The organism is Prevotella sp. LCP21S3_D2 (assembly GCF_052118345.1).
Classification (GTDB): Bacteria; Bacteroidota; Bacteroidia; order Bacteroidales; family Bacteroidaceae; genus Prevotella.
Map to the genome: position 1 here is coordinate 1 of NZ_JBQKHJ010000004.1, position 57,671 is coordinate 57,671.

Annotated in this window: 39 protein-coding genes and 1 tRNA gene (1 of these 40 running past the window's edge); 20 read left to right on the forward strand and 20 right to left on the reverse strand. The window is 45.0% G+C overall.

Annotation, left to right across the window (positions count from 1 at the left end; genetic code table 11):
- Positions 1 to 204 precede the first annotated feature (204 nt).
- The 7 genes from ACTQ16_RS04335 to ACTQ16_RS04365 form a co-directional block, all read right to left on the reverse strand.
- Positions 205 to 1,767, reverse strand: a complete 1,563-nt coding sequence (locus tag ACTQ16_RS04335; RefSeq protein ID WP_441936269.1) for an AAA family ATPase — start codon at positions 1,765 to 1,767, stop codon at positions 205 to 207.
- A 937-nt stretch (positions 1,768 to 2,704) separates the two neighbouring features.
- Positions 2,705 to 3,412: an ABC transporter ATP-binding protein gene (locus tag ACTQ16_RS04340; RefSeq protein ID WP_294967359.1), complete on the reverse strand. Its 708-nt coding sequence runs from the start codon at positions 3,410 to 3,412 to the stop codon at positions 2,705 to 2,707.
- 159 nt (positions 3,413 to 3,571) lie between these two features.
- A complete protein-coding gene (locus ACTQ16_RS04345) occupies positions 3,572 to 4,969 on the reverse strand; it encodes a DUF5687 family protein (protein WP_441936271.1) in 1,398 nt (465 codons plus the stop codon).
- 241 nt (positions 4,970 to 5,210) lie between these two features.
- Complete coding sequence (locus ACTQ16_RS04350; RefSeq protein ID WP_089544108.1) at positions 5,211 to 6,167, reverse strand: glycoside hydrolase family 43 protein; 957 nt, start codon at positions 6,165 to 6,167, stop codon at positions 5,211 to 5,213.
- 61 nt (positions 6,168 to 6,228) lie between these two features.
- On the reverse strand, positions 6,229 to 7,350 hold the full coding sequence (locus ACTQ16_RS04355; RefSeq protein WP_441936273.1) for an endo-1,4-beta-xylanase: 1,122 nt from the start codon (positions 7,348 to 7,350) through the stop codon (positions 6,229 to 6,231).
- A gap of 184 nt (positions 7,351 to 7,534) precedes the next feature.
- Positions 7,535 to 8,968, reverse strand: a complete 1,434-nt coding sequence (locus tag ACTQ16_RS04360) for an MFS transporter (RefSeq protein WP_441936275.1) — start codon at positions 8,966 to 8,968, stop codon at positions 7,535 to 7,537.
- Positions 8,969 to 9,035: 67 nt separating this feature from the next.
- Positions 9,036 to 10,241, reverse strand: a complete 1,206-nt coding sequence (locus ACTQ16_RS04365; RefSeq protein ID WP_441936277.1) for an SGNH/GDSL hydrolase family protein — start codon at positions 10,239 to 10,241, stop codon at positions 9,036 to 9,038.
- A 246-nt stretch (positions 10,242 to 10,487) separates the two neighbouring features.
- Here ACTQ16_RS04365 and ACTQ16_RS04370 point away from each other — a divergent pair, with 246 nt between their 5' ends.
- The 7 genes from ACTQ16_RS04370 to ACTQ16_RS04400 all read left to right on the forward strand — a co-directional run bounded on the left by ACTQ16_RS04370 (position 10,488) and on the right by ACTQ16_RS04400 (position 22,163).
- Complete coding sequence (locus ACTQ16_RS04370) at positions 10,488 to 14,405, forward strand: two-component regulator propeller domain-containing protein (protein ID WP_441936279.1); 3,918 nt, start codon at positions 10,488 to 10,490, stop codon at positions 14,403 to 14,405.
- Between the two features lie 83 nt (positions 14,406 to 14,488).
- Positions 14,489 to 16,495 carry an alpha-glucuronidase gene (locus ACTQ16_RS04375; RefSeq protein WP_441936281.1) on the forward strand — a complete coding sequence of 669 codons (2,007 nt, stop codon included), beginning with the start codon at positions 14,489 to 14,491 and terminating at the stop codon, positions 16,493 to 16,495.
- A complete protein-coding gene (locus ACTQ16_RS04380) occupies positions 16,488 to 18,134 on the forward strand; it encodes a GH35 family beta-galactosidase (protein ID WP_441933002.1) in 1,647 nt (548 codons plus the stop codon). The genes ACTQ16_RS04375 and ACTQ16_RS04380 overlap by 8 nt, the downstream gene beginning before the upstream one ends.
- A 232-nt stretch (positions 18,135 to 18,366) precedes the next feature.
- Complete coding sequence (locus ACTQ16_RS04385; protein ID WP_441936283.1) at positions 18,367 to 18,828, forward strand: carboxypeptidase-like regulatory domain-containing protein; 462 nt, start codon at positions 18,367 to 18,369, stop codon at positions 18,826 to 18,828.
- A 346-nt stretch (positions 18,829 to 19,174) separates the two neighbouring features.
- Positions 19,175 to 20,047, forward strand: coding sequence for a FimB/Mfa2 family fimbrial subunit (locus tag ACTQ16_RS04390; RefSeq protein WP_441936285.1), 873 nt, complete (start codon positions 19,175 to 19,177; stop codon positions 20,045 to 20,047).
- Between the two features lie 177 nt (positions 20,048 to 20,224).
- On the forward strand, positions 20,225 to 21,478 hold the full coding sequence (locus ACTQ16_RS04395; RefSeq protein WP_441936287.1) for an ATP-binding protein: 1,254 nt from the start codon (positions 20,225 to 20,227) through the stop codon (positions 21,476 to 21,478).
- Between the two features lie 382 nt (positions 21,479 to 21,860).
- Positions 21,861 to 22,163 (forward strand): hypothetical protein, encoded by a 303-nt coding sequence (locus ACTQ16_RS04400; RefSeq protein WP_441936289.1) that lies wholly within the window; start codon positions 21,861 to 21,863, stop codon positions 22,161 to 22,163.
- Positions 22,164 to 22,633: 470 nt separating this feature from the next.
- Here ACTQ16_RS04400 and ACTQ16_RS04405 read toward each other — a convergent pair whose 3' ends face one another.
- The gene (locus ACTQ16_RS04405) at positions 22,634 to 23,890 is read right to left on the reverse strand and encodes an ATP-binding protein (RefSeq protein WP_441936291.1); all 1,257 of its coding nucleotides are present in this window, start codon (positions 23,888 to 23,890) and stop codon (positions 22,634 to 22,636) included.
- A gap of 769 nt (positions 23,891 to 24,659) precedes the next feature.
- Between ACTQ16_RS04405 and ACTQ16_RS04410 the strand changes: the two genes are divergently transcribed.
- From ACTQ16_RS04410 to ACTQ16_RS04430, 5 genes are all read left to right on the forward strand, one after another.
- Entirely contained in the window at positions 24,660 to 27,845 is a 3,186-nt protein-coding gene (locus ACTQ16_RS04410; RefSeq protein ID WP_441936293.1) for a SusC/RagA family TonB-linked outer membrane protein, read from the forward strand.
- Between the two features lie 28 nt (positions 27,846 to 27,873).
- Positions 27,874 to 29,508, forward strand: a complete 1,635-nt coding sequence (locus tag ACTQ16_RS04415) for a RagB/SusD family nutrient uptake outer membrane protein (RefSeq protein WP_441936295.1) — start codon at positions 27,874 to 27,876, stop codon at positions 29,506 to 29,508.
- 167 nt (positions 29,509 to 29,675) lie between these two features.
- Positions 29,676 to 29,912, forward strand: a complete 237-nt coding sequence (locus tag ACTQ16_RS04420) for a DUF4160 domain-containing protein (RefSeq protein ID WP_040553191.1) — start codon at positions 29,676 to 29,678, stop codon at positions 29,910 to 29,912.
- 6 nt (positions 29,913 to 29,918) lie between these two features.
- Entirely contained in the window at positions 29,919 to 30,185 is a 267-nt protein-coding gene (locus tag ACTQ16_RS04425; RefSeq protein ID WP_153097229.1) for a DUF2442 domain-containing protein, read from the forward strand.
- 56 nt (positions 30,186 to 30,241) lie between these two features.
- Positions 30,242 to 31,105: an Rpn family recombination-promoting nuclease/putative transposase gene (locus tag ACTQ16_RS04430; protein ID WP_441936297.1), complete on the forward strand. Its 864-nt coding sequence runs from the start codon at positions 30,242 to 30,244 to the stop codon at positions 31,103 to 31,105.
- Positions 31,106 to 31,194: 89 nt separating this feature from the next.
- On the opposite strand, the gene gluP is transcribed toward ACTQ16_RS04430, so the two are convergent.
- On the reverse strand, positions 31,195 to 32,403 hold the full coding sequence (gene gluP / locus ACTQ16_RS04435; RefSeq protein ID WP_294968829.1) for a glucose/galactose MFS transporter: 1,209 nt from the start codon (positions 32,401 to 32,403) through the stop codon (positions 31,195 to 31,197).
- Positions 32,404 to 32,529: 126 nt separating this feature from the next.
- Between gluP and ACTQ16_RS04440 the strand changes: the two genes are divergently transcribed.
- Entirely contained in the window at positions 32,530 to 33,723 is a 1,194-nt protein-coding gene (locus tag ACTQ16_RS04440) for an SGNH/GDSL hydrolase family protein (RefSeq protein WP_294968826.1), read from the forward strand.
- Between the two features lie 69 nt (positions 33,724 to 33,792).
- On the opposite strand, the gene xpt is transcribed toward ACTQ16_RS04440, so the two are convergent.
- On the reverse strand, positions 33,793 to 34,359 hold the full coding sequence (gene xpt / locus ACTQ16_RS04445) for a xanthine phosphoribosyltransferase (RefSeq protein WP_295346330.1): 567 nt from the start codon (positions 34,357 to 34,359) through the stop codon (positions 33,793 to 33,795).
- Positions 34,360 to 34,529: 170 nt separating this feature from the next.
- Here xpt and ACTQ16_RS04450 point away from each other — a divergent pair, with 170 nt between their 5' ends.
- Positions 34,530 to 35,519, forward strand: a complete 990-nt coding sequence (locus ACTQ16_RS04450; RefSeq protein ID WP_441936420.1) for a YqiA/YcfP family alpha/beta fold hydrolase — start codon at positions 34,530 to 34,532, stop codon at positions 35,517 to 35,519.
- Positions 35,520 to 35,627: 108 nt separating this feature from the next.
- Here the strand turns inward: ACTQ16_RS04450 and ACTQ16_RS04455 are convergent, their stop codons facing one another.
- Together ACTQ16_RS04455 and ACTQ16_RS04460 are read right to left on the reverse strand one after the other, a co-directional pair.
- Complete coding sequence (locus tag ACTQ16_RS04455) at positions 35,628 to 36,935, reverse strand: nucleobase:cation symporter-2 family protein (protein ID WP_441199587.1); 1,308 nt, start codon at positions 36,933 to 36,935, stop codon at positions 35,628 to 35,630.
- A 204-nt stretch (positions 36,936 to 37,139) separates the two neighbouring features.
- Positions 37,140 to 37,607 carry a nucleoside deaminase gene (locus ACTQ16_RS04460; RefSeq protein ID WP_089544843.1) on the reverse strand — a complete coding sequence of 156 codons (468 nt, stop codon included), beginning with the start codon at positions 37,605 to 37,607 and terminating at the stop codon, positions 37,140 to 37,142.
- 212 nt (positions 37,608 to 37,819) lie between these two features.
- Between ACTQ16_RS04460 and ACTQ16_RS04465 the strand changes: the two genes are divergently transcribed.
- The 4 genes from ACTQ16_RS04465 (at position 37,820) to ACTQ16_RS04480 (ending at position 43,767) form a co-directional block, all read left to right on the forward strand.
- Positions 37,820 to 38,962, forward strand: coding sequence for an AAA family ATPase (locus tag ACTQ16_RS04465; protein ID WP_441936300.1), 1,143 nt, complete (start codon positions 37,820 to 37,822; stop codon positions 38,960 to 38,962).
- Positions 38,963 to 39,040: 78 nt separating this feature from the next.
- Positions 39,041 to 42,526: a DEAD/DEAH box helicase gene (locus ACTQ16_RS04470; RefSeq protein WP_441936302.1), complete on the forward strand. Its 3,486-nt coding sequence runs from the start codon at positions 39,041 to 39,043 to the stop codon at positions 42,524 to 42,526.
- 186 nt (positions 42,527 to 42,712) lie between these two features.
- Positions 42,713 to 43,180: a transcription elongation factor GreA gene (gene greA / locus ACTQ16_RS04475; RefSeq protein ID WP_294968804.1), complete on the forward strand. Its 468-nt coding sequence runs from the start codon at positions 42,713 to 42,715 to the stop codon at positions 43,178 to 43,180.
- Between the two features lie 185 nt (positions 43,181 to 43,365).
- Entirely contained in the window at positions 43,366 to 43,767 is a 402-nt protein-coding gene (locus ACTQ16_RS04480; RefSeq protein ID WP_294968801.1) for an HIT family protein, read from the forward strand.
- Positions 43,768 to 43,869: 102 nt separating this feature from the next.
- Here ACTQ16_RS04480 and ACTQ16_RS04485 read toward each other — a convergent pair whose 3' ends face one another.
- The gene (locus ACTQ16_RS04485) at positions 43,870 to 44,961 is read right to left on the reverse strand and encodes a sugar phosphate nucleotidyltransferase (RefSeq protein ID WP_294968799.1); all 1,092 of its coding nucleotides are present in this window, start codon (positions 44,959 to 44,961) and stop codon (positions 43,870 to 43,872) included.
- Positions 44,962 to 45,195: 234 nt separating this feature from the next.
- Between ACTQ16_RS04485 and ACTQ16_RS04490 the strand changes: the two genes are divergently transcribed.
- Both ACTQ16_RS04490 and ACTQ16_RS04495 read left to right on the forward strand, forming a co-directional pair.
- Positions 45,196 to 45,277, forward strand: a tRNA-Leu gene (locus ACTQ16_RS04490).
- Between the two features lie 1,001 nt (positions 45,278 to 46,278).
- Positions 46,279 to 47,853, forward strand: a complete 1,575-nt coding sequence (locus ACTQ16_RS04495) for a glycoside hydrolase family 28 protein (RefSeq protein ID WP_441936304.1) — start codon at positions 46,279 to 46,281, stop codon at positions 47,851 to 47,853.
- 157 nt (positions 47,854 to 48,010) lie between these two features.
- Here ACTQ16_RS04495 and ACTQ16_RS04500 read toward each other — a convergent pair whose 3' ends face one another.
- From ACTQ16_RS04500 to infB, 7 genes are all read right to left on the reverse strand, one after another.
- Positions 48,011 to 48,619 carry a ribonuclease HII gene (locus ACTQ16_RS04500; RefSeq protein ID WP_295346338.1) on the reverse strand — a complete coding sequence of 203 codons (609 nt, stop codon included), beginning with the start codon at positions 48,617 to 48,619 and terminating at the stop codon, positions 48,011 to 48,013.
- Between the two features lie 30 nt (positions 48,620 to 48,649).
- The gene (locus ACTQ16_RS04505; protein ID WP_441936306.1) at positions 48,650 to 50,740 is read right to left on the reverse strand and encodes a hypothetical protein; all 2,091 of its coding nucleotides are present in this window, start codon (positions 50,738 to 50,740) and stop codon (positions 48,650 to 48,652) included.
- Between the two features lie 90 nt (positions 50,741 to 50,830).
- Positions 50,831 to 52,045, reverse strand: a complete 1,215-nt coding sequence (locus tag ACTQ16_RS04510) for a cysteine desulfurase (RefSeq protein WP_294968790.1) — start codon at positions 52,043 to 52,045, stop codon at positions 50,831 to 50,833.
- A gap of 36 nt (positions 52,046 to 52,081) precedes the next feature.
- Positions 52,082 to 53,425, reverse strand: a complete 1,344-nt coding sequence (gene sufD, locus ACTQ16_RS04515; protein ID WP_441936308.1) for a Fe-S cluster assembly protein SufD — start codon at positions 53,423 to 53,425, stop codon at positions 52,082 to 52,084.
- 14 nt (positions 53,426 to 53,439) lie between these two features.
- Complete coding sequence (gene sufC / locus ACTQ16_RS04520; RefSeq protein WP_441936310.1) at positions 53,440 to 54,195, reverse strand: Fe-S cluster assembly ATPase SufC; 756 nt, start codon at positions 54,193 to 54,195, stop codon at positions 53,440 to 53,442.
- A 43-nt stretch (positions 54,196 to 54,238) separates the two neighbouring features.
- Complete coding sequence (gene sufB, locus ACTQ16_RS04525) at positions 54,239 to 55,690, reverse strand: Fe-S cluster assembly protein SufB (RefSeq protein ID WP_022120773.1); 1,452 nt, start codon at positions 55,688 to 55,690, stop codon at positions 54,239 to 54,241.
- Between the two features lie 138 nt (positions 55,691 to 55,828).
- Positions 55,829 to 57,671 carry the 3' portion of a translation initiation factor IF-2 gene (gene infB / locus ACTQ16_RS04530; protein ID WP_441936312.1) on the reverse strand. Its footprint extends 1,067 nt past the window's final position, so only the last 1,843 of its 2,910 coding nucleotides appear in the window; its start codon lies beyond the right edge, outside the window; the stop codon is at positions 55,829 to 55,831.

The window sequence follows — 57,671 nt, forward strand, 5'->3', positions numbered from 1 at the left end:
AAAGTAAGGCTTGTTTAAAGAGGGCTCAGTAAATTAAAATGATCTCAGTGCAAAAATACCGAAAATTGCTCAAACCGCCAAACGTTTTACATCATTTCTCACATAATATTTGTTACCCAGTTTATTATGTAAAAATGATGTAGGTTTCAAAAAGCCCCGACTACATCAAAGTAGCCGAGGCTTTCCTTCAAAATCTTCTATTTTTTATGTTTCTTCAATCTTCCAATCCCCAATCGTTCGCTTTTGGCTATCATAATTGATTCCCACTTTAACCAATCGCTTTCCATCTGCCGAATAAGGTATCAGATATCCCTTATCGTCTATCTGCCTCAGAGCCTCTTTTGCCGACTTATCGTATTTCAGTTCTATCACATACACAGTATCAGGCATGTGCAGAACGGCATCAGCCCTACCTATTGCACTATCTTCTTCCACCAGGATATAAGCACCCAAGAGGTTGAAGATGAGATAGAACACCGTTTGAAAATCCTTCTCGTTTTTATTAGACAGACGGTTGGAGATACTAGCAAGATAAGCTTGCATCTTCTGCAAGGCACCATCCATGTTGTTGCTATAGAGCTGTTCCAGAAAGGCAAAGATAAAACTATTATTATCCAATTGAATTGGAGACAGATAGTTTGGCGCAAGCGATTTCAACATTCCTATGCGCACTTCCCTGTTAGGATAGTCCAGCTGATAGCATTGCAACAGCGGATTATACTTCTTGATGGTAAGATAACCACTCTGGTAGAGCAAAGGAAGCGCTGAAGTCATCTGCTCTGGCGAAACATCAAAGTCATCAACCCCTACACTTTTCTGCTCAATATCCATCACTCCCACATGATACTTCTGCAAAGTCTTGATGAGATAACTTGGCGTACCGGAACTGAACCAATAAGCCGAAACCTTTTTGTTCTTCAAGGCCTTCACAAGACTGAAAGGATTGAATATATCTTCTGAATGATCACTGAAATGATAGCCATCATAATATGACGTAAGTTCACCTATTGTTTCTTCCAAGGTTCTGCCTAAATGCTTTGCCAACAACTCCACATCTGGCTTCATATCATTCAGAAGTTCCGTCTTACTAATACCGCAGATAGCAGAATACTGGTCGAACATGCTGATATTATCCAGGTTGTTGATTTCACTAAAGATACTTAATTGAGAGAACTTGGTAATACCAGTAATAAAGACGAATCGCAACCAAGGGTCCAAGTATTTAATAGGACTATAGAAGTTCTTCATGATCAAACGGAGTTCTACCAGATTTTCCTTCTCATGCACGACATCCAGCAATGGAGCATCATACTCATCAATGAGAATGACTACCTTCTGCCCCGTCTGCTTATAAGCACGTTTTACCAGACATTCCAAACGCTGATTAGCCTTAATAGCCCAATCTTCCGTACCATAGATTTGTTCCAACTGGCTTAGCTTACCTTCCAATTCATTGATTAAGTCAGCAGGATTCATGTGCTTTGCCGTACTCATATCAAAATGAAAAACCGGATACTTTACCCATTCCTTCTCATAATCCCCAAGGGCAAGCCCATCAAACAGATTCTTTTTTCCTTCAAAATAAGCCTGAAGCGTAGAGACAAAAAGAGACTTTCCGAATCGTCTTGGGCGACTCAGAAACAGATATTTGGATCCATTTCTTATGAAATCCACAATATACTTAGTTTTATCCACATACACATAGTTTTCTTCTCGTATCTCAGAGAAGGTTTGTATGCCCACCGGATATTTTCTAATCTCTTCCATAGCTTTTCTTTTTTATATTCCGCTGCGAAGTTACGAAGAAAAATGCATATATGCAAAGGTTTTCATCGAAAAATTTCAATGTTAACAAAAACAACTCATTGTTTTATGGCTCCGAAGTCTATGAGTTCCGAAGTGGAAAACATAGAGTTAAAAGGCAAAGAAAATAACACGGACAAATTGAATTTGTCCGGACAAACTGCCCGACAGCCCATAAGTCACGAATTTTTAACCATTTACAAGCACCCGGTGCATAGAAAGCTACTTTCAAAAATACTCTTCACTCTTCACATTCATAATGTAATCTTTTGTGTATGAGACACTTATGACGGTGAAGAGTTGAGCTGACTCTTCACCACTCTTCACTACTCTTCACCCTCATCATTTTTTTAAACGCATCATATAAGCAATGGTTCGGTCATCTATTATGACCAGCCCCAATCATCTATTATGACCAGCTCCAGCCATCAAAGATGACCGAGCTTCGCAATAAGGTGAAGAGTGGTGAAGAGTGGTGAAGAGTGAACAAGCACTCTTCACCTCTCACAACCCCAGTGTTTATCGGGGTTTCAGGGGAATCTGTGAAGAGTGAAAAGTGAAATCGAGAGTAGGGTTTTTCTCACGCAAACCGACTCCACCTGCAACCAGAAAGCTTCTGCCGAATCGTAGTAACAGTCCTATTGAAATTTATCTCCCGACGCATTATTTTTTGCCTGGCAATGGCACAATATTGCCCCAGTTAAGGGCAACTTTGTGCCATAGCCAGGCAAAAAGTGGAATAAGCCTTCTTTCGAATTTAAATAAGGCTCATTCGTTGATGCTCCATACTTTACTGGCTGAGTAAATAAACTGGGTTTTTAAAAAAAGAATCGCCAGGAAGCAATTCTGTTGCTTCGCTGGCGATTCAGAGAGGGAGATTTATCTATGTAATATCGTGTTCTTATTCCGCCTGAATACCGAAGTACTCGTTGAGTTCGGCGATGGCAGCGCCATCAGCATTCGGAAGATCCTTCACCAGCTTGCCTTTTTCCAGCAGGAGGATACGAGAGGAGATGTCGGCAACGAAGTTGAGGTTATGGCTGGAGATGATGACCGTGGTGCCCTGCTCCTTGCAGATGCGCTGAATCATGTGGGCGATAGTCATCTGAGAAGATGGGTCAAGATAGTTGAATGGCTCATCCAGGAGAAGAACCTTCGGATTGATGATCATCGCTCCAATGATGCCAATCTTCTGTCGGTTGCCCTGAGAGAAATCACGGAGATACTTCTTGGTTCCCATGATTTCATCGTGCATAAAGCCCTCAAACTGCGCCAGTCGCTCCTGCAGGGTTTCATCGTCGATGTTATAGACATCAGCGATGAAATCGAAGTATTCCTCAGGGGTGAGGAAGTCGATGAGGAATCTGCCGTCAATGTAACTGCCGGTATATTCCTTCCAGGTTTCACTCTCGTTCACCTTCTGTCCATTGCTTTCCACGAAACCATCATCTGCCTGAATCAGGTCGAGAATCAGGCGGAGCAAGGTGGTCTTGCCCGCACCATTATTACCTACGAGTCCTATCAGCTCGCCCTTTGCAACACCCAGATTATCAATATCGAGTACGGTATTGCCATTATATATCTTTTTGAGATTCTGAATCTTAATCATATTACTTTGAACTTTATTGTTACTTTGAACTTTGAGCTTTGAACATTGAACTTTATGATTACTTTGAATTTTGAACTTTATGATTAGTAAAGCTATTGAATTGGCTTTCCCTTCGGCCGCCGAACGTTGTTTCTTCACTCTTCGTTCTTCACTCTTCACTTAACTCATGAACTTCTCCATGCGCTTATACTTGTTCTTCTCGAAGATGGCAGCAATCTTGGCGATGAACCATTTGTGGATGGCGATGCTGATGACTGCCAGCGCTACGCAGGTGATAAACCATGCCGTCTCACCGAAGAAATGATAGATGGCACAGACGCCTGCCAGCGGGAAGAGGAAAGCGATGGCATAAAGATTGATCTTCAGATTCGCTCCCTGCATGCTGAACATGGAAGTCTGAAATATCTCCAGACGGGAAGAGAAGAGTGCCGTAGGCAGATTGAAGAGATTGATGAATACTGCCAGACAGAAACCGCTGATAAGCACCTGGATTCCGATTCCTGCCTGCAGGAAAAGGAACGGAAGGGTGAGCAACAAGGCGACAGCACTCACTACCATATAATAATAGAAGCAATTCTGCAGCATCTGCTTCACCTTTACCGGCTTGGTCATCAAACCATGGAAGAAGTTTGCCTCAATACCAAAGGTCCATTGCGACAACACCACCGATGGCAGCAGGATGGCACCTGCCACATAGAGGGTAGTCGTAGCCACCTTATCCCCCATTTCCTGTCCTGGTTCTAAAGGCATCAGGGCGAAGAGATAGGCATCGAAGAGGAAGATGGCGGTAATCATAATCACCATCGTACGGACACGCTTTGCTCTCAATGTGCCGATATATTGCAGACTGAAGAGGTTGACATGGCTGAATCCACGGAACTTGGAAACCTTCTGTTTCTGCTCGTTATAAATCTTTTCGTGATAGAGATAGGCGGTAAGTCCGGTGAATACCGCTCCTGCAAGGAAGAAGAGACCTATCCATCCCATATATACCGGGAAGAAGGAAGCCACAAACATATATCCTATCAGCACGGCAAACATTCCCATCCATCCCAATATCAAGGGCCATTTCAGAATCCACTCCGTAGCCTTGCGGTAACAGGTGATGTAGATGCCGTTGATGAAAGAGAACTCCAGGAACAGGAAAAAGCTGGCTACAGCCTCACTTGCCGGCAAGAGATAGATGAACACCGGAAGCGTAAGCACCGGAAGCACATAGTTCCAGAAGCTCACGAGATTGGTAGTGAGCAGGAACTTGTTCCAGATTTTCTCAGGCACAGGGCGCGACTTCACATAATCATCCATTGCCGTAATATCCCGCTTCATCACCATCTTCATGATGATGTCAGGAATCAGCATACCGATTACGATGCCCGCACCCAATAATGCCGGCATATCTTCTCCCTTCAGTTCTCCTCCACTCTCGGTAAAGCCCTGGAAGAAGCTGAAGCCCACCACCACATACAGGAAGATGATGTAGCAAGCCACGAAGGCGTCTCTCTTGCGGAAGTTACGGCGCTGTTGCAGCCACCACAACCTTAACAGTAATTTCAACATAATTCATTCTTTTCAATGGTTTACGGGCACAAAGGTAAACAAAAAACTTAGAAATCTATAACAAAACGAAAGAAATAACTTAAAAATAACATTAGATAAGAAACAATTTACAAGAAGAAACAAAAAGTTATAAGAAAAAATAAAAAAGCAGCACCTTCGTCACGAAGATGCTGCCCGTTTCTAACTAACACTAACTCATGTATCAACTATTCATCAAACTATTAAAACCTAAAAATCAATTCTATTTTACCGGCAAGATGTTACCCTCCTCATCATAGAAGAGAGGAGCCACCTTTACGCTGCGAAGCCAGGTTGTATCATTTGATGGCACGCAGTCGTGATGGAACAGATACCACTGTCCCTTGTACTCACAGATACTGTGGTGGGTTGTCCAACCAACAACCGGCTCCAGGATGACGCCCTTGTAAGTGAACGGACCATAAGGATTATCACCTACTGCATAGCAGAGATAATGGGTATCACCGGTAGAGTAGCTGAAGTAATACTTGCCCTTATACTTGTGCATCCAGCTAGCCTCGAAGAAGCGATGAGGATCATCGGCTGGCAATACCTTACCCTCCTCGTCAACAATGACAACAGGCTTTGGCATTTCAGCAAACTGCTGCACATCATCAGTCATCATGGCTACACGGGATGGCAACGGATTCTCCTTGCCTTCTGGAAGATGCTCATCCTTCAGTGCCTTGTTGTCCTTGTACCACTGAAGCTGACCGCCCCAGATACCACCGAAGTAGCAGTAAATCTTGCCGTCATCATCCTTGAACACACAAGGGTCGATGCTGTATGACTTGCGGATTGGATCGGCATTCGGAACGAAAGGACCTTCAGGCTTATCAGCCACAGCCACACCGAGATGAAACACACCATTATAATCCTTGGCAGAGAAGATAAGATAGTACTTGCCATCCTTCTCCACTACATCGTTGTCCCACATCTGCTTCTCAGCCCATGGCACATCCTTTACATCGAGAATCACACCATGATCGGTTACCTCACCTTCCATCACATCGTCCATAGAGAGAACATGATAGTCCTTCATCTGGAAGTGACCGCCATCATCGTCAAAGCTTTCGCCGCTATCCCAGTCATGAGATGGGTAAACATACAGGCGACCGTTAAACACATTGGCAGATGGATCTGCCATATAATCCTTAGGGAACAAATATCTTGCTTTCATTGTTATCTTATATTTAAAGAGATTGATAATATTATCTTAAGAGATTCTATTTGAAGAGATCTTATTTAAAGAGATTGACGATTTCCTTCACCACTGGCTTCACCTCGTTGTTGCGGTCGATGAGCAGCGGATAGTTGGTTCTGCCTGGGATAGGCCAGCCATTCAACCAAGAGTGACCATCGTTGACACCCCAGAAGGTAACACGACTGATGACATCCTTGTGACGCTCTACAATCTTGAAGAGATCGAGATAACGCTGGTTGAAGAGCTTCTGCGCCTTCTTGTCAAGACCCTTCACGTATGGATTGTACTTTTTCTGAAGTTCAAACTTCTGGCTGATTTCCGCACCGCCGAATCCTTCCGGATTAGGAAGCATGTTCATATCCAGCTCAGTCAGCATCACCTTCACGCCTTCACCAGCAAAAGCCTCGATGCTCTTCTCATACTCAGCATAGTCAGGATAATCAAAACCATTGTGGCTCTGCATACCTACAGCATCGATGCGGAGACCCTTCGCCTTCAAATCGCGAACCAGTTTGCAGATAGCCTCTCGCTTGGCTGGCTTCGAAGTAGAATAATCATTGTAGTAAAGCTCTACGTTAGGATCAGCCTCATGCGCAAAGCGGAAAGCCAACTCGATGAACTCCGGACCGATAATCTTATAATACAAAGACTTGCGGTAAGAGCCATCATCCTCGAATGCCTCGTTCACTACGTCCCAGCCCTTTACTCTACCTTTATAATGAGTAACCACGGTCATGATGTGGTTATACATTCTGCCGATGAGCACTTCACGGCTTACCAGATTACCCTTAGCATCGGTAAACATCCACTTAGGTGGCTGAGAATGCCAAACCAGACAATGACCTATCAAGGTCTTGCCATTCTTCTCTGCCCAGTCAGCGAGTTTATCGCCATCGGTGAAATCAAAGCGATTCACCTCCGGATGATTCTTCTCACCCTTCATACAGTTCTCGGCAACCACCTGGTTAAACTGTTTCTTCACTACTTCCTCACCTGCCGGGTCTTGTCCGTCAGTCAGAGAAGTATTAACAGCTGCACCAACCAGGAAATATTTGCCCATAGTTTCCTGGAATGTTGGGATTTGAGCGTTATTACCTTTCTGGGCAAAAGCTGCAGAAGCAAGCATCAAGCCCAAGGCAAAAGTCGATATTCTTTTCATTGTACACTTATTATTTTATTCAAGTTTCGCAAGTTCAGAAGTTAAAGAAGTTAAGGAGTTATCGCTCCCTACGGTCGCTGAGGAGTTAAGACAATAGTCTTTTTGGCGCAGTTTTTAAGCAGCGAGACATACGTCTTAACTTCCTTAACTCCTTTAACTTCCTAATATGCTAAAATTCAGTATCTTATTTTTTTTCCTGATGACGAGCTTCAATCTTCTTGTTGATATCGTCGATGACCTCATCTGTCAACTCATATTTAGAGATGATGAACATCGCCAAACCCAGCAGGATGGCAGGAATCACGCATACCAGCCAGCGGATACCCTCCTGTGCCAGCGCACTCTGCTGCTCCAAATCGTTCATGAAGTAAGCACCGGCAGCATTACCAACCGACATCATGGCGAAGGCGGTAATAAAGAAGAGAGCCACGATACGGAGAGGACGGTTATGGAAAAATTCTGTCCACAGGTCGCTCACCTTAACGTTCTTGGTTTCCTTCTCGTCCATTACCACACGCTCCTTGGTCTGGGTAAAGCAGAATACCAGAAGGGCGAAACCTACCAGAGCATAGATCAGCATGGCAACAAACCAGGCATTACCATCGATAGGAAGCGAGTTGCTCTCTTGAGCTGCCGCAGCCTGATAACCGGTCCATGCAAGGACTGCACCAGGAACAACACCACCCAAAGCCATACCAGCCTTGTAGAAGATACCGGTCAGGGCATTGACAATACCGGCAATACGCTTGCCACTGGTATATTCAGCATAGGAAATAACCTCAGGAATCAAAGCCCACATATAACCTGTAGCCACGATAACACCTGTTGACTTGATGAACTGTGCAATATAAACCAGCGTGATATAATCCTTTACTGGTCCCATCTTGCTGATGAAATAAAGCATCGCCATACCCACGATAGCCACAGTAAGGAAGATGTAGAACATATTCTTCTTGCCTACCTTTTTCTTGATGGCAGGCACCAGCGGCATAAAGATGAAGGATGGCAGAGAACCCAAACCCATGAAGAGCGCCATTTCGATAGGGAGATCCTTGGCTGCTGCGAGCATGGCTACCAGGATTGGAACACCTGCCGATACACAGAGTCCACCCACATTTGCCATGAACATACGTACAGAGGTGAGAATGGTTATCTCATCTGTATCGCGAGTCAGCGAAGAGTTCAAGGCTCCGTAAGGCACATTAATCAATGTATAGAGCATTGACAAGCCTACGTATGTTACGTAAGCATAGATGAGCTTGATGGTTTCTGTCTGTCCCTCCATACCATTCCAGAAGCAGAGGATGGCAAGTACGGTGAGGGGCAAACCCGCCAGGACGAGATATGAACGATACTTACCCCAACGTGGATTATGCTTATCTACATAAGTTCCCACCAATGGGTCCCAAAGTACATCGACCAGGCGAACCACCAGGAACATGGTGGCAGCCACACCCGGATTGAGTCCGTAGATGTCGGTGTAGAAGAACAACAAATACATACAGATGGTCTGGTAGATGAGGTTTTGTGCCAAGTCGCCAGATCCGAATCCGATGCGTTGTAGCCAATTCAGTTTGTAGAATCCCTTAGATTCCTGTGATACAGTTGTCTGTTCCATATTTTATTCAGTCATTAAGTTTACACCTTATTATATATATATAACATAAAAGATGCATATAATATATTTACTTCAATTTCTCTGCGGCAAACTTGCCCATTGCCTCATATCCCTTCGGATTGAGATGCAGCCAGTCGTCAGAATACTCAGCCTTCAGACGCTGAGGGTCTTTCGGATCGCGGGTCAGCTCATCGAAATCGATGACCTCGTCGAAGGCACCACTTTTTCTGATCCATTCGTTCACGGTCTGTCGCATAGCCTCATGCCAGAAAGAATACCATCCGTTGCCCTTGGTTGGGGTAATGGTTCCGCCATACACCTTGATTCCCTTTGCCTTGGCTTTCGCTATCAGCACCTTGTAGCAGGCAATCAGGGTATCTGTTACATGCTCATAATTTCCACTGCAGCAACCGATATCGTTGGTTCCCTCGAAGATGATGAGTTTATCTACACCTGTCTGTCCCAGGATATCACGGTCGAAACGTTTCATGGCTGGTTCGCTCAATCCACCTTGCACCACGCAGTTGCCACCGATACCGAGATTCAATACGCCGTATGGCTTCTCTGCATTCAGAGCATCCGAGAGGAAATCGGTCCAACGGTTCTGCTGATTGGTTGTACTTCCACGGCCATCGGTAATAGAGTTTCCGAGGATAGCCACCACTGGGGTAGCCTTATCGGTCTTCACATCAATGGCAGAAAGATTGTACCAGTGGTCAGCCTTTTCCTGCTTATCGAAAGCTGCATCTGCAGGTTTCACCGCCTTGCCCTTTACATTACTTACTATATAAGAGGTAGTACGTGAACCACGATGGGATGTTGCATTCACTGGAGTCTGCTTGCCATAGTCGATGGTAATCGTAAGGCGCTGTCCACTCTTCAAGGCATATTTCAAATCATCTGAGAAGATAGCCTTGCCTGGAGCAATGGTTACATTCTTCTTGCCATTGAATTTAAGATACTTCACCGTCTTGGTCAGAATTCCCCAATTGCTTGGAACATCAGTATCTGCAATATACACCGATTTGATTTCCACCGGTTCCTTGCTCTGCTCATTGCTGAGCTTCACTCTGAGTTCCTCTCCGCCAAAGGAAACATGAACTATCTGTCGACAAGAACGGTTGCTCAAGCTTTCCTTAGGCATATCTCCTTTACCAGTCCATTCAACAGCAGTCGCCCAAGAACCCTTCCACACTTTCTGTGCGAAAGCCAAGCTACTACTTCCTGCCAGCAAGAGAGCCAACAATAAAATCTTTATTGTTTGTTTAGTCATTGTTTTACATTTTTGTTAGTCACAATTCGCTATTCACGATGCAAATGTACAAAAAACTATTGAAAGCTCTTTAATATCTAGTTACCAGAACGTTTCTATTTGTTTCATAGACAAAATAAAAGCATAAAAGACAAAGAAACAAAAGGAAACGAAACATATTATCGCATTTTTATTTGTTGCTTTCGCAGTTTTTTACTACTTTTGCAGCAACAATAACCAAACAAGAACAAGTAAACGACCAAAAATATGAAGTATACCAGGAAATGCCTTGCGGCACTTATCGCACTCCTCGCCTCACTCATGCTATGGGCTGATGGTGGCGAATTATTCACATCTGGCAAACTGTCCAGTTCGCTCATCAATTGTGTCGTACAAGATAAGTACGGATACATTTGGGTAGGTACGGAATATGGACTGAGCAAGTTTGACGGCTACAGATTCACCAACTATCTGCACGACGAGAAGGATACGACATCCATCACAGACAATATCATTTCAGATCTCCTTGTTGATAAGAAAGGTGACCTGTGGATAGGTAGTGCCAAGGGACTGATGCGCTATAATTATGAGACGAATGACTTCACTCGTCTCAATTTTCCTGATGGCAGAAAGCCACGCATCTACTCTATCGTAGAAAATCACTGTGGTGATATTCTGTTGGGAACTGCCGGCTACGGACTTTATTCCGTAAAGAAAGCAGCTTCTGACAAAGCAGCAGATAAGCAGTTCCTGATTAAGCAGGAAAGACAATACGCAGAGCGCGACTCCGTCGTATTCTTTACCCATATCTATGAAGACCAGCACCACTATCTATGGCAGAGTAGTCACCTATCCACCTTTACCCGATTCATCGAAAACAAGGGAAAGGTGAACCGCAAAGACTTCAAATCGCCATACGGAGCGCCAGTGGCTTTCATACAGCATCGTCCACAAACCCTGCTCATTGTATGTATGTATGGCATCATCTATTATGACTATAAGACGGGCAGAATAGCAGATGCCGGCTACGACTTTGGCACCTACGCCAATAACGTAACCATCAATAATGCAACCTTCGACCATGAGGGAAATCTCTATATCAGTACCTCTGAGCATGGAGCATTGCTGATCAGGAAAGGAAGCAACCGGGTGGAGCAACTGGAAAGCAGCAACAGTAACTTCGATCTATCCACCGCCTTCGTCAATGACATCATCGAAGACAAGGACAACAACCTCTGGATAGGATGCTATAAAAAGGGACTCTATCTCATCAACCAACGCCAACAGGCTTTCAACTCATGGAGTTTCTCAGCACAAAACTATATAATAGGTAGTAGTGTATCCTCTATTGCGCCAGGCGATAGAGGAGAAACATGGTGTACCGTACAAAACAGTGGCGTCTTCTGCTTTGATGCTTCAGGAAAGATTATCGCTCATCCTCAATCACCAGCCGGAACCTGTATCATCTACAAAGACAAGCGTGGCAGCTATTGGATCAGCAATAGTAGTGCACTCTACAGCTATAATCCATATACTGGAGCTTACCAGCAGAAAATCAGCTTTACCAGTGCCGGCATCTATTGTATGACTGATGACAACCAGGGAAACCTCTACATTTCGGTCTACAGTAAGGGACTATATATATATAATGTGGAAACCGGTAACGTAAAGATCCTCAATATGAGTACCCGTGGTAAAAAAGGTTACCTCTGCAACGACTGGGTTCGCAGTATGGCTCTTGACCACACCGGACATCTATGGATTGGTACAGCCAACGGTGTATCCTGCCTCAACACGCAGACACTCAGCTTCAAGGATTTCGGATGGCACAATATCCTAAAAGACAAGCAGATAAATGGCATTTGCGAAGGAAAGGACGGAGACATCATGATGGGTACTGAAAAAGGACTCTATCTCTTCGACCGCAAAAAGAACAAGGTGGTAGACTTCCCTCACGCTGAAGCATTAACAGGCAAGCAGACATGTGGTATCGTAAGAGACCACAAGGGCGACTATTGGGTTAGCACAACCATGGGAATCTGGCAATATGACACAAACGCCAAACGATTCATCGGACACATCAATGGCAACGGACTCACCACACGTGAATATGTTTTAGGTTCCATGATGCATACATCCGATGACATGGTAGCCTTCGGCACAAGCGACGGCATCACCACTTTCTATCCTAACGTAGTGAGAGCCAACAAGATGGAGATGGGTAACGTATACCTTACCAACTTCATCAAAGCCGGAAAGGCAACCAATTGTCTCAGCGACAACTTCAAGATACCATACTCAGAAAACTCATTCACATTGGAGTTCTCTCTGCTCAACTATAAGAACACTGACAATATCAGTTTCCAATATCGCATCAATGGCGGCAACTGGAGCAGCACCAACGAGGGAACTAATGCCGTATCCTTCAACAAGTTGAAGCCTGGCAATTACAAGCTGGAAGTAAGAGCCACCAGCAATGGTCAATATTCGAAGAAGCCAACTGTCATCAACATCAAGGTGTGTAACCCTTGGTATGCATCACCAGAGGCCTATCTTCTCTATTTCCTGGCCATCGTGAGTGCTGTTTTTTACGTATTCTATACTTACGAACGCCGTCGCAAAGCAGACTTAGAAGAAACCAAGATGCAGTTCCTCATCAATGCCACTCACGACATCCGTTCACCGTTGACCCTGATTATGGGACCTCTCAACAAGTTGAAGAATAGACTAGAAGACGCAGAGAGCAAACAGGATATCGACATGATAGACCGCAATGCCAAGCGACTTCTGCTCCTGGTCAATCAGATTCTTGACGAGCGCAAGATAGACAAGAACCAGATGCACCTGCATTGCCAGAAGACCAACCTTAAGGAGTTCCTGCGTGGCATAGTATCTCTCTACAACTTCAATGCCCAGGAACGTAGCATCACTCTTAGCCTGAAGGAGGACGAGACCCTAAACGAGGAAGGCAACCTGCAAGTATGGATAGACCGCATCAACTTTGACAAGGTTATTTCCAACTTACTCTCCAACGCCATGAAGTATACCTCGGATGGCGGTGATATTACGATTATCATAGGAAAGAATGAGAAGAGTGCCATCATCAAGGTTGAAGATACAGGTATCGGACTGAAGGAAGAAAAGACTGACCGCCTCTTCGACCGTTTCTATCAAGGCAATAACAACAGCGACATTCATATCGAGGGAACCGGAATTGGTCTGAACCTCTGCAGAGCCCTCGTCAAGATGCATGGAGGAACTATCAGAGCCTATAATCGCACCGATGGAATCAAGGGTTCCTGCTTCGAGGTAAACATTCCATTGGGCAAGGAACACCTCAAGCCAGAGGAGATCCTGCAGGAGGATGGCACAAAAACTGCCGAATCCACCGGTAAAAGAACGCAAGCCAACCGCAATTTCAACATCCTGATAGTAGATGACGATGCAGAGATTGCACATTATATCAAGACCGAACTGAGCGACTGGTATCGATTTGAACATGCCTGCAACGGAAAGGAGGGTCTCAAGATGTTGCTCACCAGCAAATATGATCTCGTGATAAGCGATGTGATGATGCCGGAAATGGATGGTGTTACCATGCTCAAGAAGATAAAGAGTAACACTAACGTAAGCGATATTCCAGTCATCCTGCTCACCTCCAAGAGCGAAGTAGAAAACCGACTAGAGGGATTGCGTAAGGGTGCTGATGCCTTCCTGGCGAAGCCTTTCAATATGGAAGAACTTCATATTCTCATCGACAACCTGGTAGACAATGTCCGACGCATCCGTGGCAAATACAGCGGCGCACAGGGACAGAAAGCTAAGATAGAGCAGATACAGGTGAAGGGCAACAACGACGCTCTCATTGAGAGAGTGATGAAATATATGAACGAGCACCTGGCCGACCCAGACCTCAACGTTGAAAAACTGACAGAGGATGTAGGCATCAGCCGTGCCCAACTGCACCGTAAGCTGAAAGAAATAGCAGGCGTCTCTGCCGGTGAATTCATCCGTAACTTACGATTGGAGCAAGCTGCACGTCTTATCGAAGAAGGACAGATTAATATCACGCAAGTAGCTTACTCTGTGGGATTCAACAACCAGACCCATTTCTCTACAGTGTTCAAGAAACACTATGGCATGTCACCAAGTGAATATGCTGAAACAAAGAGAAATAAGAAATAAACAACAAATAGAAGAGAATAAGGTATTTTTTCGTATCTTTGCAGCAGAAACAATAACAATACAAACTAACGATCTGCAAAGATATGAAGAAATACCTCATTTTATTATTTACGGTACTTACATCACTCCATGTTTCTGCACAGAGTGACGGTTCACAGTTATGGCTCGGAAAGCAGTATGCTAACTCATGCCAAGTCATCTCACAGTTGCCTGATGATGCAACAGCCAAGATTGCCAAGCAGGAGTTGGAAAACAACTGGCGTGGCAAGAATGTTGAGCTCAAGATAGACAAAGCTCTGAATCTTGGCGAGGGCTATAACATCTACGCCCGTCCTGCACAGCAAGGCGACAACATTCAGTACGAAGCAACTATCACCGCCAGCAATCCTATCGGTTTGCTCTACGGTGCCTACGAGCTGATTCGACTTCAGAACACCGATGCCTACAACACAGGTAGCGGCAATCAACAGAACTTCAGTAAAGCTATCGATGAGACCGAGAAACCACAAGTGGGTCTCCGCATCCTCAACCATTGGGATAATCTCGATGGCAGCATCGAACGTGGCTATGCCGGCAAGAGCATCTTCAAATGGGAAGAAATCAAACTCGGCAAAAACGGCAAGGGTGGCAGCATCAGCAAGAGTCTTCACGACCGTCTCATCACCTATGCCCGTGCCAACGCATCGCTCGGAATCAACGGAAGCGTACTGAACAATGTAAATGCATCACCAAAAATGATGACTGCTGAATACATTAATAAGGTGAAGGTCATCGCCAACATCCTGCGTCCATACGGAATCCGAGTTTATCTCAGCATCAACTTTGCTTCTCCTATGGCATTGGGCTATACCAAGACTGCCGACCCACTGGATAAGAAGGTTCAGCTGTGGTGGAAGAAAAAAGCAAAGGAAATATATGCTACCATCCCTGACTTTGGCGGATTCCTGGTAAAAGCCAATTCTGAAGGACAGCCTGGTCCTGGCGATTACCACCGCACCCATGCCGATGGAGCCAATATGCTTGCCGATGCCGTCAAACCATACGGAGGCATCATCATGTGGCGAAGCTTTGTTTATGGTGCCAACCATAAGGGAGAAGACCGTGTAAAACAAGCTGTCAGCGAATTCAAAGGTATGGATGGCAAGTTCCGTGACAACGTAATCCTACAGTCAAAGAACGGTCCGCTCGACTTCCAGCCTCGTGAGCCATACGCTCCTATCTTCGACAACATCAAACAGACTCCACAGATAGCAGAACTTCAGATTACCCAGGAATATCTTGGTCAGTCTAAGCACCTCACCTATCTCGCCCCAATGTGGAAGGAATTCTTTGATTTTGTCAATCCAGACAGACTGGTTGGAATCTCAGGTGTAGCCAATATCGGTGATGATGCCAACTGGTGTGGTCATCCTTTCTCACAGGCAAACTGGTATGCTTTCGGCAGATTGGCATGGAATCCTTCACTTACAGCTGAAGAGATTGCTCATGAATGGCTCGTACAGACCTACGAAAACCAGGATGAGAAGTTCACCAAACCTGTAGAGATGATGATGATGACCTCACGTGAAGCTTGCGTCAACTATATGATGCCATTGGGCTTACATCATATCTTCAAGTTCGATCACCACTACGGTCCGGAACCTGATGGTTTCATTGCAAGTTATCCTCTGGAATGGTGCCCAGTATACTATCACAAGGCAGATGCTCAGGGTGTAGGTTTCGACCGCTCATCCAAAGGTACAGATGCCGTAGGTCAGTATCCGGAACCATATCGCAGTCTGTATGACAACATCGCAACTTGCCCTGAGGAATATCTCCTCTGGTTCCATCATGTGCCTTGGACTTACAAGATGAAATCAGGAAGCACCCTCTGGCAGGAACTTTGCATGAAGTACAACATGGGTGTAGCGATGGTTGAAGTATATCGCGACTTCTGGCACACCTCAGCCAAACAGTATATGAAGGGTCATGAACAGGAATGGCAACATACCGATTCATTGCTCAATGTGCAGTTGGAAAACGCCAAGGAATGGCGCAATACCTGTCTCAAGTATTTTCAGACATTCTCTAAAATGAAGATTTATGAATAAGATCGTATTATCTTTTCTAGCATTATTATGCTGCATCAATATACAAGCAGGAGTGAAACTGCAGAAGCAAGGCTCTGCAACCCAGCTTGTTGTCAATGACAAGCCGATGCTTCTCCTGGCTGGTGAGTTAAGCAACTCTGCCGCAACGAGTCCTGCCGACATCAGGAAAGCATTGAAACAGATGAAGAATAGCGGAGTCAACTCCGTCTTCGTTCCTGCATATTGGGAATTTGTTGAACCTAATGAGGGCAAATATGATTTTGCACTCGTAGACAGCGTCATCACAACTGCCCGTAAGCATGACTTGAAGATTGTCTTCCTATGGTTCGGTGCCTGGAAGAACTCCATGAGCTGCTATGCTCCACTATGGGTAAAGGAAAACACCAAGCGTTTCCCTCGTTCACTCACAGAGAACGGTAAGCCATTAGAGATATGCACAGCCTTCAGCGATAACCTGCTTCAAGCAGACAAGCGAGCATTCTGCGAACTGATGAAACACATCAAAGCTGTAGACAGTCAAGAGAATACCGTCATCATGATGCAGGTAGAAAACGAAATCGGCATGCTCGAATCTGCCCGCGATCATTCTCCTCTTGCCGAAAAAGCTTACAGACAACCCGTTCCTGCTTCATTGCTCAAGGCACTCAAGCTCAAGAAGAAAGGTACATGGGCAGAAGTTTTCGGAACAGACCGTTATGCTGACGAGAAATTCCAAGCATATTATTATGCCAAGTATGTAGAGCAGCTAGCCTCAGCCGGCAAAGCCATCTACAATATTCCGATGTATGTAAATGCAGCAATGAACAGCCGTGGCAGAAAACCAGGCGAATACCCTTCTGCCGGCCCACTTGCCCATCTGATTGACATCTGGAAATGTGGTGCACCAAGTATCGATATTTTTGCACCAGATATCTATGATACCGGTTATAAGGGATGGGTAGAGAAATACAAGCGTGTCGACAATCCTTTCTTCACTCCAGAAGTGAAATGCGATATCAATAGCGGCGTAAAGGCATATTATACCTTCGGCGAAACAGATGCCATCAGTTTCAGTCCGTTTGCTCTCGATGAAGCTAACTTCAAGGTAAAGAACAGTCTCAGACGTTCATACAAGGTTATCAATCAGCTCTCTCCTCTCCTGCTCCAGCATCAGGGAAAGGGTAAAAACTGGGGATTACTCTTCGACCAGGAAGATAAAGAGCGCATCATTGAAGATGGAGATATTACCATGACCTGCCGCCATTTCTTCACGCTACCATGGGATCCTCGCGCTACAGATGGGAGTAAATGGCCAGAAGGCGGTGGCTTAATCGTGAAACTAGCCAAGAACGAATACATCATAGCTGGTAATGGTATCGTCGTAGTTTTCCAAAGTAAGACAGAAAAAGCGCAAGCTGAAGAAAAGAAACTCGGTGAGGACGGATTTGTTGACAACGGTGGAACCGAAACAAAGAAACAAACCGCTACTTTCAAAGGCAAGCGTATCGGTATCGGATATGTTGACCAGGTTGAAGTAGACAAAAACGGTAAATTACAGTTTATCCGCCGTGATAATGGCGATCAGGACCACCAGGGACGCCATGCCCGCATCTCATGTGGCGACAATAAAATACTCCACATCAAGCTATACGAATACTAAAACGTCTATATATAATAAGGTATAAAGGGGATTTGCGGCTGCAAATCCCCCTTTTTTTCACCTAAATATGTCTGTTTTATCGTACATGAAACATTTAAAAACACGTAAGATACAAATACTGCACTTTACGAAAAAGGGCATATCTTTGCAGCAGAAAATCAATAAAAACAAAATTCGTATATAAACCAACGAACGAGTTTTAAACCAATTAAATCATAAAAACCAATTAATCATGAAACATGCAGGTAATGCTTTAAAGTACCTGTCTTTGCTGTTTATATTCGTTGCATTCCCATATCAGACTGCAGTGGCTCAAAACGGTAATGTAAAAGGTACAGTAGTCGCAGACGATGGTCCAGTAATTGGAGCGACAGTTCGTGTTAAGGGGCAACCAAACTCAGCTACCGTCACCGACCTAGATGGTAACTTCGTATTGAAGGCTCCTAAAGGTGCAACTTTACAGATTTCTTATCTTGGCTACAAGGATAAAGAAATTAAAGTTGGCAATGGTCCTATTGATGTAACTTTGAAATCAGATGACCAGGCTCTGAACGAAGTTGTCGTCGTAGGTTATGGTATCATGCGCATCCGCGGTACCAACTCTTTGAATGCCACTTCCCAACCTATCTTCGTTATTGATGGTGTCATCATCGACTCCGATGGTTCTGACAATGGTAACAGCAACCCATTCTGAAGTCACTCATCGCCCCTACCCTCGTAGTAGAAAGTGATGGCGACATTGCCAATGTTCTCTCTGGCGATGCATTCTCAGTGGTGTATCGCCCTCTTTCGTTATAAATTGTTAAGAAAACAAAGAAATAAGTCAATAAAAGTACAACGGATTCATATTTTCACTATTTTTGTGCAACGTTAGTACAAAAGCCATTTGCTTGTATCATTCAAATGCGTACTAGCCGATAATACCGGGGGTTCCGGCGTCTGACTCACACGAAAAGAAGAAGATGAACAAGAGTAAAAGCATAGGCCTGATGCTGGTCTCCGCTATACTACTTTTATGTAGTTGTTCCAAGGAAAACGTGATGAACGAATCATCACAGGTAACTAACCATGAGGTAAGCATTAGCTTCTTCGAGAAAACGATAGAAGATATCTCTTCTGCCTCAGATGTCTCATCGGCACGTATGCATTCCACCCGTGCTGATAACAAAACGACCTTGGCAGCCTGCCACAGGTTTTCAGAACTGGAGGTAGCATTGATACCTATTGATTCCGAGAATGATTCAGGCTATGTCATAAGACAGGACAGTCTGGGCGATGATTTCGGCAAGGTAACCTTCGATGTTCCTGAAGGCACTTACCACATGGTTGCTGTAGCCGCAGTCACCCCTATGCCTTTAGATAATCGTATTACCATCAAGTCGGCTACCGAAGTCAGATTTCCGAATGATCAGGTCACCGATATGGTGTATGCCTATAAGGATATTACGGTCAGTCCTCAAGCCAGCAATCAGAATTTTGATGCCACATTGTCACGGGGCGTGAGTGCCTTCGTTCTCAGGAGCACTATTGAAACTCCATTAAATGTAGCCGGCGAATCCATAGAGATTTCCGGAGATTGCGGTGTGGTATTCAATCCTGCTACCGGCACATGCAAGACTGAGGCTCCTATCCATTACGAAAGAGTATTTGATGCCAAGAAGTACCAGTACAATCATTTATTCTTCACGGTCTATACGCTTTTGAAGGCTGATGATGTAGAGAATCTTCATGTAAAGTCGCAGGCTAAGGACAAGAATGGCAAGGTCATCAAGGAGTGCAATTTTGACAATGTGCATCTGGTAAAGGGTAAGTTAACCCGTTACGAGGGTAATTTCTTCAATAATAGCAGTACCACTTCGTTTACTGTTTCCGAAACGGCATTAACAGAAAGTGGGTATTCCACGACATTCTAGAAAGAGTATATCGTATTTATATAAAATAAGGTGTATACTCTTTAGCCTTCGATGATGAAAGGCTAGGGGGATACACCTTATTAGTATAATAAATCTAAAAATTTTTGGTTAGAACTCTACTTTCGCATATCTTTGCACTTAAAAAAAGTGGCACATGTGCCAGAATTTTTAAGTAGCATGAAGGAAATTAAGCGCGAATATTATCTCAACCAACTCATATCAAGCAAACAAAATGGCTTGATAAAGATAGTTACAGGTATCAGAAGATGTGGCAAATCATATCTTCTATTCAAGTTGTTTAGAGATCATCTCCTGGCAGATGGCATTTCTCCAGATCATATTATATCTCTGGCTTTGGATGATATACTGAACGATGAATACTGTGACCCCAAGAAACTGCTACACTATATTAAAGGTAACATCAAAGATTCTGAAATTCATTATGTCCTATTGGATGAAGTTCAAATGGTAAACAACTTTGTTGGAGCCTTGAACAGTCTTCTTCATATAGACAATGTGGATGTCTACGTAACAGGAAGCAATTCTAAGTTTCTATCTTCCGACATTGCCACAGAGTTCAGAGGAAGAGGTGATGAAATACGTATTTACCCTCTGTCTTTTTCAGAATATGTATCGGCTTACGATGGCAACAAAGAAGATGCTTGGCGAGATTATATTACGTATGGCAGTTTGCCTTTAATCTTGTCTTTGGATACCCAGCAAAAGAAGGTGAGTTATCTGCGTAATCTCTATACTACGGTGTATCTAAAAGACTTGATAGACAGAAATAATGTCAAGAAAAACTTGGAGTTCGACTCTCTTGTTAAAGTAATGGCATCATCGGTAGGCTCACCATGCAATCCGAATAAATTGAGCAACACTTTCAAGAGCGTAAGCAATGCAGACCTGTCTCCGTTAACAATCGACAATTACTTAGGATTCTTGCAAGAATCCTTCCTGATAGAGAAAGCGATGCGGTATGACATTAAGGGGAAAAAGTACATCGGTACATTGTCTAAATACTATTTCGTAGACTTAGGACTGCGCAATAGCCTTCTGGATTTCCGTCAAATAGAAGAAACCCATCTCATGGAAAATGTGATATACAATGAATTACGATGCCGTGGCTATCTTGTGGATGTTGGTATGGTAGAAACTCGTACCCGAACGCCGCAACAAGGAATGATACGCAAGCAATTGGAAGTAGATTTTGTAGTCAACAATGGCTCTAAGCGTTATTACATCCAGTCTGCCCTTGCTCTTCCTGATAAGGAAAAGATAGAACAAAAATCAGCATCACTAAAACATATCTCAGATAACTTCCAGAAGATAATCATAGTAAAGGACAATATTGTTTCTCATCACAATGAAGCAGGCATCTTGTTCATAAGCTTGTTTGATTTTCTTTTGCAACGAAACATATTAGAATAGGCTTCTACTTTAAAAAAGTGGCACATGTGCCATAAATTTTAAGTAGGGGCATCTATTCGAGCAGTCCTTAGGAAGCTTTATCGCATTTTGTACGACTATAAAGCTACGATTGTACAACTATAGAGTGTATAGTCGTACGACTAAAGGGGTTATAGTTGTACGACTAAAAGGGTTATAGTTGTACGACAACAAGGTATTCCCACTAGGCTCGACAGAGGTGCTGACTGCAGTCTGCAGACCTGCTGACTAGGCTCAGCAGAGCTGCCTAGCCTAGTAGCAACAATAGAGAAGTTACTTTCTAGCACCCTGAATGATACTTTCTCCAACTCGAGAAGATACTTTCTCCAACCCGAGAAGATACTCTTTTCTTCTGAAAGATGCAATGATTTTGGGGAAAATGTTTGAGAGTGAGGGAGATAACAAAAAAAGCAAAGAAAAAAGGCTTTTTTGTTGTCACTATCAAAATATTTATGTACTTTTGCAAAAACAAAAAAACCGGGGTCATCACCAGCATCGAATAATCTGGGAGAGGGCCTTACCGGGACTGCGCTGCAAAGATAAGAATAAAAATGGAATATACCAAAGATTTTTTCGAAAAAGTAGCCTCATTCCAGTTATTGCCTGGTTATGGCACGATATTGCCCTCTACTGGGGCAATTTTGCGCCATTGCCGGGCACAAAATAATACGTCGGGAGGAAAATTTCGGCAGGACTATCATCGTGATTTTGAATAGGAGGTGCAGCTTGAGCTGTTTTGCCCGTAAAAATCCTACTCTCGATTTCACTCTTCACTCTTCACCAAATCGCTTGAAACACCGATAAACACTGGGGGTGCGAGTGGTGAAGAGTGAGCTCAACTCTTCACCACTCTTCACCACTCTTCACCTGATGCAAGAGGATAAACGCTGAGCCGCTTACTTATCACGAGGCTCGGTCATCATTGATGACCAGCGCTGGTCTTCAATGATGGCTGAAGCAGGGAACATGGAATGATCTCGGAGCCTCAAAAAATACAGGGTGAAGAGAGGTGAAGAGTGGTGAAGAGTGCATAGCCACTCTTCACCCGTGCAAACCTCTTATACACAGTTGGTTATGTCGTATTTGTGAAGAGTGAAGAGTATTTTTGAAAGTAGCTCTCTATTCATCAAACAACAACTACGAGGTAAGCAACCACTTCCATACAGGTATCACTTCAATCTTCAAGTCATCCAGTTCTATCGTCTCCTCTTCATCCATCGTGATAACAAAAAGTCTACTTCCTGGATACCTCTTCTGATAAGCATTCAAAGCCCCCAATTCCCGCTCACGAGTAGCAGCATCCTTGATACTATACGACACTTGGAAAGCACATTGATGCTCAAAGAGACAAAAGTCCACCTCCACATTATCATGATAATAGAAGAGATCTTCCCCATACTTCTCATGCAGGTGAATGGCTACCAGATTCTCCAAGAGAGATGTTTCTGGATCAAAGAGGAATAGACTCAGAAAACCATTATCTATAAAGTAATACTTCTGGTTCGACATTCTATCTTGTAATTTTGCGTAAATGTTTTCTATGGAGAAGACCAGGCAAGTGTCCTTGATATATCTCAGATAGTCCACTATCGTCTCTTGCTTTACCTTTCCAGCCACAGTAGAAACCAGATTAGCCAGTCTGTTATAAGACTGTGGCTGCTTTACGCTCTCAGAAAGTTTACGTATCAAAGTTTTCATCGCCAGAGGGTTACGGATTCCGTATCTGGTAATTAAATCTCCAAAGTAAATCTTGCTGTATAGATTGCCCAACCACTCTCGCTTAAACTGATTATCAACAATCACAAATTCTGGCAAACCGCCAAGATGAAAATACTCCAGAAAAGCCCTCTTGAGGTCAGAATTTTGCAGATACTCCCACTGCGCAGGCAAGGAGATATGCTGGGCTGTCAAGTATTCCTGAAAGGAGAAAGGAAAAACGGGTTGCACCATATATCTGCCACCAAGCGTAGTAGAAATCTCGCTACTCAGCATCTTGGCGTTGCTACCAGTGATATATACTCTATATTTCTGGTCAGCAAGTCTGCGTGCAAATTTCTCCCACCCATCAATGATTTGTATCTCGTCGAGCATGAAGATAGGCTGATGCCCATACATCTCCTCGTAAGCCTGCTTGATGGCATCCAGGTCGGAAAGCTGGAGATTTTCCAATCGGTCGTCCTCAAAATTGAAGTAAAGGATTTCCTCTGGCAAATGTCCCTGAGCTATCATCTCTTGGGCACGCTGATATAGCAAGTAAGACTTACCGGCTCTTCTTAGTCCTACCAGCACATAGTTAGAATGAGATTCGAAGCTGATGTTTCTTTTCACCATCTCCACATTCTGAATCATCCTTTGGTTCTCCGCTATCAGCAGTTTTGCTATTCTCTTGTCCACATCTTCCGTTTTATGTTAATCTGGGTGCAAAGTTACAACATTTTCCTTTATAAAGGAAGAAAAGTCGTAAGATATTTCCTTTATAGAGGAAACTTTTCCTAAAAAACTTTCCTCTATAAAGGAAACTTTCTTTAAACTCCTTCGGAAAATGTGAGAATTTGCCGAAAACTCCTTCGGAAAATGTGAGGATTTGCCGAAAACTCCTTCGGAAAATGTGATTTTTCATACGTAATCCTTTGATTATGAGTCTCTTTTGCAAAAGAGGCTAAAAAGCACCAAAATGGACTCTCCGTACCAGCCTCTTGCCATACGAGCGTAATGCCGAGGCTAAAACGCTCAATATTCCTCTCTATATGCTCTTTATTCTCGAAAAGGAGCTGGAGGCAGAAAGCTAAAATCCTGAATGGGCGATGGTTTTTAAATGAACTGTCGCCCATTTCTTTACATTTTATAAGGAAAAGTGCATAAAAATCGGATATTTATAACAAAATGTAGCATTAAGTGCAACTTTTTCTGAAAAAAGTTTGGTGGTTTCCTAAATAATGCTTAAATTTGCACCCGATTAAAAATATTCTTTAAAATTAAGTAAGTTTTAGACTTACAGGCTCTTATATAATATTAGGTATAAAGAGCGATTCCCCCTCCACCTTGGGGCAAGAGGAGGGGGCAAAAAGATGATGATAACTCCTTGTGAGTGATCATATAAGAAAAGTTGAGAGAAAGAAATTATAAACATTATATATTCATTTATTTAAAACGAGAGAGATTTATGGAAAAAAGACTCATGACAGTAGTTGCAGGTCTTGCTCTCAGCACGAGCATGGCTTTTGCACAAAGTCAAATCTCTGGTAAAGTTACTGCTTCTGAAGATGGTAGCCCTATTATCGGTGCTTCTATCAAGGTTGTAGGAACTAACACAGGTACAGTTACCGACATTGACGGTAACTTCTCATTGAACGCTCCTGCCGGAGCCAAGTTGGAGATTACATACATCGGTATGCAGTCTAAGACAGCCAAGGCTTCTTCTAACATGAAGATAGTTTTGGATGCAGACAATCATTCTCTGGATGATGTCGTTGTTGTGGCATACGGTACAGCTAAGCGCCAGTCTATTACTGGTTCTGTTACTGCTGTTGATTCTAAGGAAATCGAGAACCGTATCACTACTTCTGTAACAGGTGCGCTCGAAGGTGCTGCTCCTGGTGTACAGGTTAACAATTCATATGGTGAGCCAGGTGCCGCTCCTTCTATCCACATCCGTGGTGTAGGAAGTTTGGTAAGCGGTGCTGACCAGCCTCTTTATGTAGTAGATGGCGCAGCTTTCGATGGTAACATCTCAGAGTTGAACCCTAATGATATCGAGAGCATGTCTGTATTGAAGGATGCAGCTTCTGCTGCCCTTTATGGTAACCGTGCTGCCAATGGTGTCATCCTGATTACTACCAAGCGTGCAAAGTATGGTATCAAGCCTACTATCAATCTCCAGATCAACAATGGTGTTTATACTCGTGGTATCGGTGAGTATGAGCGCCTGGGTGCTGACCAGTGGATGGAGGCATCTTGGTTGGCAATGAAGAACTTCGCTATGTCTGGTTCTATGGGCCTGGATGCTACAGCTGCAGCTCAATACGCTACAACTCACTTGATTAGCGACTATGTAAAGCGAAACATCTACAATGCAAAGAATGATGCTCTGTTTGATGCAAATGGTAAGCTGATAGCTTCTCGACTCCCAGGTTATGACGACCTCGATTGGCAGGATGGTGTTGAGCGTACAGGTCATCGCCAGGAGTACAACGTCTCTGGTGCTGTAAGTGGCGAGAAGTTCAATGTTTATGCTTCTGCCGGTTACTTGAACGAAAAGGGTTATACCAAGAACTCTGCTTTCGAGCGTTTCACTGGTCGTATCAACTCTAAGTTCACTCCAAGCAAGTGGTTCGAGGCTGGTATCAACTTGAGTGCCAACGTTTCTAACCGTCAGTTCAACGACAATGCTTCTGGTAATGCTTATGCTAACCCATTCTATATCACCCGTTACATGGCGCCTGTGTATCCTATGTATATGCATAATGCAGATGGCAGCTATGCGCTTGATGAGAATGGAGAGAAGCAGTTTGATGTAACCTCTGAATACCTCTCTAACCGTAACATCGCATACGAGATGACTGCTGACAAGGACAAGACCCGTCGTGCAGTAATCGATGCGCAGGTTTATGGTAAGATTAATTTGCCATACAACTTCTCTGTGATGGTAAAGGCTAATGGTAATAACAGTACATCTAACCGCCAGACTTACAACAACCCAAACATTGGTGATGGTGCAGCAAACAATGGTCGTTTGTCTAGCTATGCATACCAGTATGCGACCTATACTGCTCAGGAGTTGTTGACATGGAATCAGACCTACGGTAAGCACAATGTAGATGTTCTTGCAGGTCATGAGAACTATAGCTGGGAGAGAAAGCTGACCCGTGGTATGAATACCAATATGGCTGTTGCAGGCAACTTGGTGATGGGTAACTTCCTGACAAACTCATACTTCGAGGGATTTGATGATGTAGATAAGACTGAGTCTTATTTGGGTCGTATCCGCTATAACTATGATGAGAAATACTTCGCAGACTTCTCATACCGCCGTGATGGTTCTTCCCGTTTTGCAAAGGATGCCCGCTGGGGTGATTTCTATTCATTCGGTTTGAACTGGAATGCCAAGAAAGAAAACTTCCTGCAGGATGTAGAATGGTTGAACGACTTGCGTGTACGTGCTTCTTATGGTGAGGTAGGTAACAATGCCGGTGTAGACCTCTACGCTTATCAGGCTCTTTATGAGATTGATAAGAATGGTGGTAACACTGCCTTGATCAAGCAAACTTTGGCTGCTTCAAACATTAAGTGGGAGACAACTCAGACCGTTGATTTCGGTGTAGAGGGTAAGCTGTTCGACCGTTTGAACTTCAGCATCGGTTACTTCGACAAGCGTTCTAAGGATCTTCTCTTCGAGGTTCGTTTGCCATATTCAGCAGGTTCATACCCTCATAATGAGAACATGTCTAATATGTCACAGTATCAGAATATTGGTACCATTTCGAACCGTGGATTTGAAATCGCCTTGAGTGGTGAAATTATCAAGAACAAGGATTGGAACTGGACTGTGTCTGCAGATGCTACAACCTTGAAGAATAAGGTAATCAAGTTGCCTGGAGGTAAGGATATTCTTCATGGCGTACAGAAGTATTCTGAGGGACACTCTGCATACGAGTTCTTTACCTATCACTTCGCAGGTGTTGACCAGATGACAGGTAATTCTTTGTATGATATTGCCGATGACAATGTTGAGGCAGCTAAGGCTGATGGTACACTTGTAACCATTAATGGCAAGAACTATACAACAGAGACAGCCAATGCTGAGCGTAAATGGGCTGGTACAGCTCTCCCATCTGTATATGGTTCATTCGGTACAAACCTCCGTTGGAAGGACTTGAGCCTCGGTGTATTGTTTACCTATAGCTTGGGTGGCAAGGTTTTCGATGCTTCTTACATGAGCTTGATGAGCACAGCTTCTGCTTCTTCAGCATCAGCTAATCATAAGGACATCCTGAAGTCTTGGAATGGTGTGCCTGAGGGTATGACAGAGACATCTCCAAACCGTCTCGATCCTAATGGAATTCCTGTCATCGACTTCAACCGCAGTACCTACAACAACGATACAAGTGACCGCTGGTTGACAAGTGCAGATTATCTCATCTTCAAGAATATCAACCTGAGTTACAACTTGCCAAAGGCATGGATCCAGAGTATGGGTATCCAGGGCTTGCAGGTTAAGGCTGGTGCAGAGAACCTGTTCACACTTACAGCCCGTAAGGGTATGAACCCTCAGTACAGCTTCAGTGGTGGTTCTGATGATACATACGTAAGTGCACGTGTATTCAACTTCGGTTTGTCTGTAACATTCTAAGGGAATAATAAAATAAAGAGAAAATAAAATGAAAAATTATATAAATAAGATATTCGGTTGCGCTATTTTAGCTTCTGCAACAATGCTGGCATCTTGTGGCAGCGATTATCTCGAAACCAAACCGACAAGTTCTGTTGGTTCTGAGGATGCGGTAGCAACAACAGAGATGGCTTACAAGGCATTGAATGGTATCGCTCGTTGCCAGACTACTCAGCATTATGCTTTCACACAGGGCTTTGCTGGTGAGAATGCTATTATGCGTCTTTATGAGAACTTGCCAAGCCAGAATTATAATTATAATGCCTATGCATCTGGTTGGGCACCTATCCATAATCAGCAGTTCCATAATAGAACAAATACTATCTATGATGGATATGCTTGGTATTATTATTATCAGCTCATCGGTCAGGCTAACACGATCATCGCTCGTATTGATGCAGCAGCAGGAAGCGAGTCTGACAAGAAGTTTATCAAGGCTGCAGCCTTGGCTTTCCGTGCTTACAGCTACGAGAAGTTGATTCACTACTACTGCTATCGTTGGCAGGACAGTAACAATGGTGCTTCACAGGGCGTGGTTCTTCGTCTTGATGAATCTACAGGAGATGCTCCATTTGCAACATTGGCAGAAACCGTAGATCAGATTTACAAGGATTGCCAGGAAGCGATTACCTTATTTGGCGAAAGTGGCATCGACCGTCCTGCTTCTGAGGTTTGGATTCCTAATGCAAACGTTGCTCATGCTGTTTATGCACGTGCAGCTTTGTTCCGCCAGGATTACCAGACTGCTCTTGATCAGGCTAAACTTGCTAAGCAGGGTTATCCATTGATGAGCAATGCTGATTATAAGGCTGGTTTCTGTGAGCCAACATCAGAGTGGATTATGGGTAGCTATGGTGATGCTTCTGAGAACAACTGGTATTGGTCTTACGGTACACAGGGTGCTTGTAATGGTTACTATGCTACAGCAGAAGGTAACAATACAGGTGCTGGAACCATCGGTCATGAGTTGATTTCCCGCATCCCTAATAATGATGCCCGTAAGCAGAACTTCCTGACAGAGGATAAGTTCCCTAACCTTGACCTCACTAAGGAGTCTCCTTATTATTATACTTATGGTATTCTTGGATGGGAGGACGATGACATCTATGCACAGGCAGACTCTATTGTTAAGGCTCATGCTGTAAAAGGATTAAATGCACCTTATCAGGCTGGTTTCTACTATCTGGATGCAAACTTGAAGTTCTTTGTAACCGACCAGCCAGGTGTCAGCTACTTGCCATTCATCCGCTCTAGCGAGATGGTATTGATTGAGGCTGAGGCAAATTATTTCTTGCATCATGAAGCAGAGGCTCAGGCTGCATTGGTTGAGTTGAATGCAACTTCTGGTCGTAATCCAGAATATACCTGCACCAAGACTGGAGAGGAGCTTCTTTCAGAGATTCAGGACTATCGTTGTCTTGAGCTTTGGGGTGAGGGCTTCGAGTGGAGCGACTTCAAGCGTTGGAACAAGGCTGTTGTCCGCAAGTCATTTGCAGAAGGTGGTAATGCACATACGTCTGTTGCTATCACTATCAACCCAGAGGATGGTAACAAGTGGACATGGGGCGTTCCTCTGAACGAGACCGACTACAATGCTGATGCAACTGCTCCAAAGATTAACTAATCAAATCTTTCGGAATAGTATAATATAATAAGGTGTATCCTTCTTGCCCAATATATCGGGCAAGCGGGATACACCTTTTTCTTTTTATCTCCCTCACCCTCAAACATTTTTCAATAATTCCTTGCATCTTTCAGAAGAAAAGCGTATCTTTGCAGAAAAAAGAAACGATGCCAACAATATTTATATTTTTCGGATTCAGATTCATGTTTTATTCTAATGATCATGAACCAATTCATGTCCATGTTATCAAGGATGGAAATGAAGCAAAATACAATGTATCTCCTCTAACCCAGATTTATAATCATGGATTCAAAAAGCATGATATTGCCTTGATAGAATCTATTATTTCTGAGAATGAGGCGGTCATTATAGATAGATGGAAAGAGTATTTTAATCAAAAATAAGATATTATGGAGCAATATAGAGTAAATCGCGTTTGGGTTGACGATGCCCATATTTGGGCAGAAACCCAAAATGGCTGGAAGGCTAACTATCCTTTCAGTCGTTGGAATCGTCTTGCTAACGCCACACCTGCCCAGCGCAAGGCTTTCGTTTTGAGTAGATATGGTATTCATTGGCCTGAATTAGACGAAGATTTATGCTTTGAAGGACTGTTCGCAGATGCTGGTATATACAAACCGTCAAATGCAGAAGATACTATTTATTATCAAGCATAATAAAAGTTTTTTTGCAGCAGAAGGATAAGTGAATCATTAAAACCAAGGAGGTAAATATGACAGAGCTAAGAGATAGATACATACGTTTTGACTGGGCTATCAAGCGTTTGCTTCGCCAGAAGGCGAACTTTGGGGTGCTTGAGGGCTTCCTGACTGTGTTTCTGAATGAACCTATCAAGATTGTTGAAATCCTGGAAAGTGAAGGTAATCAGCAGCAGGCTGATGATAAGTTCAACAGGGTTGATATCAAGGCGAAAAATAACAAGGAAGAAATCATTATCGTCGAGATACAGAACACAAGTGAGCTATATTATCTGGAGCGTGTGCTCTATGGAGTATCCAAAGCCATAACAGAACATATCAATCTGGGAAATACCTACAAAGAGGTGAAGAAGGTATATTCAATCAGCATTCTGTACTTTGATCTGGGCAAGGGATCAGACTACATCTATGTGGGACAGAACAATTTCGTGGGCTTGCATACCCAAGACCACCTGATCATCAGTACTAAGGAGAAAGATACGATAGTTAGAAAATCGCCTTCAGAGATATTCTCAACCTATATTCTGGTTCGAGTTAATGAATTCAATAAGGTGGCTAAATCACCATTGGAAGAATGGGTTGAATACCTGAAAAATGGATTCATCTCTCCAGACACCCAGGCACCAGGTCTGCAGGAAGCTCGTGAGAAACTGAAATACTATTCCATGTCGGATGCAGAACGTTATGCATACGATGAGCACATCAATGCCATCATGATTCAAAATGATGTTTTGGGAAATGCAAGATTGGAAGGTATGGAAGAAGGAAGAACCAAAGAAAAAAATAACATTGCCCGCAAAATGCTGGCTAATGGATTGAGCATAGAACAGATAGCTTTAATTACTGGTTTGACAGAGCAGGAAATTAAAAGACTATAATATAATAAGGTGTATCCCCCTAGCCTTTCATCACCGAAGGCAACAGAGGATACACCTTATTTTATGATCTCAGCTGATAAGAAACGATACTATGAACGGATTTTGTAGCCGTGAATGCTGTAATACAAAATGTAGAGGAAGCAAGGGAGACAGAGCCAATATGCCTGCTGAGCACCTACTGCATCCTTCAGACTGCCATAGAGCGTAGGAAGAACGGCTCCACCAAACATCGCCATGATGAGCAATGAAGAACCTGCCTTGGTAAACTTACCCAGATCTGCCATTGCCAATGGCCAGAGAGCAGGCCACATCAGAGAACAACCCAATGCCATCAATGAGATGAAATAGATGGAAATCTCGGCTGGGGTAAGAACCACCAGTAAAGCTCCGGCAATTGCCAGGAACGAACAGAGCTTCAAGGCTACTGCCTGACTGATGTACTTAGGAATCAGAATGATACCGCAGATATAACCGATAACAATACCGATAGGAGCTATCCAGGCATAGTTAGCAGCACCAGGCAAACCCAGGGAATTGGCATAATCTACCAATGTACCGAGAGAAACCGTCTCAACACCTACATACAGGAACAGTGCCAGACAGCCCAAAAGCAAGTGAGTGAACTGGAAGACAGAGGTCTTGGTTGCAGCATAAGTGCAGGCAGCAGACTCCTCTTCCTCAGAATCATCCTCTCCGGCAGCCTTCACCTCTGGTAATGGAGCCAGGAATGCCAGAACACCCAAAGCAAGGAAGGCTCCGATGATGATCCAGAATGGCTTGGACAAATCCTCGATTCCGATGAGATGAACATCCTTACCCAACAGCCATACGATGAACATAGATGGGATTGGCCACGCCAGCTTGTTGCAGATACCCATCATACTGATGCGCTTGGCTGCACTATCCAATGGACCCAGGATGGTAATGTAAGGGTTGACAGATGCCTGAAGATAGGCATTGGCAGCACCACTTACAAAAGATGCAAGCAGGAACAGAGGAAAACTCTTCTCATCGGCAGAAAGGATGAAGAGATAGAATGCTGCTGCGAAGATGACAAACGACAGTGACATCGTCTTCTTATAACCGATAGCCTTGATGGTGAGTCCGGCAGGATAACCGAAAATAAGGAACGGAATGAAGGTGGCTGCGATGATGAGATAAGAGGCAGCGTTGGAAATACCCAGCGAACCCTGCAATACAGGCACCAGCAAGGAATTAATACCCAGGGCAAAGCCCAAAGAGAAAAACATGATTCCAATGAACGACAATGGAATCGCAAAACTTTTTGTTGGTTGCATAGACTATTATTTTAGTTAGAAATTTAGGCAAAGATACAACTTTTCTCCACATTCTCCAAAGTTTTATGAAAAAAGTTTTTAAATTTCTTGCTTTTGTTGGTTTTTGTGGCTAACTTTGCATCTATGATGAAAAGATTATTAGTTTTATTAATGGTATTCTGTGCCATATCAACTGTTTCTTCCGCACAGAACTGGGTAGGCACCTGGGCCACAGCTCCGCAAACTGTAGTCAGATCATTTATGCCCTATAACAATTGCATGACTAACCGTTCGGTACGCCAGGTGGTAAAGGTTAGCATAGGAGGCGACGTGATTCGCCTCAAGTTGAGCAACATCTATTCGATGCAACCCGTGGAAATCCGCTCCATCTACATCGCCCATGCCAAGGATTCCTTCGCCATCGATGCCAAGACGGCACAATACTTCAAGTTCGGCAACAGCTACAAGACCGTCATCCCTGCCGGCAAGCAGATTGTGAGCGATGCCCTGAAGTTCAATCTCAGAAATCTGGAGCGTGTAGCCATCACCATCAATTATACCTCGGCTCCCGAAGTGCCGACCGTTCACATGGGTTCCCGCACCACCTCCTACATCATGAAGGGAGTAACCAATGCCCACTCCAACTTTGAGAAGGCTTTCAGAGAGAACCATTGGTACAACATCAGCGGCATCGATGTCTATACGATGAGCAACAACATGAGTGCCATCGCCATCATCGGCAACTCCATCACCGACGGCAAATGCTCTACCGACAATGCTCAGAACCGATGGCCCGACGTGATGTCGGAGATGCTGCAGCTGAAGCATAAGATAACCAATCAGGGTGTGCTGAACCTGGGCATCGGCAACAACCGCATAACCGTTCCGGGTGGCTTCGGTGCCCTCGCCAAGGAGCGCTTCGACCGGGATATCCTGATGCAGAACGGCGTGAAGAAGGTGATTATCTTTGAAGGCATCAACGACATCGGTGCAGCCAGAAGCGGAAACAGCGAAACGGTGGCACGCCAGATTATTGAGAGCATACAGGGAATGGTGAAGAAGGCGAAAGCCCGGAAAATGAAAGTTTATCTCGGCACCATCACCCCATTCAAGGGCGCAGGATATTATACCCACTTCCACGAAGCTGCCCGACTCTATGTAAACGACTGGATTCGCAGTCAGGCAAGAAACGTAGACGGCATTCTCGACTTTGCCAAGCTCCTGCAAGACCCGAATGATGACAGAAGAATGAAGCGGGAATACGCCAGCAACGACTGGCTCCATCCTAACCCAACAGGCTATAAGGCGATGGGAATCTATGCAGCAGACATTGTAAAATAGCCGATATAAAAAACAGCAAAAGCCGCCCATATAAACAGGCGGCTTTTACAATATATAATAATAGGTGTATTACTTCAAGACAATCTTGCAATCATCCAGGCTCTCTACGGTTGCGAGCGCCTCATAACGGATTCCCTCCTTGCGCAGGAAGTCACCACCATGCTGGAAAGCCTTCTCGATGATGAAACCCATCGCCTCGATCTTGGCGCCAGCCTTCTCGCAAAGGTCCATCACACCCTTGGAAGCGTTACCGTTGGCGAGGAAGTCATCGATGAAGATAACATGATCGTCTGGAGTCAGGTAGCTGTTGCTCACGCAAACCGTATAGTCACGATCCTTGGTAAAAGAGTGAACCACTGAGGTAATCATTCCTTCCATGGTCTTAGGCTGCTTTTTCTTGACGAAGACAACAGGAAGATTGGTCAGATAACCCACCATGATGGCTGGAGCGATGCCCGAAGCCTCGATAGTAACAATCTTGTTGTACTTGATGTCCTTGAAAAGGCGCACGAATTCCTTAGCCAGGTCCATCATCAGGATAGGGTCCATCTGATGATTTACGAAGCTATCTACTTTTAAGATTCCACCAGGAAAGCAGCGGCCCTCCTGCATTATTCTTTCTTTCAGTAAATCCATTATGACTTGAACTTTAATATGGTTATTGGGTGCAAAATTACTACTTTTTTCGCAAACAAGGAAGTTTATCACCCAATAATTTTGTTTTGTCTGCAATTTACCGTAATTTTGCAGCGAAAATAACTGGGAGTGAAAGAAGTTAAGGAGTTACCCCCAATAAAAATTATAAGATTATGAATCCATATATCAAGCAATTCCCCGACCTCATGTCGGGCAAGAAAATCATGTATGTTCACGGTTTCCTCTCTTCTGCACAGAGCGGCACCGTAAAGATGTTGCAGGAACTGATGCCGAATGCCACCCTCGTGGCTGAAGACATCCCGGTACGTCCGGAAGAGGCCATAGAGATGCTACAGAAGATGGCGGAGACAGAGAAGCCTGACCTCATCATCGGTACTTCGATGGGCGGAATGTACACCGAGCTGCTGAAAGGATTCGACCGCATCCTCGTAAACCCAGCTTTCGAGATGGGCAATACGATGAGCAGCATGACCGGCAAGCAGGAATTCCAGAACCCGAGAAAGGATGGAGTGAACGAACTGATGGTTACCAAAGGTCTTATCAAGGAATACCGCGACTTCACCGAGCGATGCTTCCAGGATATCACTCCCGAGGAACAGGAACGTGTTTATGGTCTCTTCGGCGATGCAGATCCGGTGGTCCACACCTTCGACCTCTTTCATGAGCACTATCCGCAAGCCATCCCATTCCATGGCGAGCACCGACTTATCGACAAGGTTGCATTCCACTATCTCTGTCCGGTAATCCGCTGGATAGACGACAAGCAGAACGGAAAGGAGCGCCCTATCGTATACATCGACTTCGATGCCCTGCACGACAGTTACATGAAGGCAACCAGTTCGATGCACAAGGCTTACGAGATGCTGATAGAGCATTACAACGTATATATCGTAGCCCCAGCGCCAACCAACGACCATGAATATATGGCGAAGGTGCAGACCTGGGTAGAGGAATATCTCTCTACCCCAGCCTACAACCACATCATCTTCTGCAACCAGAAGAACCTGCTCTACGGCGACTACTTCATCGACCCTCGCCCATGCGACAGTTTCATGGGTACAACCTTAGAATATGGCAGTGATGAATTCAAGACCTTCGAAGAAATCATCACCTTCTTCGAAAGACTGGGAGGACAGTGATTTAATTTATAATTGATAATGTACAATTAATAATTACCAATAAAAAAGGTGCAACTCACTTTCTTACTTGTGAGTTGCACTTTTTTTATATATAAATATCTTTGATTCTTATGCCTTATCCATATTCTTTGGCAATACGAGGTTCAGAATCACGGCGAGCAGGAAGACTACTGCCACACAGTTATCTGCGAAAACGGTGCGCACAATCTCCGGGAAGATATTGAACATACCTGTTGCAGATGTGAATCCGAGACCTACGCTGAGAGAAAGACTCACGATGACCATGTTGCGCTGAGAGAAGCCGGTACGCGCCATCATGCCGAAACCGGCAAAGAGGATGCTACCGAACATCATGATAGTACAGCCGCCCAATACAGCCTGAGGAATCGTAGTAAGTACATAACCGATAGCTGGGAAGATACCACCGATAATCATGATGATGGCACCCATGGCAATAGTAAAGCGGTTCACTACTCCCGACATAGCAGCCAACCCTACGTTCTGACTGAAAGAAGTGATAGGAGTACAACCGAAAAGACCGGAAACCGAACTTACGAAACCATCGCAGCAGACTGCCGCACCCATCTCCTTGGTTTTAGGATCACGCTTCAACGCACTGTTGCAGAGCGCAGAAGTATCACCAATCGTCTCTGTGGCAGAAACCAGATATACAGCTACAACTGAGAGAATAGCACCAATATTAAACTCAGGTGTAAATGGAAGAAGCTTTGGCAAAGCTACGATAGAGAGACCAGAAAGTCCACTGAAATCTATCATTCCCATAAACAGAGCCAGAACATAACCTACCAGCAGTCCTACCAATACAGAGAGAGAACGCAAGAAACCCTTGGCGAAAATCTGACAAAGCAGACAAGCCAGCAAAGTGACAGAACCCACAACCCAGTTGTTCATGCTACCGAAATCAGCAGCACCCTGACCACCCGCAAAAGAGTTGGCACCTACAGGAAGCAGCGAGAAACCGATGGCTGTTACCACGGTAGCGGCTACTACAGGCGGAATGAGCTTGATCCAGTACTTGGCGAAAAGTCCGAGTGTTCCTTCTACCAGACCGCCGATGATAACTGCGCCTACCAAGGTACCCATACCATGAGCACCGGCAATGGCGATGGCGAGCGAAAGGAAGGTGAAGGAGATACCCATTACGATAGGCAGACGGGAACCGATACGCCATACCGGATAAAGCTGCACCAAGGTACCGATACCGGCGATGACCATACAGTTCTGGATAAGCACGGCGCTCACCGAACTGTCCAATCCTATCGCACCGGCAAGAATCATGATTGGTGCAATGTTGCTGACAAACATTGCCAATACATGCTGAAGACCAAATGGGAGTGCTTTACCAACGGGCACTCTGCCGTCTAATTTGTAAAGAGTTTCTATTGACTGTTCCATTGTCGTTATAATAATTAGAGAATTTCCTTCATCGAGAATTCAGGGGCTTTCTGAATTTGGCGACAAAATTACAAAGAAAATCTGAGAAATTGTTCCTTTTCTCCATTTTTCTCTATCCGGCATGATAGAATACAAGAAGAATCTACGAAAAAAGGAAGGCTGCTGTCCATATTCTGTGCAACCTTCCCTTTTTATCTTATCTCATTAATACTCTGTCTTTTCTGTATTTTCCTCCCACATGCGGAAAGCGCCCAGCGCCTCATCGCGCATCAGGGCAATCATCGGCTTATGGCGGTCTTCTATCTTGCGGTCTATCTCCTCGTAGATAAACTCATCATCGAAACCTATCTTGGCTGCATCCTTTCTGTCGTTGGCATAATAGATACGGTCGAGATGTGCCCAATAGATAGCACCCAGACACATCGGGCATGGCTCACAGGAGGTATAAATCTCGCAGCCCTCCAGATTGAAGGTCTTCAGCTTGAAACAAGCCTGGCGCACACAGTTCACCTCGGCATGTGCAGTAGGGTCGAGGTCGATGGTTACGCTGTTGGAAGCCTCAGCGATGATGATACCGTCCTTGGCAATCACAGCACCAAAAGGTCCGCCACCCGTCTTCACGCTATTCTTTGAGAGCTCAATAGCTCTATGCATCAATTCTTCTTTTGTCATTCCTTTAATTTTTTAGATTAATAATATCCCATCTTTCATTTTGGGGCTACAAATATACAAAAAAGAATTGATACGGCAAGGCTTTCATACGAAAAAAATACTTAATGGAATACTTCTTTTTCCATCACCTCGTTAATTATCCATAATTATAAATACATTTATTATAAGAGTATTTATAATTTTTGTAACTTTGCGCCATCACTTATAAAAAAATGACTATGGATATACCCTTTATTTATGGAAGACTCGCTGAGAAAGAGAGTTTTATCGACAGAGTAGAAGACCGAAGGGAACTGAAAAATTTCCTTCGCCACGGCATCAACGTCATCTTGGTATCTCCAAGAAGATGGGGAAAATCTTCGCTTGTCAGAACCTCTATGGAAGAATTAATGCAGGAAGAATCCAAGACAAAGGTTTGCTTCATGGATGCCTCCAAGATTCATACGGAGGAAGAATTCTACAACAAATTTGCCTCCATCGTGATACAAGGAGTTTCTTCCACATTGGAACAGAAATTATCTGACTTGGTGAAATTTATCAATCGTTTTACCCCAAGCATCACGATAGCTTCCGACCCAATGAATAGCGTAGAGGTCAACCTAAAGGTGAATCCCGTAAAGGAAAGTCCTGAAAACATTCTGCAACTCCCCGAAAGGATAGCCGAGGCTAAAGGCATCAAGATTATCGTCTGCATCGATGAGTTTCAGCAACTCGCCAACCTGCCAAAATGGAAGAACCTTGAAGCTATGCTGAGGGCTGAATGGCAGTTGCAGCACCATACCACCTATTGTCTCTACGGCAGCAAGATGCACATGATGAAAGATATTTTCAACAAGGCGAACAGTCCTTTCTTTAAGTTCGGACAACTGATGAACATGAAGAGAATAGCCAAGGAATATTGGATACCATATATCATGAGCAATTTTAAGAAGACAGGAAAAACTATCTCTGAGAGCCAAGCAGAATGTCTATGCGAAAGAGTGAAGTATAACTCTTGGTACGTACAGCAATATTGCTTCTTCCTATGGTCACACACAGACAAAGAGGTGACGCAAAAACTCCTCGACAACCAGCTCCAACTGGTTTTGGACACCAACGAAGATTTGTTCTTGACAGAGATGGACGAGCTCACTCCCACCCAAATCGGCATGTTGAAAGCCATCGCTTCTGGCGAAAAGCACTTCAATGCCAAGGATGTCGTAGAGACGTATGGTCTGGGGCAGCCACAGAGCATCACACGTAACAAGAAAGTATTAGTAGAGAAAGATCTCGTTGAGAAACATCTTCAAGATTTCTCATTCGTCGATCCTGTCTTCGAGCTTTGGCTGAAGAGAGAATACAATATTTTACCATAATGGGAATAAAAGCAGCCAATAATCGCATTTTCGAGGAAAGAGATGAAGTAAACATCTCTCAAGATTAAGCAACAATTCATGAATCAGAACAATATCAGTGCCACAGAACTTTTCCAGCGGGTAAGGGAACTCCTGACGCTCCCCGACCTGGAACCGAAGACTCGCAACAAGATGATGCACGATACGCTCATCCTCTGTTGCCACGAAGGAGTGAAGGATACCAAACAGGCTTTCGGTAACCTTTTTTCCCAAGTGGATTATCTCTGTAAGGCCCGTGGCATCAAGGTGGCAGACAAGATTGCCATCCAGACCATGCGCCGACACAGCAATTCGCAGGAACCTCTTTCGGGCGAAGACCTGAAATATGATGCCCGTGCCCTCACCCTCTTCATCTCCGCCGTGTTTGAAGAGAGAATACCGCATGAAGTCAATGTACTCATCCCGCATATCAACCGTCCCTTCCAGAAGGGACTGGAAATCAACAACCGGCGCATCCGCTGCATTATAAAGAACTGGGACAGCGACTTTATCCGTGTAGACATCGATCAGGATGCCGATGAAGAAGAGTATCTCGTGCGGTTGAAAGACGAAGAAAACCATATCGACCATACCTATCTTTGGGACCTGCTGAAGGAAGGAATGCAGCTCAATCTGCTCGACTGTCAGGTGAAGCAGCCCATCATCACGCCCCGACTCATCGTTGTAGAGCCCGATTATCTGGTAGATATCAGTAGTATTGCTACCTGTTTCACGGCTTTCGGTCACCATCCTCTGCTTTATCTATTAAACCTGATGAAGCCCCGTGCCAACACCCAGGCAACCCTGCTCGGTAACTTTGCCGGTGCTGCGCTCGACGACATCATCAACTCACACGGCAAGTATCAGGTGAACGAAACCGTGAAGAGCAACTTCCGGGAGAAAGCCCTGGAGTTCTGTACCTGTCCCTGGTTTGACGCCAAGAAGTTTTATACCGATGCCAGCCTGCAGGCATTCAATCTGCAGCAGGTAGTGGATATTCTCTTTCCGCGTACCGCATCGCAGGCAAAGATGTCAGCATTCCGAGGCGAAAGTCTTTACGACAGGAAGAAAGCCATCCTGGAGCCTTCGTTCGTATGCGAAGCTCTGGGCATACAGGGACGTGTAGACCTGATGACCACCGACTGCAAGCTGCTGGTGGAACAGAAATCAGGACGCAACATGAATATCGAAACCCATCAGGTAGATCCCGCTTATCACAGTTATCAGCTGGAGCCTCACTATGTACAGCTCCTGCTCTACTATGGCGTGTTACAGCACAACTTCAAGCTGAGCAACGACCGCGTGAATATCCGACTGCTCTACTCCAAGTATCAGCCGCAAGACGGATTGATGGTGGTAGCTTACTACCAAAAGCTCTTCAAGGAGGCCATCGAATACCGCAACCAGCTCGTTGCCGCCTCCTTCGAGATAGCCAAGGAGGGATTCGAGCATACACTGAATGAATTTACCCCCGAAGTTTTGAATGTGGCAGGTACCCAGGATTTCTTCTACAACAAGTATCTGAAACCACAGATAGAAGCCATCACCAACCCGCTCCACGACCTTTCTCCACTGGAGGAAGCCTACTTCTGCCGCATGATGACCTTTGTCTTACGGGAACAGATGATCAGCAAGGTGGGCGCACAGGAAGGAACGAACACATCGAGTTCTGACCTCTGGACCATGCCGCTCACCGAGAAGAAGGATGCCGGCAATATCTATACCGACCTGCACATCATCCGAAAGGAACAGAGCAGCGCAGGAAGTGGATTTGATACCATCACCCTCAGTGTGCCCGACCAGGGAAAGGACTTCCTGCCCAACTTCCGCATCGGCGACATGGTGTATCTCTATACCTACAAGCTGAAGGAAGAACCCGACGTGAGAAAGGCTATATTATATAAAGGTGTATTGCAGGAGATTCACAGCCATGAGATAGTAGTGCATCTCACTGACGGACAGCAGAACGCCGATATCTTCGAAACGAACCTGCCATACGCCATCGAACACGGAACGAGCGATGCATCGACCGGTGGAAGCATCCGCAACCTGCACCAGTTTATCTGTGCTCCAAAGGAGAAACGCGACTTGCTGTTGGGACAACGTGCTCCGCAAAGAGATACTTCGCTGGCATTGACCAAACATTACGACAATGTCTTGGACGATATCATCCTCCGTGCCAAACAGGCGCAGGATTACTTTCTGCTCGTAGGGCCTCCGGGAACAGGAAAAACCAGTCGTGCCCTGAAGTTTATGGTAGAAGAAGCATTGAACGACGGAACGGGAATGCCTACAGCAGAAAGCATCGTCACCGGAGGCAAGACAGCTCAGCAACCCGCTTCCTCCATACTCCTGATGTCGTATACCAACCGAGCCGTAGATGAAATCTGCGAGATGCTGGTAGATTCCGGCATCCCATTCCTGCGTCTGGGCAGCGAATACTCCTGCGATGAACGGTTCCGCCCTTATCTGATAGAGAAGGCTATCAGCGACTGTCCGAAGCTCGAAGCCATCAAACAATATATAATAGGTACGCGCGTAATCGTAGGAACTACTTCGATGATGACTTCCAAGCCGTTCATCTTCACCCTGAAGCACTTCAAGCTTGCCATCATCGACGAGTCGAGCCAGATATTGGAGCCAAATCTCATCGGGCTCCTGTCTGCCGTGGATAAGTTTATCCTCATCGGCGACTATAAGCAGTTGCCTGCCGTAGTGCAGCAGAGCGAGAAGGATTCTGCGATTCCTACCATCCATGACAGCCAGAAGAATGGAGTTGTAGACATGAGTCTCTTACAGGACATCTGCCTCACCAACTGCCGCAGTTCCCTCTTCGAGCGCCTGATTCATTGGGAAGACCACGAGGAACGCACGGACTTTATCGGCATACTTCGCCGTCAGGGAAGAATGCACCCGGAGATAGCCGAGTTTCCGAACCGGATGTTCTACCGCCGGGAGAAACTGGAACCCGTACCTTGTCCACACCAGTTGGAAGAGGAACTGTCCTATACCCTCCCATCAGAAGATGCGCTTGATGACCTCCTGAAGGAACATCGCATGATCTTCCTCCCATCTCAGTTCTGCAAGGAACCGAATGTATCCGACAAGATCAATGCCAACGAAGCAGAAATCGTGGTAGACATGCTCCGTCGCATCCACCGTTTCTATGGCGCACAGTTCGACCCGCAGAAGACCGTAGGCGTCATCGTACCTTATCGCAACCAGATAGCCATGGTACGCAAGGGCATCGAAAAACTCGGCATCCCGGAACTGGAGAAGATCAGCATCGATACCGTGGAACGCTATCAGGGCAGCCAGCGAGATGTCATCATCTACAGTTTCACCATCCAGAACATCTGGCAACTCGACTTTCTTGCCGGCAACAGTTTCGTAGAAGACGGTGCCATCATCGACCGCAAACTGAACGTAGCCATCACCCGAGCCAGGAAGCAGATGATTATGACCGGCAACCCGGAGATATTACGCAATAATCAGATTTTTAGTGAATTAATGGAGTATGTGAAGGAAAAAGGAGGTTATTTTTAAAATTTCATCCAAAAAGTTTGGTGATACGGAAATAAAGTCCTATCTTTGCAATCGAATTATAAACATAAGGATAAGAAAGAGACACATATAAGATATAGGATTCCGGTGCTCCACTGGCACTGGAATTCTTTATTTTTTATGCCTCTAAGAACATATTATTAATAACATTAAACAACAAGAAAAATTATGGCTTACATGTCACAAGAAGGCTACGACAATCTCGTAGCTGAGCTGAAACAGCTCGTATCTGTAGAGCGCCCTAAGGCATCAGCCGCAATTGCTGAAGCCCGCGACAAGGGTGATTTAAGTGAGAATTCTGAGTATGATGCCGCTAAAGAGGCACAGGCTCATCTGGAAGATAAGATCAATCGCCTGAAGCTCACCATTGCCGAGGCCAAGATTATCGATACCAAGCAGCTCAGCACCGACAGCGTGCAGATCATGTCGAAGGTAGAGATGACCAACATGGCTAACAAGGCAAAGATGACCTATACCATCGTGAGCGAGAGCGAGGCAAACTTGAAGGAAGGCAAGATTTCCATCAAGACTCCTATCGCACAGGGATTGCTCAACAAGAAGGTAGGTGAGATTGCAGAAATCAAGATTCCTCGCGGCACCATCAACCTTCGCATCGACAAGATTTCATTTGAATAAAACGGAATAAAAGGAACTATCATATCGGCAGCAATGCCCGTATGACGGTTCCTTTTATGTTATATGTAAGCCTACCCGATATACTCTACAGAAAATGAAAGTAGCCGATGCAACGACATCAAAAAGAGAATAAGATAATATGAATTGTAAATTATAAATTATTAATTATAAATTGATTAGCGATTATGGCAAGCATTTTTTCAAAGATTGCAGCAGGAGAGATTCCTAGCTACAAGTGTGCAGAAAGCGACAAGTTTTATGCTTTCCTCGACATTAGCCCTATCGGCAAAGGTCATACCTTGGTGATTCCCCGTAAGGAGGTTGATTACATCTTCGATATGGAAGACGAAGACCTGGCTGAGTTTGAGGTTTTCGCCAAGAAGGTAGCCAAGGCTATCAAGGCAGCCTTCCCATGCAAGAAAGTGGCGCAGGTTGTTTTGGGTCTGGAGGTTCCTCATGCCCATATCCACCTCATCCCAATGAACAGCGAAGCTGATGTCAATTTCCGCAAGGAGCACCTCAAGCTCTCTGAGGAAGAGTTCAAGGAAATCGCTGATAAGATTTATACTGAATTCCAGAAATTGTAGAATGTGTGTAAACCACACATCCGCTTATAAAGCAAAAAATGAGCTGCAGAGGGTTGCAGCTCATTTTTCATACATATTATATTTATTTGACTAAATCGCCCATTAAATAAAGTCTTCACCTCGCTTCATCTGCACCTCGTTCACATATTTGCGAACCAATGCGGAAGAATCTTCCTTCCTGCAGACGAGCAGCACATTGTCTTTCTCGGCAACGATAAAACCATCCAGCCCGTTCAATACGGCAAGCTTGCCCTTCGGCAACTTAATCACATTGTTGTGGCAGTTTTCCATCATCACATCGCTGTCTATCACCACGTTATCGTCATCGCTCTTCTGCATCGCCTCATAGATACTGTGCCATGTTCCCAGGTCAGCCCATCCGAAATCACACTTCATCACGCATACATCTGAAGGCTTCTCAAGGATTCCAAAATCCACAGAGATATTAGGATAAGAAGAAAAACTCTCCTTCATATAGGCATTCTCCGTCTCGATGCTAAACTCCGGATACTGCTTGTCGTAATCACGGAGCACAGGAGGCAGAATCTTACAGAAACACTCTCTCAGATGCTTTACATTGCTCAGGAAGAGACCAGTATTCCAATAAAACTCCCCACTCTCAACGAATATCTTGGCAAAATCACGCTCCGGTTTCTCCGTAAAGGATTGAACCTGATACATATTGTCACAAAAGACATCGCCCATCTGAATATATCCATAACCCGGTTCAGGACGGGTTGGCTTCACTCCCATGGTAAGGAACCGGTCGTTCTCTGCTACAAAAGCCAAGCCTTTCAGCACATTTTCCCGGAAAGCTTCCTCGTTGAAGATAGCCTGGTCTGAAGGAGTGGTAATCACACAGGCATTGGGATTTATCATGGAAATGCGATGATTGGCCCATGCCATGCTCGGAGCCGTATTACGATGAATAGGCTCTGCCAAAATGTTATCCATAGAAACTTCTGGCAACTGCTCCTTAATCAAATGTACGAATTCCTCGTTCGTATTGATATATATATGATCAGCAGGAACAATCTTTGCCATTCGGTCGTAGGTTTGCTGCAACTGAGTACGTCCTACTCCAAAGAAATCGATAAATTGCTTCGGATAGTTACTGCGGCTGCAAGGCCAAAGTCTACGTCCTTTTCCTCCTGCAAGTATCACACAATAGTAGTTATTTACGTTAACCGTCATATTTTGATTCATATGTTTGCAGTTTTTAAATTAAATTTCCAACTGTAAAATTAGAAAATATATTTGAATGCGCCAAAGTTTTTCTCTTAATTTAAGATTGGAGGGGGCAAATACAACAATATTTTAGCCTTTTGGCACGCAAAATGCACTTTTTTCGAAAAAAAGTTCTCAAAAAGTTTGCCAGTTCAAAAATTATTAGTACCTTTGCAACCGCAAATAAGCCAAGTGCTATTTGCCCAGATGGCGGAATCGGTAGACGCGCTGGTCTCAAACACCAGTGGAGCAATCCATCCCGGTTCGATCCCGGGTCTGGGTACAACAAGAAGGTTGATAGTCTTTTGATTATCAACCTTCTTTCGTTATATACATTATCCATCCCCTGCTTTCATGAAAAAGTATCTGCTAAAGCTGGAAAAAACACAAAAAGTTAGGATTATTTCATTCCGACAGATTTCCCAACAATCTCAAAAACACCCTTCACCCTTCACCAACATAACATAAAGCACTATATATAAGACACTTATAACGGTGAAGGGTTTCATCAACTCTTCACCACTCTTCACCCACCCTTCACCTTTCTGCTTTTGGGTTTCCATTAAGGCTTGCTCCAAGGCTTCTATTATGAGTGGCCTTAGTCTTCTATTATGAGTGGCTTTAAGCTTCTATTAAGCTTGGCTTAAGCCTTCTTTGAAGATGATTTAAACCTTATTTGAAACTGGTTTAAGCCTTAGATAAAGTTTACGTGGGGCTTAATTGAAGGTTACGTAGAGCCTAGTTGAGATTTACATGGGGCTTAGTTGAAGTCTTATTCCTATTCCCAGAGTAACAGAATCCTCCCTTTAAGCAGTTCAAAATTCTGCTGAGGTGAAGGGTGGTGAAGGGTGGGTGAAGGGTTGGCGAAGCTCTTCACCACTCGCAACCCCAGTGTTTATCGGGGTTTCAAGCGAAAAGGTGAAGAGTGAAGAGTAAAATCGAGAGTAGCTTTTTTCGCAAGCAAAACTACTCAACCTACTGCCAGAATGCACCTAGTAAATGACAGAGATAGACCTGATGGAATCTTTCTCCCGACGTATTATTTCTTATCTGCCAATGGCAAAAAGTTGCCCGCCTAGGGGCAATATTGTGCCATAGTAAGGCAGAAAGCGAAACGTCCCCTTTTACAACCAGCTAAGACTATTGCGACTTTTTCCTACTGAAAACGTTTGCGATGTTTTATAGGCATAATCTGATACTTTCGTTTGGTGAAATCAGATATTATTCATAAATTTGCAGACGGAAGCTAACAATGATTTATCAAACAAAAACATAATTACAGTCATGAAGAAAATTTTTAGCATGGTTTGGGCTTGCTTGCTGGCACTCAGCGCCCAGGCAACCGACATCAAGAAGTATGATGCTCTATATGAGAATCTGCCATTCCAGATGGAAAAGGTGACCCGTCCACAGTTCCCTGCCAATGAGGTAAACCTCAAGGAATTTGGTGCTATTGGCGACGGTTCTTCTCTCTGTACCACAGCCTTTGCCAAGGCTATCGATGCGCTCACCCAGAAAGGCGGAGGTAAACTCATCGTTCCACAAGGCGTATGGTTCACAGGTCCTATCGTATTGAAGAGCAATATCAACCTGCATCTCGAAAAAGGTGCTGTCATCCTTTTCTCACCAGACGATGCCCTCTACCCTTTTGTAGATACATCATTCGAAGGTTTGGATACGCGCCGCTGCCAGTCACCTATCTCTGGCCATAATCTTACCAACGTGGCAATTACCGGTCAGGGCTGCATCGACGGAAACGGAGAATACTGGCGTCCATTGAAGAAGCAGAAGGTTACAGATGCACAGTGGAAGCAGATTACTTCTCGTGGCGGTGCTTTCAAGAGAGCTGACTACTGGTTCCCAACAGAGGGTGCATTGAAGGCTGACAACAGCGCCAACATGAATGTGCCTAAGACTCCAACTTCAGAAGAAGAGTGGAACGAGATCAAGCGTTTCCTCCGTCCTGTAATGATCAGTCTCGTAAGCTGCAAGAACGTTTGGCTCAACGGTGTTATCTTCCAGAATTCACCAGCATGGAACATTCATCCGCTGATGTGCGAAAACGTTCTTATAGAAGATGTATTGGTTCGCAACCCTTCATACGCCCAGAACGGTGATGGTCTTGACCTGGAGAGCTGCAAGAATGCACTCATCGTCAATTCTACTTTCGACGTGGGCGATGACGGTATCTGTATCAAGAGCGGTAAGGATGCTGACGGAAGAAAGCGCGGCATTCCTTGCGAGAATGTCATCGTAAACGGCTGTACCGTATTCAAGGGTCATGGCGGTTTCGTTGTTGGTAGCGAGATGAGCGGTGGCGTAAAGAATATTAAGGTGAGCGACTGCCAGTTCCTCGGTACTGATGTGGGGCTCCGTTTCAAGAGTACACGCGGTCGTGGTGGCGTAGTAGAGAATATTTATATCGACAACATGTCAATGTTTGATATCCAGACCGATGTCATCACCTTCGATCTCTATTACGGTGGCAAGTCTGCCGTTGAAGTTCTCAACGATGGCGACGAGGCTAAGAGTCAGAAGGTACAGAAGTTCAAGGTAGATGAGACAACTCCTTGCTTCCGCAATATCGACATCAACCATGTCATCTGCCGCACAGCCCGTCGTGCCGCTTACTTCAACGGTCTCCCTGAGATGCCGGTAAGCAATATCCACATCAAGGATATGGAGGTAAACAATGCAGAATATGGCATCGTCATCAACCGTACAGATGGCGTGAAGCTCGAAAACATCAAGGTTAGTGCAAAGAACCACACCTTCGATGCCAAGAATTCAAAGAATGTAATTGTCAACGACAAGACATACAAGAAGATTGACGAAAAGGGTATTACTCTTGACTTCTAATATCGTCTTGATGATAAAAGACAGATTAGACATTCTCCGTATCTGTCAGAAAAAACGAAAAGGAGGTAAATACCAATCGACGGCATTTACCTCCTTTTCGTTTATAATAATCGACAGAAAAAACAGACTTTGTTTTAAAGGACCAAATCTGTAGCCTCTAATCCTTGAAATCTATACTCAATTCGCCAGTACCTAAAAGATTGTAACTCATGCGATGATATGGAGTGACTCCAAATTCCCTGATGGCAGCACGATGTTTCTTGGTAGGATAACCCTTGTTGCCTTTCCAGTCGTACTGCGGATATTCTTCTGCCAGCGCATCCATGTAATCATCACGATAGGTCTTGGCAAGGATGCTTGCCGCAGCAATTGCCAGATACTTGCCGTCTCCCTTTACGATGGTTGTATAAGGCAAATCCTTATAAGGCTTAAACCGGTTACCATCCACGATAACAGCCTCTGGACGAACCTTGAGCTGGTCCAGGGCACGGTGCATAGCCAGGAAACTGGCGTTGAGAATATTGATTTTATCGATTTCTTCAGGCGTAACAATGCCCACAGCCCAAGCTACGGCATCACGCTCTATCTGCTTGCGGAGTGCCTTGCGCTTCTTATCGGTGAGCTTCTTACTGTCGTTCAAATCGGCATTCTGATAATTAGGAGGAAGAATGACGGCTGCAGCATAGACGCTACCCGCCAAGCATCCACGGCCAGCCTCATCACAGCCAGCCTCTATCATATCCTTATAATAATGACTTTCCAACATATTATTTATTCTTGATGATACATCATATTATTAAAGCAAAGGCTTCAAGCCTTCCCATTTCACATTCCAATTGCCATCCTGCGGGAATCCCGGATTAGGATGAATACTGCCGTCCCAGCCGGCACACATCATGGCTACAGCCATCAACAAACCGCCATTGCCAGGAAGATAAAGGCGCAAACGGGCATCCTGATAGTTATGACCGCTTACCAAATAGGTATTCTTCTGCTGGTGCATCAGTAAAGCACCTACTGCATTCTCAGGTTCTCCCATGCGGGCAGCTCCCATTGCCATCATCGGATAATCCCAGCCCCAGGAAGTATTCCACTTCCAGTTCTTCCAAATCCATTGCTCGGTCTTCTTCATCTTGGCAAAATCAATCATTCTACTATTATATGGGAACAGACCGATGGCACCCATCACGGCTGGATGATCACTGAACATGCGAACCTTGGTATAGGTATCAGGCTCGGTCTCTGCAGCAAGGTATAAACTGTCCTTGGATGCAAGAGGAGAGATCTTGGCAATGATATCGTCCCAATGAGCATCACGAGCCTTACCCAGTCGTTCACGCCATTCCTGCGCAATCTTCAAGGCACAATGCCACTGACTGAGCTCGAATGGAGGATTAACGGTTGTAGCGGCAGGTAAGGTTTCCTGGGCAGCAATACAACCGCGAAGAATATAACGGTCTTTCTCCTTATCATATTCTGCAAAGTCGCCCATAAATTCAGCTGTTTCATCGACCAGTTTCGCATATTTCTGCAAGATGGCAGGCGAAGGATTGGCACGATAAAGCAATTCTGCCAGATAAATGAGGTGTGGCTGTTGCCAAATCAGGAAACTTCCTACACTTGATGGAGCCTCACCAGCACCAGGATCGGTCATCTTCATCCATCTTACTCCCTTGAATCCCTGTCGCTGGGCTATCTTGCGGGCATTCGGCTCTGCCTTGAAATACCAGGATAAAGAACGCTCCAACAATTCAGGATGTCCCCACAAGGCAAATTGTGCCTGATGCCAGAGAATCATCTCCAAATGGAACTTGCCAAACCAGGAATTATAAGTAAGACCGGTTTCCTGTGGAGGAGTGTCACCTGCATCCTGAATAGCCAGCAGGTATTGGCTCAACACTACACGGCGCTCCATCTCCTGAGCACGAGGATCCTTACACTGTCCGAAATCCACCATTGCTCCCTTCTGCCAATAGCTATTCCAATAAGCCTTAGCTGCATCCGCAACCTCAGCAAAAGTCTTGCTCTCAGAAGATAACTGCTCTGCATATTCACAGGTCAATTTCAAGTCAGCAGACTTTGACTGCAGCTGATAGAAATTCTTGCCTTTCTGCTTGAGTTTGGCTATACCCTGCCATCTCAATATCACGAAATAGACGGTTTCATCGATAGTTCGTTTCAATACGGCAGAATTCTTATCTTGTGAAACAAGCATTGTGGAATGAAGATGATCTTTATTCCAATCGCAAGCATCGTCACAATGACCGCCTGTAGGATAAGCAAAACGGATATCAAATGCGATAGGACCTTTGGACTGGACGTGAGTAGCAATCATATCCAGCTCAGGATGACAAGTGGTCTCCACCTGATAAGCACGACCATGATAAATAAAGCTGCTCTTAATCATTCCATCCCACATGTCCAAAATTTGGTTAACCTGCTGTATATTCTTAGGATCAGCCCCCAGAGAAAGTCCCAATGTACCCAAATGCAGACGATGAGGATTGACACGATACCAATCTCCTGCTGCCTTCTTTCTCTTATCTTCCTTTATCTGGGTAGCGTATGGCTCCTTTCTTCCTCTTCCATAATCATAATAACGCCAACTTTCTTCCTGTTTATAATTCTCAGGATTGGTAAACGAATGCCAGCCCCAATCGCTCATCGTACCCAAAGGAACGCCCTTGGAATAAGACTTAGGGAATGACTGAAGACCAGTTCCATCTACAGTCATGGCAAAGCCACCATTACCCACAGACAAGGAATTCAGCGAATCCATCGTCACCACATGAGGATTATTCCTCTCTACTACTTGTTTTCTATCAATATTCTGAGCTGAAAGGCTCAAGGAAATCAACAGAAAAGTACTTAATAATATTCTTTTCATTTGTTTGTTTTTAGGTTGTTTATTTTAATATAAAAACAATAATTCCCCAATTCCATCATAGAAATGGGGAATCATTATATATAAAAGCTTTTAGAACATCTGAGAAACGCGTTTTACGCCTGCTACAAGCGCATCAACCTCCTCCTTGGTATTGTACAAGGCAAAGCTGGCACGAACAGTTCCCAGAATGCCATAACGGTCCATCAAAGGCTGAGCACAATGATGACCGGTACGGACAGCAATGCCCAGACGATCGAGCAATGTTCCCATGTCCATGTGATGAATATCACCAACCAAGAAGCTGACAACGGCATCTTTGCCCTCCTGCTCACCAAAAAGTCTGATTCCATCGATAGTTCGCATCTGCTCCATGCAGTAACGGGTCAATTCCTGCTCATGCTTGGCAATGTTATCCATGCCGAGTGCAGAGACATAATCGATGGCCTTTGCCAGACCATGGGTAGCTACATAATCAGGAGTACCAGCCTCAAACTTGAATGGCAACTTCTCGAAAGTAGTCTTCTCGAAACTTACGCTCTCTATCATTTCACCACCTCCCTGATAAGGAGGCAACTTGTCGAGCCATTCTTCCTTGCCATAAAGCACACCGATACCGGTAGGACCATAGATTTTATGACCGCTGAAAGCGAAGAAATCGCAATCCATGTCCTGCACATCCACAGCAAAGTGAGGAGTACTCTGAGCGCCATCCACCATCACAGGCACACCGTGCTCATGGGCAATCTTAATCATCTTTTTTACCGGATTCACCGTACCGAGCACGTTGCTCACTTGGGCTATGCTCACGATTTTGGTGCGTTCGGTAAATAAATTGGCGAATTCATCGAGGTTAATCTCACCTTTATCATTGATAGGAATCACACGGATGGCGATTCCCTTCTTGGCAGCCTGCAACTGCCAAGGCACGATATTGGAATGATGCTCCATGGTAGAGATAATCACCTCGTCGCCCTCGCTCATAAATGCATCGCAGAACGATGAAACCACAAGATTCAGACTCTCTGTAGTACCTCGGGTGAAGATGATTTCCTCAACCTTCGGCGCATTGATAAACTTGCGCACAGTCTCACGGGCTGCTTCATGAAGATCGGTAGCCTGCTGAGAGAGATAGTGCACACCACGATGCACATTGGCATTCACATTGAGATACTCGTCGCGCATGGCATCGAGTACGCACAATGGCTTCTGTGTAGTTGCCGCATTATCCAAATACACCAATAGCTTATCATATACCGTTCTCGATAAAATCGGGAAATCTGCTCTTACTTGATTGATATCATACATAGTTTTAAGAACTTAGCTCCTTTAAAAGGATATTATCTACTTGCAAAGCTTGCAACCCTCGCACTTATTGAGTTCACCACGGAATCGCTTCTCTACGAGATGATGCAGGCGATCGCGCAATGGCTCCAGCTCCATCTTGTCGATGACTTCGTTGATAAATGCAAACTGAAGGAGCAACTTAGCCTCCTCACGGCTCACACCACGCTGCTGCATATAGAACAGGGCGGCATCGTTGAGCTGACCTACAGTACTACCGTGTGCACACTTCACATCGTCGGCATAAATCTCCAGCATCGGCTGGGTGAACATGCGGGCTGTCTTCGTAGCACAGAGGTTCTGGTTAGTTTCCTGCGAAGTGGTCTTCTGGGCACCATGACGAACCAGCACTCTGCCGGCAAAAGCACCACGTGCCTCACCATCGAGCACATACTTATAAAGTTCGTTGCTGGTACAATGACCCACCTGATGATCAATGAGCGTATTGTTATCTACCACCTGGTTCTTATCGGCAATCACACAACCATTGCAGAAGCATTCGGCTCCCTCGCCCTTGAACACGAGGTCGAGTCGGTTGCGGGTGATACCATTATGAAGGGTGATGACGTTATGGTTTACACGGCTGTTAGCCTGCTGCTCAATATACACGTTGCTGACACGGCGGTTCTTGTAATGAGTCTCCTCCAGGCAATAGAGGTCGAGACTGGCATTCTCGCCTACGAATGCCTCGATAACCTGGGTTGCGAGGAAGTTCTTGTCATCGGCTGCATGGTCACAGAAGAGGAACTTAGCCTCAGCACCCTGTTCCATCACGATGAGTACACGTCGGTTTACCATCAAATCAACATCCGAACGGAGAATATTGATGACCTGAATAGTTCGCTCTACCTTTACATTCTTTGGAACATAAATCAGCAAGCCATCCTGTGCCAGGAATGTATTCAATGCGGTGATGCCATCTTCGTCGGTTTTGGCAATCTTAGCGTAGTATTTCCCGATGAATTCAGGGCTTTCTGCAGCTATCTTGCTCAAAGAATCCACGATTACGCCCTCCGGAAGCTCTACTTTAGGCAATGCTTTGTTATAAAAAGCATCGTTTACCACGAAGTAGAGCGAAGTGCTCAGATTAGGCACATCGCAGCGGAAAGCTTCGTATGGATCTACCGGAATTTCCAGACGGTTCAAGTTCAAGCCATAATCTGGCTCGAAGATGGCGCTCATATCTGTGTACTTGTATCTTTCTACCTTTCGGGAAGGGAAGCCCAGACGACGGAAGTCCTCAAACGCAGCATCGCGCACCGCATTGAGCACCTCAGCACTGTTCTTCTTGATTATTCTCGAAGAAGACTGATACAAGTCTAAATATTGTTTTTCTGAAAGCATAGCCATCCTCCTTATTATTTCTCATCTACTTCAGCCTTGATCCAGTCGTAGCCACGAGCCTCAATCTCCTTGGCAAGTTCAGGACCGGCAGTCTTCACGATTCTACCCTTATAGAGAACGTGAACCACACTTGGCTTAATCATATCGAGCAGACGATCGTAGTGAGTGATGACAATGGCAGAAGTCTTGTCGGTATGCATCTTGTTCACACCATCAGCCACGATACGCATCGCATCCACATCGAGACCTGAGTCGGTTTCATCGAGGATAGAGAGCTTTGGCTCCAGCATAGCCATCTGGAAAATCTCGTTGCGCTTCTTCTCACCACCCGAGAAACCTTCGTTTACAGAACGGCGAGCCAACTTGCTGTCCAATTCCACCAACTCGCGCTTCTCACGCATCAGCTTCATGAATTCGCTTGTATTCAATGGTTCCAAACCCTGATACACACGCTTGGCATTGATAGCCGCACGCATGAAGTTGGTCATGGATACGCCAGGAATTTCTACTGGATACTGGAAAGAGAGGAACAAGCCTTCACGGGCACGGTCCTCTGGCTTCATATCCAGAAGGTTCTTGCCGTTGAAGATAGCCTCGCCCTCTGTTACTGTATAAAGAGGGTTACCTGTGAGCACAGCGCTCAAGGTTGACTTACCGGAACCATTAGGTCCCATGATAGCATGTATCTCACCATCGTTGATAGTCAGGTTGATACCTTTCAATATTTCTTTGCCTGCAATAGTAGCATGCAGATTCTTTACCTCTAACATAATTTTAGTCAATTTTTATCGATTTCATCGAGAATTATGATAACTATCCTACGGTTCCTTCGAGTGAAACACTCAGGAGTTTCTGTGCCTCAACGGCAAACTCCATAGGCAACTTGTTGAGCACGTCCTTGGCATAACCGTTTACGATTAAGCCGACAGCCTCCTCGGTAGGAATGCCTCGCTGATTACAATAGAAGAGCTGGTCTTCTGAAATCTTCGAGGTAGTTGCCTCATGCTCGAACACGGCTGTGTCGTTATGGGCATCCATATATGGGAAGGTATGCGCTCCACAATCGCTGCCCAGCAACAAAGAGTCGCAGGAACTATAGTTGCGTGCATTGTCGGCATTGGATGTGGCACGAACCAATCCACGATAGGAATTCTGGCTATGTCCTGCCGAAATACCCTTAGAGATGATGGTACTCTTGGTGTTCTTACCCATGTGAATCATCTTGGTACCGGTATCAGCCTCCTGATAGTTGTTGGTAACAGCCACACTGTAGAACTCAGCTACAGAGTTGTCGCCACGCAAGATGCAGGAAGGATACTTCCAGGTAATCGCAGAACCCGTCTCTACCTGAGTCCAGCTCAACTTAGAGTTCACACCACGCAAGTCGCCTCGCTTGGTTACCAGGTTCAGCACACCACCCTTACCATGCTCATCACCAGGATACCAGTTCTGAACAGTAGAGTATTTCACCTCAGCATTGTCCTTGACAATTATCTCGACAATAGCCGCATGAAGCTGATTCTCATCACGCATTGGCGCTGTACATCCCTCCAGGTAAGAAACGTAAGCATCATCATCAGCGATAATCAATGTACGCTCAAACTGACCGGTGTTACGGGCATTGATGCGGAAGTAACTGCTCAACTCCATCGGACAGCGGACGCCCTTAGGAATATAAACGAATGAGCCATCACTGAACACGCAACTGTTCAAGGCTGCATAAAAGTTATCACGATAAGGAACCACGGTTCCCAGATACTCTCTTACCAAATCAGGATGCTCCTTCACAGCCTCACCGATACTGCAGAAGATGACACCTTTCTCACGGAGTTTCTCCTTGAAGGTAGTCTTTACCGACACAGAGTCCATGATGGCATCTACGGCGGTACCACTCAAAGCCAGACGCTCCTCCAGAGGAATACCGAGTTTATCGAATGTCTTCTCCAACTCAGGATCAATCTCCTTGTTCTTCGGCTTCTTTGCCAAAGGGTCAGCATAGTATGAAATCTCCTGGTAGTCAATAGGTGGCACGTGAACGTGTCCCCACTTTGGCTCCTTGAGCGTCTTCCAGTAATTGTAGGCTTTCAGACGAAATTCGAGCATCCAGTCTGGCTCTCCCTTCTTCTGCGAGATCAGGCGCACAACATCCTCGTTGAGACCCTTTTCTATGATTTCAGTATGTACATCGGTGGTAAAACCATACTCGTATTTCTGGTCTATCACATCCTTGACAACCTGATTCTGTTCTTTCTCTATTTCTGCCATTTTATTTAGAATAACCTTTCGTTATTTTAACCCTAAATAGGGATAAGCCACTGAGGACTCATCCCTACCTTATTATATATAGGATAGAGCGAAAAGACAAATGAATTCTTCACTCTTCGTTCTTCACTCTTCACTTTATTAAAGTTTCTGCTCTACCTCGATCTCAGTGAAAGTCTCGATAACGTCGCCTTCCTGGATATCGTTGTAGTTGACGAGGCTCAAACCGCACTCCATACCGGTAACCACCTCCTTGACATCGTCCTTGTAACGCTTCAAGGCACCGATTTCTGCAGTACGGATTACGATACCGTCACGGATGACGCGAGCCTTATCCTTAGCGTGTACCTTACCCTCGGTAACGAGACCACCGGCAATAGTACCCACCTTGGAAATCTTGAAGGTCTGCTTAACCTCAACCTGACCGGTAACGATTTCCTTCTTCACCTTGTCGAGCATACCTACCATCACGCTCTTGATATCGTCGATAGCATCGTAGATGATAGAGTATGTGTTGATTTCAACACCCTCACGGTCGGCAGCCTTGCGAGCATCGGCAGATGGACGAACCTGGAAACCAACGATGACTGCATCTGAAGCAGATGCCAGCATCACGTCGTTCTCTGAAATCTGACCTACTGCCTTGTTGACAACGTTCACCTGAACCTTCTCGGTAGAAAGCTTGATGAATGAGTCGCTCAATGCCTCAACAGAACCATCGGTATCACCCTTTACGATGACGTTCAACTCGTGGAACTCACCACGTGCGATACGGTGAGAGATATCACCCAAGGTCAAGCGCTTTTGAGTACGCAAGCCCTGTTCACGCTGCAACTGCTCACGCTTGTTGGCGATTTCGCGAGCCTCCTGCTCTGTCTCGATTACGTGGAACTGGTCACCTGCTGTAGGCGCACCATTCAAACCGAGGATGATAGCTGGCTCTGCAGGAGCCGCTGACTTGATATTGGCATTACGCTCATTGAACATCGCCTTCACACGCCCCCAAGAAGTACCGGCGAGAACAATATCACCAACCTTCAAGGTACCATTGGCAACCAATACGGTAGAAACATATCCACGACCCTTGTCAAGTGAAGACTCAATGATGGTACCTGTGGCACGACGGTTAGGGTTAGCCTTCAAGTCGAGCATATCAGCCTCGAGGAGCACCTTGTCGAGCAAATCGTGAACACCGATACCCTTCTTGGCACTGATTTCCTGGCACTGATACTTACCACCCCACTCCTCAACGAGCAGGTTCATGTTAGCCAAGTCCTCACGGATACGGTCTGGGTTAGCCCCTGGCTTATCAATCTTGTTGATAGCGAATACCATTGGCACACCGGCAGCCTGAGCATGGGCGATAGCCTCCTTGGTAGTAGGCATCACGGAGTCATCGGCTGCGATGATGATGATGGCGATATCGGTAGCCTGAGCACCACGGGCACGCATGGCGGTAAACGCCTCGTGACCTGGAGTATCAAGGAATGTAACCTTGCGACCGCTGTTCAGAGTCACACTGTAGGCACCGATATGCTGGGTAATACCACCCGCCTCACCGGCAATCACATTGGTATTGCGGATATAGTCGAGCAAAGAGGTCTTACCATGGTCTACGTGACCCATCACGGTTACGATTGGAGCACGAGGAACCAAGTCGTTCTCATCATCCTCTTCCTCGCTCACGGCTTCCTGAACCTCTGCACTTACGTATTCTGTCTTGAAGCCGAACTCCTCAGCCACCATGTTGATGGTTTCAGCATCCAGACGCTGGTTGATAGAAACCATGATACCTACACCCATCAGGGTAGAGATAACCTGAGTAACGCTGATATCCATCATCGTAGCCAACTCGCTAACGGTAACGAACTCAGTGAGCTTCAGGGTCTTGCTTTCCTTCTGCTCCTGACGAGCCTGATCCTGCAACTTCTCCTGAACAGCCTCACGCTTCTCCTTACGATACTTAGCACCCTTCTTGTTCTGG

What these genes read in the sequence shown, in the direction of transcription:
- ACTQ16_RS04415 (WP_441936295.1), top strand. Translation starts at nt 27,874, where the DNA reads ATGAAAAATTATATAAATAAGATATTCGGTTGCGCTATTTTAGCTTCT.
- ACTQ16_RS04335 (WP_441936269.1), bottom strand. Translation starts at nt 1,767, where the DNA reads ATGGAAGAGATTAGAAAATATCCGGTGGGCATACAAACCTTCTCTGAG.
- sufD (WP_441936308.1), bottom strand. Translation starts at nt 53,425, where the DNA reads ATGCTTTCAGAAAAACAATATTTAGACTTGTATCAGTCTTCTTCGAGA.
- ACTQ16_RS04510 (WP_294968790.1), bottom strand. Translation starts at nt 52,045, where the DNA reads ATGTATGATATCAATCAAGTAAGAGCAGATTTCCCGATTTTATCGAGA.
- ACTQ16_RS04365 (WP_441936277.1), bottom strand. Translation starts at nt 10,241, where the DNA reads ATGACTAAACAAACAATAAAGATTTTATTGTTGGCTCTCTTGCTGGCA.
- gluP (WP_294968829.1), bottom strand. Translation starts at nt 32,403, where the DNA reads ATGCAACCAACAAAAAGTTTTGCGATTCCATTGTCGTTCATTGGAATC.
- xpt (WP_295346330.1), bottom strand. Translation starts at nt 34,359, where the DNA reads ATGGATTTACTGAAAGAAAGAATAATGCAGGAGGGCCGCTGCTTTCCT.
- ACTQ16_RS04385 (WP_441936283.1), top strand. Translation starts at nt 18,367, where the DNA reads ATGAAACATGCAGGTAATGCTTTAAAGTACCTGTCTTTGCTGTTTATA.
- ACTQ16_RS04455 (WP_441199587.1), bottom strand. Translation starts at nt 36,935, where the DNA reads ATGGAACAGTCAATAGAAACTCTTTACAAATTAGACGGCAGAGTGCCC.
- ACTQ16_RS04360 (WP_441936275.1), bottom strand. Translation starts at nt 8,968, where the DNA reads ATGGAACAGACAACTGTATCACAGGAATCTAAGGGATTCTACAAACTG.
- ACTQ16_RS04410 (WP_441936293.1), top strand. Translation starts at nt 24,660, where the DNA reads ATGGAAAAAAGACTCATGACAGTAGTTGCAGGTCTTGCTCTCAGCACG.
- ACTQ16_RS04465 (WP_441936300.1), top strand. Translation starts at nt 37,820, where the DNA reads ATGACTATGGATATACCCTTTATTTATGGAAGACTCGCTGAGAAAGAG.
- ACTQ16_RS04495 (WP_441936304.1), top strand. Translation starts at nt 46,279, where the DNA reads ATGAAGAAAATTTTTAGCATGGTTTGGGCTTGCTTGCTGGCACTCAGC.
- ACTQ16_RS04400 (WP_441936289.1), top strand. Translation starts at nt 21,861, where the DNA reads ATGATTTTGGGGAAAATGTTTGAGAGTGAGGGAGATAACAAAAAAAGC.
- ACTQ16_RS04420 (WP_040553191.1), top strand. Translation starts at nt 29,676, where the DNA reads ATGCCAACAATATTTATATTTTTCGGATTCAGATTCATGTTTTATTCT.
- ACTQ16_RS04350 (WP_089544108.1), bottom strand. Translation starts at nt 6,167, where the DNA reads ATGAAAGCAAGATATTTGTTCCCTAAGGATTATATGGCAGATCCATCT.
- ACTQ16_RS04370 (WP_441936279.1), top strand. Translation starts at nt 10,488, where the DNA reads ATGAAGTATACCAGGAAATGCCTTGCGGCACTTATCGCACTCCTCGCC.
- sufB (WP_022120773.1), bottom strand. Translation starts at nt 55,690, where the DNA reads ATGGCAGAAATAGAGAAAGAACAGAATCAGGTTGTCAAGGATGTGATA.
- ACTQ16_RS04430 (WP_441936297.1), top strand. Translation starts at nt 30,242, where the DNA reads ATGACAGAGCTAAGAGATAGATACATACGTTTTGACTGGGCTATCAAG.
- ACTQ16_RS04425 (WP_153097229.1), top strand. Translation starts at nt 29,919, where the DNA reads ATGGAGCAATATAGAGTAAATCGCGTTTGGGTTGACGATGCCCATATT.
- ACTQ16_RS04485 (WP_294968799.1), bottom strand. Translation starts at nt 44,961, where the DNA reads ATGACGGTTAACGTAAATAACTACTATTGTGTGATACTTGCAGGAGGA.
- greA (WP_294968804.1), top strand. Translation starts at nt 42,713, where the DNA reads ATGGCTTACATGTCACAAGAAGGCTACGACAATCTCGTAGCTGAGCTG.
- ACTQ16_RS04505 (WP_441936306.1), bottom strand. Translation starts at nt 50,740, where the DNA reads ATGAAAAGAATATTATTAAGTACTTTTCTGTTGATTTCCTTGAGCCTT.
- ACTQ16_RS04500 (WP_295346338.1), bottom strand. Translation starts at nt 48,619, where the DNA reads ATGTTGGAAAGTCATTATTATAAGGATATGATAGAGGCTGGCTGTGAT.
- ACTQ16_RS04380 (WP_441933002.1), top strand. Translation starts at nt 16,488, where the DNA reads ATGAATAAGATCGTATTATCTTTTCTAGCATTATTATGCTGCATCAAT.
- ACTQ16_RS04390 (WP_441936285.1), top strand. Translation starts at nt 19,175, where the DNA reads ATGAACGAATCATCACAGGTAACTAACCATGAGGTAAGCATTAGCTTC.
- ACTQ16_RS04480 (WP_294968801.1), top strand. Translation starts at nt 43,366, where the DNA reads ATGGCAAGCATTTTTTCAAAGATTGCAGCAGGAGAGATTCCTAGCTAC.
- ACTQ16_RS04395 (WP_441936287.1), top strand. Translation starts at nt 20,225, where the DNA reads ATGAAGGAAATTAAGCGCGAATATTATCTCAACCAACTCATATCAAGC.
- ACTQ16_RS04345 (WP_441936271.1), bottom strand. Translation starts at nt 4,969, where the DNA reads ATGTTGAAATTACTGTTAAGGTTGTGGTGGCTGCAACAGCGCCGTAAC.
- ACTQ16_RS04355 (WP_441936273.1), bottom strand. Translation starts at nt 7,350, where the DNA reads ATGAAAAGAATATCGACTTTTGCCTTGGGCTTGATGCTTGCTTCTGCA.
- ACTQ16_RS04460 (WP_089544843.1), bottom strand. Translation starts at nt 37,607, where the DNA reads ATGACAAAAGAAGAATTGATGCATAGAGCTATTGAGCTCTCAAAGAAT.
- ACTQ16_RS04470 (WP_441936302.1), top strand. Translation starts at nt 39,041, where the DNA reads ATGAATCAGAACAATATCAGTGCCACAGAACTTTTCCAGCGGGTAAGG.
- ACTQ16_RS04340 (WP_294967359.1), bottom strand. Translation starts at nt 3,412, where the DNA reads ATGATTAAGATTCAGAATCTCAAAAAGATATATAATGGCAATACCGTA.
- sufC (WP_441936310.1), bottom strand. Translation starts at nt 54,195, where the DNA reads ATGTTAGAGGTAAAGAATCTGCATGCTACTATTGCAGGCAAAGAAATA.
- ACTQ16_RS04440 (WP_294968826.1), top strand. Translation starts at nt 32,530, where the DNA reads ATGAAAAGATTATTAGTTTTATTAATGGTATTCTGTGCCATATCAACT.
- ACTQ16_RS04375 (WP_441936281.1), top strand. Translation starts at nt 14,489, where the DNA reads ATGAAGAAATACCTCATTTTATTATTTACGGTACTTACATCACTCCAT.